Annotated in this window: 63 protein-coding genes (1 of these 63 cut by a window edge); 40 read left to right on the forward strand and 23 right to left on the reverse strand. The window is 68.7% G+C overall.

Annotated features, from left to right (window positions below; genetic code table 11):
- Positions 1-92: 92 nt before the first annotated feature.
- The 3 genes from ACWDTS_RS12650 to ACWDTS_RS12660 are packed head-to-tail and all read right to left on the reverse strand — an operon-like array spanning position 93 to position 2800.
- Positions 93-884, reverse strand: a complete 792-nt coding sequence (locus ACWDTS_RS12650) for an SDR family NAD(P)-dependent oxidoreductase (RefSeq protein ID WP_450110899.1) — start codon at positions 882-884, stop codon at positions 93-95.
- 55 nt (positions 885-939) lie between these two features.
- Entirely contained in the window at positions 940-1950 is a 1011-nt protein-coding gene (locus ACWDTS_RS12655; protein WP_450110900.1) for a MaoC family dehydratase, read from the reverse strand.
- Position 1951: 1 nt separating this feature from the next.
- Positions 1952-2800, reverse strand: a complete 849-nt coding sequence (locus ACWDTS_RS12660; RefSeq protein ID WP_450110901.1) for an HpcH/HpaI aldolase/citrate lyase family protein — start codon at positions 2798-2800, stop codon at positions 1952-1954.
- Between the two features lie 230 nt (positions 2801-3030).
- Here ACWDTS_RS12660 and ACWDTS_RS12665 point away from each other — a divergent pair, with 230 nt between their 5' ends.
- From ACWDTS_RS12665 to ACWDTS_RS12675, 3 genes are read left to right on the forward strand one after another with little or no spacing between them, the layout of a single operon-like run.
- Positions 3031-4185, forward strand: coding sequence for an acyl-CoA dehydrogenase family protein (locus ACWDTS_RS12665; RefSeq protein WP_197251178.1), 1155 nt, complete (start codon positions 3031-3033; stop codon positions 4183-4185).
- Between the two features lie 31 nt (positions 4186-4216).
- Complete coding sequence (locus ACWDTS_RS12670; RefSeq protein ID WP_197251179.1) at positions 4217-4963, forward strand: GntR family transcriptional regulator; 747 nt, start codon at positions 4217-4219, stop codon at positions 4961-4963.
- Between the two features lie 35 nt (positions 4964-4998).
- Complete coding sequence (locus ACWDTS_RS12675; RefSeq protein WP_197251180.1) at positions 4999-5451, forward strand: MaoC family dehydratase; 453 nt, start codon at positions 4999-5001, stop codon at positions 5449-5451.
- Positions 5452-5457: 6 nt separating this feature from the next.
- Here ACWDTS_RS12675 and ACWDTS_RS12680 read toward each other — a convergent pair whose 3' ends face one another.
- Positions 5458-6531 carry an alanine racemase gene (locus ACWDTS_RS12680; protein ID WP_450118279.1) on the reverse strand — a complete coding sequence of 358 codons (1074 nt, stop codon included), beginning with the start codon at positions 6529-6531 and terminating at the stop codon, positions 5458-5460.
- A 22-nt stretch (positions 6532-6553) separates the two neighbouring features.
- Here ACWDTS_RS12680 and ACWDTS_RS12685 point away from each other — a divergent pair, with 22 nt between their 5' ends.
- The 19 genes from ACWDTS_RS12685 to ACWDTS_RS12775 all read left to right on the forward strand — a co-directional run bounded on the left by ACWDTS_RS12685 (position 6554) and on the right by ACWDTS_RS12775 (position 22880).
- On the forward strand, positions 6554-6916 hold the full coding sequence (locus tag ACWDTS_RS12685) for an ArsR/SmtB family transcription factor (RefSeq protein WP_248675172.1): 363 nt from the start codon (positions 6554-6556) through the stop codon (positions 6914-6916).
- 71 nt (positions 6917-6987) lie between these two features.
- Positions 6988-7317, forward strand: coding sequence for a hydrogenase maturation nickel metallochaperone HypA/HybF (locus tag ACWDTS_RS12690; RefSeq protein ID WP_450118280.1), 330 nt, complete (start codon positions 6988-6990; stop codon positions 7315-7317).
- 4 nt (positions 7318-7321) lie between these two features.
- Positions 7322-8152 (forward strand): hydrogenase nickel incorporation protein HypB, encoded by an 831-nt coding sequence (gene hypB / locus ACWDTS_RS12695; protein WP_450118281.1) that lies wholly within the window; start codon positions 7322-7324, stop codon positions 8150-8152.
- Positions 8153-8274: 122 nt separating this feature from the next.
- Positions 8275-9330: an NADH-quinone oxidoreductase subunit B family protein gene (locus ACWDTS_RS12700; protein ID WP_197251184.1), complete on the forward strand. Its 1056-nt coding sequence runs from the start codon at positions 8275-8277 to the stop codon at positions 9328-9330.
- Between the two features lie 34 nt (positions 9331-9364).
- A complete protein-coding gene (locus tag ACWDTS_RS12705; RefSeq protein ID WP_197251185.1) occupies positions 9365-11149 on the forward strand; it encodes a nickel-dependent hydrogenase large subunit in 1785 nt (594 codons plus the stop codon).
- Between the two features lie 3 nt (positions 11150-11152).
- Complete coding sequence (locus ACWDTS_RS12710; protein WP_450118282.1) at positions 11153-12124, forward strand: NifU family protein; 972 nt, start codon at positions 11153-11155, stop codon at positions 12122-12124.
- Positions 12124-12756, forward strand: coding sequence for a DUF5947 family protein (locus tag ACWDTS_RS12715; protein ID WP_450118283.1), 633 nt, complete (start codon positions 12124-12126; stop codon positions 12754-12756). The genes ACWDTS_RS12710 and ACWDTS_RS12715 overlap by 1 nt, the downstream gene beginning before the upstream one ends.
- Positions 12753-13406, forward strand: coding sequence for a DUF6084 family protein (locus ACWDTS_RS12720; protein WP_450118284.1), 654 nt, complete (start codon positions 12753-12755; stop codon positions 13404-13406). Before ACWDTS_RS12715 ends, ACWDTS_RS12720 begins: the two co-directional genes overlap by 4 nt.
- Positions 13403-14821: a hypothetical protein gene (locus tag ACWDTS_RS12725; RefSeq protein WP_450118285.1), complete on the forward strand. Its 1419-nt coding sequence runs from the start codon at positions 13403-13405 to the stop codon at positions 14819-14821. Before ACWDTS_RS12720 ends, ACWDTS_RS12725 begins: the two co-directional genes overlap by 4 nt.
- Positions 14818-14937: a DUF6893 family small protein gene (locus ACWDTS_RS12730; protein WP_374068598.1), complete on the forward strand. Its 120-nt coding sequence runs from the start codon at positions 14818-14820 to the stop codon at positions 14935-14937. Before ACWDTS_RS12725 ends, ACWDTS_RS12730 begins: the two co-directional genes overlap by 4 nt.
- A complete protein-coding gene (locus tag ACWDTS_RS12735; RefSeq protein ID WP_450110908.1) occupies positions 14934-15437 on the forward strand; it encodes a hydrogenase maturation protease in 504 nt (167 codons plus the stop codon). Before ACWDTS_RS12730 ends, ACWDTS_RS12735 begins: the two co-directional genes overlap by 4 nt.
- Before the next feature lie 3 nt (positions 15438-15440).
- Positions 15441-15695 (forward strand): HypC/HybG/HupF family hydrogenase formation chaperone, encoded by a 255-nt coding sequence (locus ACWDTS_RS12740; RefSeq protein WP_450110909.1) that lies wholly within the window; start codon positions 15441-15443, stop codon positions 15693-15695.
- Positions 15692-18145 (forward strand): carbamoyltransferase HypF, encoded by a 2454-nt coding sequence (gene hypF, locus ACWDTS_RS12745; protein WP_450110910.1) that lies wholly within the window; start codon positions 15692-15694, stop codon positions 18143-18145. Before ACWDTS_RS12740 ends, hypF begins: the two co-directional genes overlap by 4 nt.
- Positions 18142-18897 (forward strand): hydrogenase assembly protein HupF, encoded by a 756-nt coding sequence (locus ACWDTS_RS12750; protein ID WP_450110911.1) that lies wholly within the window; start codon positions 18142-18144, stop codon positions 18895-18897. The genes hypF and ACWDTS_RS12750 overlap by 4 nt, the downstream gene beginning before the upstream one ends.
- 4 nt (positions 18898-18901) lie before the next feature.
- Positions 18902-19579 carry a D-sedoheptulose-7-phosphate isomerase gene (locus ACWDTS_RS12755; protein ID WP_450110912.1) on the forward strand — a complete coding sequence of 226 codons (678 nt, stop codon included), beginning with the start codon at positions 18902-18904 and terminating at the stop codon, positions 19577-19579.
- Positions 19576-20661, forward strand: coding sequence for a hydrogenase expression/formation protein HypE (hypE, locus tag ACWDTS_RS12760; protein ID WP_450118286.1), 1086 nt, complete (start codon positions 19576-19578; stop codon positions 20659-20661). Before ACWDTS_RS12755 ends, hypE begins: the two co-directional genes overlap by 4 nt.
- Positions 20662-20678: 17 nt before the next feature.
- On the forward strand, positions 20679-20963 hold the full coding sequence (locus ACWDTS_RS12765; protein WP_197250877.1) for a HypC/HybG/HupF family hydrogenase formation chaperone: 285 nt from the start codon (positions 20679-20681) through the stop codon (positions 20961-20963).
- A 28-nt stretch (positions 20964-20991) separates the two neighbouring features.
- Positions 20992-22125: a hydrogenase formation protein HypD gene (gene hypD / locus ACWDTS_RS12770; protein WP_197250878.1), complete on the forward strand. Its 1134-nt coding sequence runs from the start codon at positions 20992-20994 to the stop codon at positions 22123-22125.
- A gap of 2 nt (positions 22126-22127) precedes the next feature.
- Complete coding sequence (locus ACWDTS_RS12775) at positions 22128-22880, forward strand: DUF6390 family protein (RefSeq protein ID WP_248675165.1); 753 nt, start codon at positions 22128-22130, stop codon at positions 22878-22880.
- Between the two features lie 3 nt (positions 22881-22883).
- On the opposite strand, the gene ACWDTS_RS12780 is transcribed toward ACWDTS_RS12775, so the two are convergent.
- From ACWDTS_RS12780 to ACWDTS_RS12795, 4 genes are read right to left on the reverse strand one after another with little or no spacing between them, the layout of a single operon-like run.
- Complete coding sequence (locus ACWDTS_RS12780) at positions 22884-23633, reverse strand: energy-coupling factor ABC transporter ATP-binding protein (protein WP_450118287.1); 750 nt, start codon at positions 23631-23633, stop codon at positions 22884-22886.
- Positions 23630-24394, reverse strand: coding sequence for a cobalt ECF transporter T component CbiQ (cbiQ, locus tag ACWDTS_RS12785; protein WP_248675163.1), 765 nt, complete (start codon positions 24392-24394; stop codon positions 23630-23632). Before cbiQ ends, ACWDTS_RS12780 begins: the two co-directional genes overlap by 4 nt.
- A complete protein-coding gene (locus ACWDTS_RS12790; protein WP_450118288.1) occupies positions 24391-24741 on the reverse strand; it encodes a PDGLE domain-containing protein in 351 nt (116 codons plus the stop codon). Before ACWDTS_RS12790 ends, cbiQ begins: the two co-directional genes overlap by 4 nt.
- Entirely contained in the window at positions 24738-25445 is a 708-nt protein-coding gene (locus tag ACWDTS_RS12795; protein WP_450110917.1) for an energy-coupling factor ABC transporter permease, read from the reverse strand. Before ACWDTS_RS12795 ends, ACWDTS_RS12790 begins: the two co-directional genes overlap by 4 nt.
- 151 nt (positions 25446-25596) lie before the next feature.
- Between ACWDTS_RS12795 and ACWDTS_RS12800 the strand changes: the two genes are divergently transcribed.
- Both ACWDTS_RS12800 and ACWDTS_RS12805 read left to right on the forward strand, forming a co-directional pair.
- Positions 25597-27405, forward strand: a complete 1809-nt coding sequence (locus ACWDTS_RS12800) for an N-acyl-D-amino-acid deacylase family protein (RefSeq protein WP_450118289.1) — start codon at positions 25597-25599, stop codon at positions 27403-27405.
- Positions 27402-28046, forward strand: coding sequence for a TetR/AcrR family transcriptional regulator (locus ACWDTS_RS12805; RefSeq protein WP_450110919.1), 645 nt, complete (start codon positions 27402-27404; stop codon positions 28044-28046). The genes ACWDTS_RS12800 and ACWDTS_RS12805 overlap by 4 nt, the downstream gene beginning before the upstream one ends.
- Positions 28047-28087: 41 nt before the next feature.
- On the opposite strand, the gene ACWDTS_RS12810 is transcribed toward ACWDTS_RS12805, so the two are convergent.
- Positions 28088-28663 carry a dihydrofolate reductase family protein gene (locus tag ACWDTS_RS12810; RefSeq protein WP_450110932.1) on the reverse strand — a complete coding sequence of 192 codons (576 nt, stop codon included), beginning with the start codon at positions 28661-28663 and terminating at the stop codon, positions 28088-28090.
- A gap of 71 nt (positions 28664-28734) precedes the next feature.
- Here ACWDTS_RS12810 and ACWDTS_RS12815 point away from each other — a divergent pair, with 71 nt between their 5' ends.
- Together ACWDTS_RS12815 and ACWDTS_RS12820 are read left to right on the forward strand one after the other, a co-directional pair.
- A complete protein-coding gene (locus tag ACWDTS_RS12815; RefSeq protein ID WP_450110920.1) occupies positions 28735-29313 on the forward strand; it encodes a TetR/AcrR family transcriptional regulator in 579 nt (192 codons plus the stop codon).
- A gap of 55 nt (positions 29314-29368) precedes the next feature.
- Positions 29369-30244 carry an alpha/beta fold hydrolase gene (locus ACWDTS_RS12820; protein ID WP_197250888.1) on the forward strand — a complete coding sequence of 292 codons (876 nt, stop codon included), beginning with the start codon at positions 29369-29371 and terminating at the stop codon, positions 30242-30244.
- Between the two features lie 42 nt (positions 30245-30286).
- Here ACWDTS_RS12820 and ACWDTS_RS12825 read toward each other — a convergent pair whose 3' ends face one another.
- The 6 genes from ACWDTS_RS12825 to ACWDTS_RS12850 all read right to left on the reverse strand — a co-directional run bounded on the left by ACWDTS_RS12825 (position 30287) and on the right by ACWDTS_RS12850 (position 34931).
- Positions 30287-31111, reverse strand: a complete 825-nt coding sequence (locus tag ACWDTS_RS12825) for an ABC transporter permease (protein ID WP_197250889.1) — start codon at positions 31109-31111, stop codon at positions 30287-30289.
- A complete protein-coding gene (locus tag ACWDTS_RS12830) occupies positions 31108-32274 on the reverse strand; it encodes an ABC transporter substrate-binding protein (protein WP_450110921.1) in 1167 nt (388 codons plus the stop codon). The genes ACWDTS_RS12825 and ACWDTS_RS12830 overlap by 4 nt, the downstream gene beginning before the upstream one ends.
- Complete coding sequence (locus ACWDTS_RS12835; protein ID WP_197250891.1) at positions 32271-33017, reverse strand: ABC transporter ATP-binding protein; 747 nt, start codon at positions 33015-33017, stop codon at positions 32271-32273. Before ACWDTS_RS12835 ends, ACWDTS_RS12830 begins: the two co-directional genes overlap by 4 nt.
- Complete coding sequence (locus ACWDTS_RS12840) at positions 32993-34042, reverse strand: acyl-CoA dehydrogenase family protein (protein WP_197250892.1); 1050 nt, start codon at positions 34040-34042, stop codon at positions 32993-32995. The genes ACWDTS_RS12835 and ACWDTS_RS12840 overlap by 25 nt, the downstream gene beginning before the upstream one ends.
- A 7-nt stretch (positions 34043-34049) precedes the next feature.
- Entirely contained in the window at positions 34050-34565 is a 516-nt protein-coding gene (locus ACWDTS_RS12845; RefSeq protein ID WP_197250893.1) for a DUF4242 domain-containing protein, read from the reverse strand.
- A 102-nt stretch (positions 34566-34667) separates the two neighbouring features.
- Positions 34668-34931, reverse strand: a complete 264-nt coding sequence (locus tag ACWDTS_RS12850) for a putative leader peptide (protein WP_368862567.1) — start codon at positions 34929-34931, stop codon at positions 34668-34670.
- Here ACWDTS_RS12850 and ACWDTS_RS12855 point away from each other — a divergent pair.
- Positions 34816-35445 (forward strand): TetR/AcrR family transcriptional regulator, encoded by a 630-nt coding sequence (locus tag ACWDTS_RS12855; RefSeq protein ID WP_248675148.1) that lies wholly within the window; start codon positions 34816-34818, stop codon positions 35443-35445. The two genes, ACWDTS_RS12850 and ACWDTS_RS12855, sit on opposite strands and share 116 nt — an antisense overlap.
- Here ACWDTS_RS12855 and ACWDTS_RS12860 read toward each other — a convergent pair.
- Complete coding sequence (locus ACWDTS_RS12860) at positions 35432-35815, reverse strand: DUF5313 family protein (RefSeq protein ID WP_197250895.1); 384 nt, start codon at positions 35813-35815, stop codon at positions 35432-35434. The genes ACWDTS_RS12855 and ACWDTS_RS12860 overlap by 14 nt on opposite strands.
- 164 nt (positions 35816-35979) lie before the next feature.
- Here ACWDTS_RS12860 and ACWDTS_RS12865 point away from each other — a divergent pair, with 164 nt between their 5' ends.
- The 10 genes from ACWDTS_RS12865 (at position 35980) to ACWDTS_RS12910 (ending at position 46554) form a co-directional block, all read left to right on the forward strand.
- Entirely contained in the window at positions 35980-37206 is a 1227-nt protein-coding gene (locus tag ACWDTS_RS12865; protein WP_197250896.1) for an acyl-CoA dehydrogenase family protein, read from the forward strand.
- A gap of 56 nt (positions 37207-37262) precedes the next feature.
- Entirely contained in the window at positions 37263-38240 is a 978-nt protein-coding gene (locus tag ACWDTS_RS12870) for an alpha/beta hydrolase (RefSeq protein WP_197250897.1), read from the forward strand.
- A 54-nt stretch (positions 38241-38294) separates the two neighbouring features.
- A complete protein-coding gene (locus ACWDTS_RS12875; protein WP_231610022.1) occupies positions 38295-38948 on the forward strand; it encodes a TetR/AcrR family transcriptional regulator in 654 nt (217 codons plus the stop codon).
- 311 nt (positions 38949-39259) lie between these two features.
- On the forward strand, positions 39260-40180 hold the full coding sequence (locus tag ACWDTS_RS12880; protein ID WP_231610023.1) for a cyclase family protein: 921 nt from the start codon (positions 39260-39262) through the stop codon (positions 40178-40180).
- Positions 40181-40229: 49 nt separating this feature from the next.
- Positions 40230-41762: a long-chain-fatty-acid--CoA ligase gene (locus ACWDTS_RS12885; RefSeq protein ID WP_450118290.1), complete on the forward strand. Its 1533-nt coding sequence runs from the start codon at positions 40230-40232 to the stop codon at positions 41760-41762.
- Between the two features lie 88 nt (positions 41763-41850).
- Positions 41851-43086 carry an ABC transporter substrate-binding protein gene (locus ACWDTS_RS12890; protein WP_450110923.1) on the forward strand — a complete coding sequence of 412 codons (1236 nt, stop codon included), beginning with the start codon at positions 41851-41853 and terminating at the stop codon, positions 43084-43086.
- On the forward strand, positions 43083-43889 hold the full coding sequence (locus ACWDTS_RS12895; RefSeq protein ID WP_450110924.1) for an ABC transporter ATP-binding protein: 807 nt from the start codon (positions 43083-43085) through the stop codon (positions 43887-43889). The genes ACWDTS_RS12890 and ACWDTS_RS12895 overlap by 4 nt, the downstream gene beginning before the upstream one ends.
- Complete coding sequence (locus tag ACWDTS_RS12900) at positions 43886-44593, forward strand: ABC transporter ATP-binding protein (RefSeq protein ID WP_450110925.1); 708 nt, start codon at positions 43886-43888, stop codon at positions 44591-44593. The genes ACWDTS_RS12895 and ACWDTS_RS12900 overlap by 4 nt, the downstream gene beginning before the upstream one ends.
- A gap of 15 nt (positions 44594-44608) precedes the next feature.
- Positions 44609-45493: a branched-chain amino acid ABC transporter permease gene (locus ACWDTS_RS12905; RefSeq protein WP_197253530.1), complete on the forward strand. Its 885-nt coding sequence runs from the start codon at positions 44609-44611 to the stop codon at positions 45491-45493.
- Complete coding sequence (locus ACWDTS_RS12910) at positions 45490-46554, forward strand: branched-chain amino acid ABC transporter permease (protein WP_450110926.1); 1065 nt, start codon at positions 45490-45492, stop codon at positions 46552-46554. Before ACWDTS_RS12905 ends, ACWDTS_RS12910 begins: the two co-directional genes overlap by 4 nt.
- Before the next feature lie 95 nt (positions 46555-46649).
- Here ACWDTS_RS12910 and ACWDTS_RS12915 read toward each other — a convergent pair whose 3' ends face one another.
- The 5 genes from ACWDTS_RS12915 to ACWDTS_RS12935 are packed head-to-tail and all read right to left on the reverse strand — an operon-like array spanning position 46650 to position 51205.
- Positions 46650-47543 (reverse strand): isocitrate lyase/PEP mutase family protein, encoded by an 894-nt coding sequence (locus ACWDTS_RS12915; protein ID WP_450110927.1) that lies wholly within the window; start codon positions 47541-47543, stop codon positions 46650-46652.
- A gap of 18 nt (positions 47544-47561) precedes the next feature.
- A complete protein-coding gene (locus ACWDTS_RS12920; RefSeq protein ID WP_450110933.1) occupies positions 47562-48932 on the reverse strand; it encodes a phosphotransferase family protein in 1371 nt (456 codons plus the stop codon).
- Positions 48929-50113: an acyl-CoA dehydrogenase family protein gene (locus ACWDTS_RS12925; RefSeq protein WP_450110928.1), complete on the reverse strand. Its 1185-nt coding sequence runs from the start codon at positions 50111-50113 to the stop codon at positions 48929-48931. The genes ACWDTS_RS12920 and ACWDTS_RS12925 overlap by 4 nt, the downstream gene beginning before the upstream one ends.
- Positions 50114-50132: 19 nt before the next feature.
- Complete coding sequence (locus ACWDTS_RS12930; protein ID WP_450110929.1) at positions 50133-50525, reverse strand: nuclear transport factor 2 family protein; 393 nt, start codon at positions 50523-50525, stop codon at positions 50133-50135.
- Positions 50526-50563: 38 nt separating this feature from the next.
- The gene (locus tag ACWDTS_RS12935; RefSeq protein ID WP_420753814.1) at positions 50564-51205 is read right to left on the reverse strand and encodes a TetR/AcrR family transcriptional regulator; all 642 of its coding nucleotides are present in this window, start codon (positions 51203-51205) and stop codon (positions 50564-50566) included.
- 96 nt (positions 51206-51301) lie between these two features.
- On the opposite strand from ACWDTS_RS12935, the gene ACWDTS_RS12940 reads away from it, so the two are divergent.
- Both ACWDTS_RS12940 and ACWDTS_RS12945 read left to right on the forward strand, forming a co-directional pair.
- Positions 51302-51868: a VOC family protein gene (locus ACWDTS_RS12940; protein WP_450110934.1), complete on the forward strand. Its 567-nt coding sequence runs from the start codon at positions 51302-51304 to the stop codon at positions 51866-51868.
- A gap of 20 nt (positions 51869-51888) precedes the next feature.
- Complete coding sequence (locus tag ACWDTS_RS12945; RefSeq protein ID WP_450110931.1) at positions 51889-52527, forward strand: carboxymuconolactone decarboxylase family protein; 639 nt, start codon at positions 51889-51891, stop codon at positions 52525-52527.
- A 51-nt stretch (positions 52528-52578) separates the two neighbouring features.
- Here the strand turns inward: ACWDTS_RS12945 and ACWDTS_RS12950 are convergent, their stop codons facing one another.
- Positions 52579-53646, reverse strand: coding sequence for a class I SAM-dependent methyltransferase (locus ACWDTS_RS12950; protein WP_450118315.1), 1068 nt, complete (start codon positions 53644-53646; stop codon positions 52579-52581).
- 150 nt (positions 53647-53796) lie between these two features.
- Between ACWDTS_RS12950 and ACWDTS_RS12955 the strand changes: the two genes are divergently transcribed.
- The gene (locus tag ACWDTS_RS12955) at positions 53797-54189 is read left to right on the forward strand and encodes a VOC family protein (protein ID WP_450118291.1); all 393 of its coding nucleotides are present in this window, start codon (positions 53797-53799) and stop codon (positions 54187-54189) included.
- A gap of 43 nt (positions 54190-54232) precedes the next feature.
- Here the strand turns inward: ACWDTS_RS12955 and ACWDTS_RS12960 are convergent, their stop codons facing one another.
- Positions 54233-54664, reverse strand: partial view of an alpha/beta fold hydrolase gene (locus ACWDTS_RS12960; RefSeq protein ID WP_450118292.1) — the 3' portion only. 372 nt of this gene lie beyond the right edge of the window; the window shows 432 of its 804 coding nt (coding positions 373-804); its start codon lies off the right edge, out of view; its stop codon occupies positions 54233-54235.

The following is a 54664-nucleotide window of genomic DNA, read 5'->3' on the forward strand; positions in this document are numbered from 1 at the left end:
CAAACCCCCCCCGCCCCCCCCCCCTTTTCACCCCCCCGGGGGCTTTTTCGAGGACCCCGCGGCACACTACACGCCCCACGGCAGGAAGGGCGTCAGAATGCGCTGCGCCCGCCGTCGACCGTGTGGATACCGCCGGTCACCCAGTCCGCCTCGTCGCTCGCCAGGAACAACGCCAGCGACGCGACATCGTTCGGCGTACCCAGCCGCCGCAACGGGAAGCGGTTCGCGACCTCCGCGTCGATGGCCACCTGATCGGCGTCGTCGGTGGCCGCACCGCGGTCCACGCGTGAGCGGTACACCAGCGGCGTGGGGATGGTCCCGGGACAGATCGCGTTCACGCGGATGTTGTCCGGGCCGTACGTGACCGCCATCTGCTTGGTCATCGCGATGACGCCGCCCTTGGCCGCCGTGTACGGGAAGATACCCGGCAGGCCGATCAGGCCACCCATGCTGGCCTGATTGATGATCGATCCGGTCCGCCGCTCGATCATGTGCGGAAGCGCGTACTTCGACGTCAGCCACACGCCCTTGAGGTTGACGCCGACCACCTTGTCCCACTCGGCTTCCGTCGTGTCCGCCGCGTCCCCGGCGCCGTTCACGCCGGCGTTGGCGAACACGACGTCGAGCTGCCCGAATTCGGCGAGCGTCTCGTCGATCATGCGCCGGGAATCGGCATCGGAGGTGACGTTCGCTGTGACGGGCAGCGCCCGGCCACCCGCCGCCGCGATCTCGTCGCACACCGCGGTGGCCGCGGCGAGATCGAGGTCGACGACCGCGACCGCGGCGCCTTCCTCCGCGAAACGCAGGGCGGATGCGCGGCCGAGGCCGGAGCCGGAGCCGGTGACGAGTGCGGTCTTCCCCGCAAGGCGTCCATTCGAGGACAAGAGTGTTCCTTTCTTTCCGGCGTTGCCGCCGAACAGGATTCGAGAGGTGAGGCGTTCACGCCATGAGTGCGGTGAACTTCCAGTCCAGCACCGGTGCCGGCTCGGCACCCGCGCGGTGCGCGAAGACGAGCGAACGCAGCTTCAGGACGCCGCCACCGCCGGGGAGCGCGGTGGCGGACTCGATGTGCAGGTCGCTGGTGAGAGTGTCGCCCTCGTGCACCGGACCGGTGTGGTCGCAGGACTGCCAGCCGAGCACGGTCACGAGGTTGGGCAGCGCGCGCGTCGCCTGCGACAGTGCGAGACCGATCGTGTGGCCACCGTAGACGAGGCGGCCCGCGGCGCCCACCCGCTCGTCGTGGTGTGTCGCGGCGATGTTGAGCGTCAATCGTGCGAGTTCCGGTGCGCTGGAGACGACGTCGCCGCTCGATCGCAACACCGCACCCGCGACGGACGGGTCGAAATGTGTGCCGGGAACGCGTTCGCGGTACTCGGCGAGATTCCAGTCCACGGGAGCCGCCCAGTCCGGTTCGTCCTGCGGGCCGATGGACGACAGGTCGTCGGTGCGGATCACGGTCGCGGGGTCGGTCGCCGGGTTCAGCGGGAGCATCGCACAGCGGTAGAAGTCGAGCACGGTGCGGCCCTGCTGGTCGACCGTGTTCATCCGCAGCGCGGCCAGGCCGGTCGCGGCGCGGCCGGGTTTGACGGAGTTGCTCTTGAGGCCGACGACCTCGGTCGTGGTGTAGAGGGTGTCGCCGATGCGCGGGAACCGGTGGAAGCGCAGGCCCCGGTAGAACAGGTTGGCCTTGACATGGTGGGTCGCGAGCGTGGACTGACCGATCGCGAGATCGGTGACCAGGCCGGCGTGCGCGATCGGCCCGGCCGCGACCGCGGTGGACAGGTGCGTGTCGAGCGCCAGGCGCAAGCGATCACCGAGGATCGCCTGGTGGGCCGCGGCGAGACCGTCGGTGAGCGTGACGGCGGGTGCCGTGTCGAAGACCTGGCCGACCGTCAGGTCGTCGAGGTAGGGTCCGCCGACGGCGATGGCTTCGGTTGCGGGAGTGGTCATCTCAGGATCCGATCTTCGACAGGGTGCGGCGGGCGGCGACGGCGACGGCTTCGTCGAGCATCTGTCCGTCGAGCTGGGCGGCCCCGGCGCCGCGAGCCTCGGCCTCCTCGAGCGCGGCCAGGACCTGTCGCGCGGCCTCGGCCTGTTCATCCGTGGGGGTGAATGCTGCGGCAGCGGAGTCGATCTGGGCGGGGTGGATGACCCACTTGCCGTCGAAGCCGAGGTCGGAGATCCACCGGGCGCTGTGGCGGAACGCCTCGTCGTCGGCGATGCCGAGGAACGGTCCGTCGACGGCCTGCACACCCGCGGCGCGGGCGGCGTGCAGCACCCGATCCTGCACGTAGATCCAGTGCTCGGGGGCGGCGGTGCGGGAACGGCCCAGGGCGGCACCGAGATCGGCGTATCCGATGATGACACCCGCCACGCGCGCACCACAGACGATCTCGTCGATGCGCTGCACACCCGCGGGTGTCTCGATGAGCGCCTGTACGACGGCGTTCGACGAGCCGAGGATGCGATCGGCCTCGGCGAGGTCCGCCGCGCTCTCCACCTTGGGGATCACGATCGAGGCGAGGGCATCGCCGAGTTCGGCGCACGCCCGCAGGTCGTCCTCGAACCAGGGGGTGCCGCGTCCGTTGATGCGCACCGACACCGTGCGCCGGCTGCCGTGCTCGCGGACCAGGGGGGCGACGAGGTCGCGGGCGGCGTCCTTCTGCGCGGGGGTGACGGCGTCCTCGAGGTCGAGGACGACTTCGTCGGCGGCGGAGGCGAGAGCCTTGGACGCCTTGCGTTCGTCGGAACCGGGTGCGACGAGCACCGCTCGCCTGCGGACGTGTTGCTCGGGAGTCACGGAGAACCTCATGGAGAGTCGGAGCGGCAGGAACGGCGCTAAATGTACGGCCATTGTGTGGGGTTGCGCCACCCCATAGGTAGGCGCAGCGGGTCCTATCACCGAAAACTCTCGAAACAAAGTGGATGCTCGTCGAAACCTCCATTGACAATGGCATGCCGTACTACACAAAATGGCCGTACAAAGTTTCGGGTCCGCGTGGCCCGCTCCGAAACCGAAGGGTCACCTGCGTGAGCTACAACCTGAACGACGAAGAGGCCTTCCTGGTCAAGACCGTCCGCGACTTCATCGACCGCGAGGTCAAGCCGACGGTGCAGGAGGTCGAGCACGCCAACGAGTACCCCGAGAAGTGGATCGAGCAGATGAAGCAGATCGGGATCTACGGTCTGGCGGTCCCGGAGGAATACGGCGGCTCGCCGGTGTCGATGCCCTGCTACGTGCAGGTCACCGAGGAACTCGCCCGCGGCTGGATGTCCCTGTCGGGTGCCATGGGCGGCCACACGGTCGTCGCCAAGCTGCTGACCCTGTTCGGCACCGAGGAGCAGAAGCGCAAGTACCTGCCGAAGCTGGCCACCGGTGAGATCCGGGCGACGATGGCGCTGACCGAGCCCGGCGGCGGCTCCGACCTGCAGGCCATGACCACCACCGCCAAGCGCGACGGCGACGACCTGGTCATCAACGGCGCGAAGACGTGGATCACCAACGCCCGCCGCTCCGGCCTGATCGCGCTGCTGTGCAAGACCGACCCGGCGGCCACGCCGCGCCACAAGGGCATCTCCGTGGTGCTCGTCGAGCACGGACCGGGCCTGACCGTCTCGCGTGACCTGCCGAAGCTCGGTTACAAGGGTGTCGAGAGCTGCGAGCTGAGCTTCGACAACTACCGGATCTCCGCCGACGCCATCCTCGGTGGCGAGCCCGGCAAGGGCTTCGCCCACATGATGAAGGGCCTCGAGACCGGTCGCCTGCAGGTCGCGTCGCGCGCCCTCGGTGTCGCCACCGCGGCGCTCGAGGATTCGCTGGCGTACGCGCAGCAGCGCGAGAGCTTCGGCCAGCCCATCTGGAAGCACCAGTCCATCGGCAACTACCTCGCCGAGATGGCCACCAAGCTGACCGCCGCGCGGCAGCTGGCCCGCTACGCCGCCGAGCGGTACGACAGCGGCGAGCGGTGCGACATGGAAGCGGGCATGGCGAAGCTGTACTGCTCGGAGGTCGCCATGGAGATCGCCCTGAACGCGGTCCGCATCCACGGCGGCTACGGCTACTCCACCGAGTACGACGTCGAACGCTACTTCCGCGACGCGCCGCTGATGATCGTCGGTGAAGGCACCAACGAGATCCAGCGCAACGTCATCGCGAGCCAGCTCGTGGCCCGCGGCGGAATCTGACACGATCCCGGATCGGTAGGATCCCCGCGTCATGAGCGGTAGGGAACGAGAATCGGAGCCGGCGTACGCGCAGCTGTCACGGCAGTTGCGCGAGGCCGTCGAATCCGGTCGGTACCGGGACGGGGTCCGGCTGCCCACAGAAGCCGAACTCGCGCAGCAGCACGGCGTGAGCCGGCAGACGGTGCGCCGGGCCTTCCAGGACCTCGTGGCCGACGGCGTCGTGTACCGGGTTCCCGGACGCGGCACGTTCGCCAACGAACCCGGGCGCCGGTACGGGCGTCCGCACGGTTCGATCGAGGACCTGCTCGCGCTGTCCGCGGACACGACGATGGAGATCGTCACCCCGCTGCACCGCAAGGTCGACATCGAGGCGGCCAGCCGGTTGCGCCTCGACACGGACCTGCTCCATTCGGTGACGTTCCGCCGTCTGCACGACGGCGTGCCGTTCGTCCACACCACCATCTGGCTGCCGGGTCCGATCGCCGCGTACGTGCAGGACGCGCCGGAACTGGCGGCGGGTGCGTCGAGCAAGGTCACACTCATCGGTCTGCTCGAGCCGCACCTGCCGCATCCGATCGTCCGGGCCGCACAGTCGATCACCGTGGCCCCGGCGACCGCCGAGGTCGCTTCGGAGCTGGGCTGCGAGGTGGGCCATCCGATGTTGCGGGTGGATCGCCTCTACTCCGACACGGAGGGCACGCCGACCGAACTGTCGGTCAGCTACTTTCTGCCCGAGCACTACACCTATCGAGTCACCCTCACACGAGCCGAGCACTGACGACCGCCGGCCCCGACCACACAGGAGTCCAGAACATGCGCGTATTCCAGGGCATCGCCGAGATCGAAGCCGCTGTCGGCGAGCACCTCGGCTACAGTGATTGGCTCGAGATCACGCAGGAGCGCGTGAACACGTTCGCCGACGCCACCGGCGACCACCAGTGGATCCACGTCGATCCCGAGCGTGCCGCGTCCGGCCCGTACGGGACGACGATCGCCCACGGCTACCTCACGCTGTCGCTTCTGCCGGTCCTCGGCTCGCAGATCTTCACCGTCGAAGGCCTGAAGATGCGTGTCAACTACGGGTCCAACAAGGTGCGCTTCCCCGCGCCGGTGCCGGTGGGCTCGAAGGTCCGCGCCGGTGCCACGGTCAAGTCCGTCGACCGCACCCCCAAGGGCGCGAACCTGGTCCTGTCCTACACCGTCGAGGTCGAGGGTGGCGACAAGCCGGCGCTGATCGCCGAGACGGTCGCCGTTCTCGTCGAGTGAGCCCGATCAGACGGTGCAGCCGCGGGCGCTGACCGGCCAGCGGTCGACGACCTCGCGGCCGCGGGTGACGACGAGTTCGTCCGCCAGGTTCACGGCGTTGCACACGTGATTCGGGATCACCCGCAGCCGCGCCCCGAGATCGGGGCGCGGCACATCGGGGCCGGCCGGCCACTCGACCGTCGCATGGTGTTCCGACAGGGCGGTGATCCGTGCGTCCGGAACCCCGAGGATCCGGCCGTACCCGGTGGCCCACGGCGCCCGATCTGCGCCGAGCGACTTGCTCCCCGCGTCGAGCACGACGACACCGTCACGGGCGGAGACGACGGTCGCGAGGACGGTGAGCGCGACCTCTTCCTCGGTGACCGTGCCGAGCTCGAGCTGCTGGGCGTCGCCGAAGACGTACACGCCGGGCCGCAATTCGGTCGCGGCCGTGTCCAGGTAGGCGGTGGGAGTCGAGCCCCCGCTGACGATTCCCGGTTCGATCCCGGCGCCGCGCAGCGAGTCCGCGGCTGTTCGCAGGGCCGCGGACTCCTCGGCCGCTGCGGCGCCGGGCCGGCCCGGTCCGTACGAGTGACCGGGAAAGGTGAAGACCCCCGCGACGGTCAGTCCCGCCGCGGTCGCCGCAGCCGCCACCGCACCGGCGTGCCCGGGTGCCACGCCGGTGCGGTGGTGGCCGCTGTCGACCTCCACGAGAACCTCGATCGCGGTGCCCGCGTGCGTCGCGAGTGCCCGCGTCCCCTCCACCGAATCGACTCCGACCGCGACACGCGTACGGTCCGCGAGCGCCGCGAGCCGTGCGCCGCGGGCGGCATCGACCCACAGCGGATACGCGACGAACAGATCGTCGAAGCCGTGATCGGCGAACACTTCCGCCTCGGACACCGTCGCGACCGTCAATCCGGCCGCGCCGGCGGCGATCTGGAGTCGCGCGATGTCGGGGCTCTTGTGGGTCTTCGCGTGCGGGCGCAGCGTCACGCCCCGGGTCCGTGCGGATTCGGCCATCCGTTCGATGTTGCGGTCGAGTACGTCGCGGTCGACGAGGAGCGTCGGGGTGGCGGTGACGGCATCGAACAAGGTCATGCGCGCACCGTACACTCGGCCCGTGGAAAGCCGGCCCGTGTTCGACCCCGATGACGTCCGACGTGCAGAAGCGGCACTGCGGACCCCGGACATCGAGCGGTGGGCGCAACGGTTCGAACTGCTCTCCGACGTCAATCGTCTGCGGATGCTGCTGTGCCTGCACCACGCGCCCGGTATCCGCGTCACCGATCTCGCGACTGCGCTTGGTATGACCGGCACCGCCGTTTCGCACGCGCTGCGGTTGCTGCGCGACCGCGGATGGGTCTCGGCGACACGGGACGGCCGGGCCGTGCGGTATCGGCTCGTCGACGACACGGTGCACGAGATGCTGCATTCGATCGGTGCGACGCACCAGCACGCCGCGCACTCCCACGAGAACGACTGATTCCGCCATCGGGGCCGGCGAGCGCGGCTTATCGTGGATACGAGCCTGTGAAGCAGGCGGAACGAGGTCGTATGCACGAACTGTCGATCGCGCAGGATGTGGTCGAGACGGTGTGCGAACGCGCCGGCGGTCGGCGCGTCCGTAGCGTGCGCATGGTCGTCGGGGCTCTGTGTGCGGTGGTTCCGGACTCGATGTACTTCTGCTTCGAATTGGCGGCGACCGGCACCGCCGCGGAGGGCGCGCGGCTGGATCTGGAGACGCCGGACGGCGTCGGACACTGCCGGGAGTGCGATGCGGATTTTGTATTGACGGACCCGATCCTGTTGTGTCCGTGCGGAAGTGTGGACGTCGAGGTCCGTTCGGGTCGGGAGTTGACGATCGTGTCGATGGAAGTGAGCTGATCGCATGTGCGCCACGTGTGGATGCGGTGACGATGCCGGCCCGCGTATCACGGTGCCCCACGAGCACGAGCACGAGCACGAGCACGAGCACGAGCACGAGCACGGTCACGGTCACGGACACGGACACGGACACGGACACGGCGAGGACACCGCCGGGTCCGGCTCCACCGAAACCGTCACGCTCGAGCAACGGGTACTGGCGAAGAACGACGTTCTGGCCGAACGCAATCGGGGTTGGCTCGCCGGTCGTGGCGTCACCGCGTTCAACGTGATGAGTTCGCCCGGTGCCGGAAAGACCACGTTGCTCGAACGGACGATCAGGGACCTCTCCGGATCCGGTCCGATCGCGGTGATCGAAGGCGATCAGGAGACCCTGCTCGACGCGGAACGGATCCGCCGGACGGGTTGCTCTGCGGTGCAGGTCAATACCGGGGCGGGCTGCCACCTGGACGCGCAGATGATGCACGACGCGCTCACGGCACTCGACCCCAAGGCGGGGACCCTGCTGTTCGTCGAGAACGTCGGGAATCTGGTGTGCCCGGCCCTGTTCGACCTCGGAGAGCAGGGCCGGGTGGTCCTCATCTCCACCCCCGAAGGAACCGACAAACCGCTCAAATATCCGCACATCTTCGCCGTCGCAGACCTGGTTCTGGTCAACAAGATCGATCTGCTGCCCTACGTCGACTTCGACATCGAAACCTGTGTGCGGCATGCGAAATCGATCAACCCCGGAATCGAGGCGATCGCGGTGTCCGCGACGACGGGGGAGAACCTCGCCGCGTGGTACGACTGGATCGCCGATCATCGTCGGCCCGAACGTTATTCGAGATCGTAAACCGGACCTTCGTTGACAATCCGTCGCGATCGGGTCCCTAATAGGAGAAGCGCTGTGCAAGTGGGCCGACGGTCGACTCCGGCAGCGTAGGGGTGAACCGGCACTCCGGAAGGTGGCTCAGCATGCCTACACCACAAGCGCAGGCGGCCGAGGACACATTGATCCACGTCCTGTGGATCAATGCCGGTCTCAGCTGCGACGGCGATTCGGTTGCGCTCACCGCTGCGACGCAACCCACCATCGAGGAGATCGCGCTCGGAGCGCTGCCGGGTCTGCCGAAGGTCGCGGTGCACTGGCCGCTGATCGACTTCGAGTGCGGACCCGAGGGTGGCGCCGACGACTTCCTCGAATGGTTCCGCAAGGCCGACCGCGGCGAACTCGAACCGTTCGTGCTGGTCGTCGAGGGGTCGATTCCCAACGAGAAACTCCACGACGACGGCTACTGGTGCGGCTTCGGCAACAACGAGGAGACCGGGCAGCCGATCACCACCAGCGAGTGGCTCGACCGGCTGGCCCCCAAGGCCACGGCGATCGTCGCCGCCGGGACCTGCGCGACATACGGTGGCATCCACGCGATGGCGGGCAACCCCACCGGCGCGATGGGGGTCCCCGACTATCTGGGCTGGGATTGGAAGTCCAAGGCGGGCATCCCGATCGTCTGTGTGCCCGGATGCCCGATCCAGCCGGACAATCTGTCCGAGACGCTCACCTACCTGCTGTACATGGCGACGGATCAGGCGCCGATGATCCCGCTGGACGAGGCGCTGCGTCCCCAGTGGTTGTTCGGAAAGACCGTCCACGAGGGCTGCGACCGCGGCGGATACTACGAGCAGGGTGATTTCGCGACCGAATACGGCTCGCCGGAGTGCATCGTCAAGCTGGGCTGCTGGGGTCCGGTCGTCAGATGCAATGTCCCCAAACGCGGTTGGATCAACGGTATCGGCGGCTGCCCCAACGTCGGCGGTATCTGCATCGGATGCACGATGCCGGGATTCCCCGACAAGTTCATGCCGTTCATGGACGAACCTCCGGGTGGTCTGGTGTCGAGCACCGCAATCGGCATGTACGGCTCCGTCATCCGGAACCTGCGCAAGATCACGAGACGAACCCTGGACCACGAGCCGTCGTGGCGCACACCCGGCACGAAGTTGACGACCGGAGCCACCCGCACCTGGTAGGTGTGCAGCCGACGTTCCGAGAGAGGCCAGCTCGATGACAGCCACCACTCCCGATTCCAGCTCCACGAACTCGCTCGTCGAGATGGCCTGGGATCCCATCACCCGAATCGTCGGTAGCCTGGGCATCTACACGAAGATCGACTTCGCGAACAACACTGTCGCCGAATGCCACAGCACCTCGTCGATCTTCCGCGGGTACTCCCTGTTCATGAAGGGCAAGGACCCGCGCGACGCGCACTTCATCACCAGCCGCATCTGCGGGATCTGCGGCGACAACCACGCCACCTGCTCGTGCTACGCGCAGAACATGGCGTACGGCGTGCAGCCACCGCATCTCGGGGAGTGGATCGTCAATCTCGGCGAAGCGGCCGAATACATGTTCGACCACAACATCTTCCAGGAGAACCTCGTCGGCGTCGACTACTGCGAGAAGATGGTCTCCGAGACGAACCCGTCCGTCCTGGCACGGGCCGAGAAGACCCGCGCACCGCACGAGGACCAGCACGGCTACCGCACCATCGCCGACATCATGCGGTCCCTGAATCCGTTCAGCGGCGAGTTCTACCGAGAGGCACTGCACGTCAGCCGGTCCACCCGAGAGATGTTCTGTCTCATGGAAGGCCGTCACGTACATCCCTCGACGCTCTACCCCGGCGGCGTGGGCACCGTGGCCACGGTGCAGTTGATGACCGACTACATGAGCCGGCTCATGCGCTACGTCGAATTCATGAAGAAGGTCGTGCCGATGCACGACGACCTGTTCGACTTCTTCTACGAAGCGCTGCCGGGTTACGAGAAGGTCGGCCTGCGGCGCACCCTGCTGGGGTGCTGGGGCGCGTTCCAGGATCCGGAGGTCTGCAACTTCTCCTACCGGGACATGGAGAACTGGGGCCGGAAGATGTTCGTCACGCCGGGGGTGGTCGTCGACGGCAAACTCGTGACGACCTCGCTCGTCGACATCAACCTGGGTCTGCGGATCCTGCTCGGCTCGTCGTACTACGAGGACTGGACCGACCAGGAGATGTTCGTCAAGACGGACCCGCTGGGCAATCCGGTCGACCGCCGCCACCCGTGGAACCAGCACACCAATCCGCACCCGCAGAAGCGCGACCTCGAGGACAAGTACAGCTGGGTGATGTCGCCGCGCTGGTTCGACGGCACCGATCACCTGGCCCTCGACACCGGCGGCGGACCGCTGGCCCGGCTGTGGTCGACCGCGCTGGCCGGTCTCGTGAACATCGGCTACGTCGAGTCGACCGGGTCGAGTGTCAAGATCAACCTGCCGAAGACCGCGTTGAAGCCGCCGGTGACGCTCGAGTGGAAGATTCCGAAGCACGGCAGCAACACCCTCGAACGCAACCGCGCCCGCACCTATTTCCAGGCCTACGCGGCGGCGTGCGCGCTCCACTTCGCGGAGAAGGCGCTCGAGGAGATCCGTGCCGGCCGCACCAAGACGTGGGAGACGTTCGAGGTGCCGGACGAGGGCATCGGCTGCGGATTCACCGAGGCGGTGCGCGGCGTGCTCTCCCATCACCTGGTGATCCGGGACGGCAAGATCGCCAACTACCACCCGTATCCGCCGACGCCGTGGAATGCCAGCCCCCGCGACAGCTACGGGACACCCGGGCCCTACGAGGACGCGGTGCAGGGTCAGCCGATCTTCGAGGAGAACGACCGCGAGCATTTCAAGGGCATCGACATCATGCGCACCGTGCGCAGTTTCGATCCGTGCCTACCGTGCGGCGTGCACATGTACCTGGGCGATGGGAAGACGCTCGAGAAGGTGCATTCGCCGACCCAGTCGGTCACCGGAGAGTGACGGATGGAGCGGTGGCGAGAATCCGGTGACCGTATCGAAGCGCTGCTCGATGCCTGTTCCGTAGCCGGGCCGGCAGCCCGCGACCGCGCGGAGGACCTCGTGCGCGAGGTACTGGATCTGTACGGGGCCGGCCTGACCCGGATCCTCGACGCGATCGCCGTGTATCCCGGAGCCGTGGACGCGGTCGCACGCGACGACCTGGTCGCGAGCCTGCTGCTCGTCCACGGCCTCCACCCGCACGACGTGACGACGCGGGTGCGCACCGCGCTCGACTCGGTCCGCCCGTACCTGGAGTCGCACGGCGGCGACGTCGACCTGCTCGACATCCACGGATCGGTGGTGCGCCTGCGGCTGCTCGGCAACTGCCGGGGATGCCCGTCGTCGGCGGCCACGCTCGAACTGACAGTGCGCGACGCCGTGCGGGCGGCGGCGCCGGAGATCACCGAGCTCGACGTGGAAACCGAACCCGACGATCACGGCCTCATCCGTCCGGAAACCCTGTTCGCGCACGTCCATTCCGATGTGAGCGGGAAATGGTGTGCAGTAACGGAGTTCGAGGAGCTCGCGGAAGGGGAGGTCGGCGGATTCACGATTGCCGGTCTGCCGGTGCTGGCATGCCGCCTCGACGGTCGGTATCTCGCCTACCGCGACCGTTGCCCCGTGTGCGGCGGATCGTTTGCCGGTGCGGTGCTGCACCGACGAGCGGGAGGCGACGCGGGGGCGGTACTGCGCTGCCCGGGGTGCCGAGCACACTTCGACGTCCGCAGGGCCGGAGCCCGGGTGGACGACGGTGCCGCCGAACATCTCGAGCCCCTGCCGGTGCTGGTTCGCGACGGAACCCTGTCGCTCGCCGTACCCGACACCCGCCCCAGTGACATATCCCGTCGCTCCGCTCGCCCCAGTGACACACCCCGTCGCTCCGCTCGCCCCAGTGACACACCCCGTCGCTCCGCTCGCCCCACGGGAGTGGCGTGATGGCCACCGTCTCCGAAGTTCTCGGCCGCATCGCCGCGGCGACACCGGTTCCCGCGACGGAGCGGTGCCAGATGTGTGCGATCGGACTCGACGAGGCGCACCGGCACGTCGTCGATCTCGAATCCCGGCGTCTGATGTGCGTATGCCGGCCCTGCTACCTCCTTTTCACCGATCAGGGCGCGGACCTTCGGTTCCGCTCCGTTCCCGACCGGTACCTGTCGTTCCCGTCCTTCACACTCGCGCCGGGCCGGTGGGAGGACCTCGAGATCCCGGTGGCGCTGGCGTTCTTCTTCCACAATTCGACGCTCGGCCGCACCGTCGCGTTCTATCCGGGACCTGCCGGTGCCACGGAATCGGAGCTGCCGCTGGGCATGTGGGACGCGGTCCTCGCCGATAACCCGGCGCTGACCGCACCGCTGCCCGACGTGGAGGCGCTGATCGTGCGGGTACCGGACCGCGGTGAACCCACGTGCCACCTCGTGCCGATCGACGCGTGCTACGAACTGGTGGGCAGGCTGCGGCGGGTGTGGCGCGGCTTCGACGGCGGACAGGACGCGCGTGCCGCACTCGACGGATTCTTCGACACACTCGCCCGGCGGAGCCGACCGGTCGACGCGGGGGCACCGTCGTGACCGCGCTCGAGTTCGGCATCGTCGACATCGCGCCCGAACCGTACGCGGCCGCGCCGACCCTGCTGGCGAAACTCGGGATACGGGAAGGCACGGGCGCGACCGTGCACGCACTGGCGCTGCGGTGTCAGCTCCGCATCGAACCGCGCCGCCGCAGTTACGGTCCCGAGGAGGAAGCCGCGCTGACCGACCTGTTCGGCACGCGTGACCGGTGGGGCACGACCCTTGCGCCCTTCCCGTGGCTGCACGCGTCGACGGTGGTGCCGGGATTCGAGGGCGCGTGCGAGACCACGCTGCCACTGGCCTGCACGTACGACTTCGAGGTCGCGGCCTCGCGCTACCTGCACGCGCTCTGTGACGGTGCGGTGCCGCTGCTGGCCCTGTTCAGCGGTACCGTCTTCACCCGCGGCACCACGGGATTCGCGGTCGAGCAGGTGCCGTGGGACCGCGAGGCCCGATACGACCTTCCGGTACAGGTATGGCGTGACCTGATGCGGGCGCACTTCCCCGACAGCGGATACGCGCGCCTGACCCACGCGACGCTGGCCGCACTGGCACGGTTCAAGGCCGAACGGGGACTGACCGATCTGGACGCCACGATCACCGCACTGCTCGACGCAGCCGGTGCCGGAACGGATGCGGAGGCGTCGTGACGGTGGACCGGCAGCAGCAACACGACGACACGGACCGGGTGCGTGCGGTCGCCGACGCGATCCTCTACGAGGGTTACCTGCTGTACCCGTACCGCGCGAACGCCCGGAAGAACCACTCGCGCTGGCAGTTCGGAGTTCTCGGGCCGCCCGGAGCCGCCGCGTCCGGGCTCGGCGAGCCGCCGGGACTGGCGGCACAGACCGTGCTGCGCATGCTGGGAGCCGAGCCGGTGATCGAGGTGACCCTGCGGTTTCTCCAGCTTCAGCGTCGTACGGTGCAGCGCCGCACCGGCAACGGGTTCGAGACCGTGCCCGAGCTGGTCGTCGCCGGACAGTCGTGGGTCGGGTGGGACGAGGCCGTCGAGCGCTCGTGCGCGTTTTCGGTAGCGGTGGCTACCGAAAACGCGCACGGGGCAGCGGAGGTCGCGGTGCCGGCGGGGGAGGACACCGAACTGCTGACCGAACCGGACGGCACGGTCGCCGGACGTCTGCTGCGCACCCGCCGCGCCGTGCACGCGACCGTGACCGTCGAGGCCGGACCGATCGACGGCGATCTCGTCCGCGTGTCCGCCACCGTCACGAACACCGGTGACGCGCCCGTCGACGCGGACGACGCGATCGGGCGGTCGCTGATCGGTGCGCACCTGATCCTCGCTGCCACCGAGGCGCGTTTCGTATCGCTCCTCGAACCGCCCGCCGACGCGGCCGCACTCGTCGGCACCTGCACCCACGAGCGTTGTTTCCCCGTGCTCGCCGGGGACCCGGACCCGGCCGTGCCGGGGGAAGCACCCGTCGTGCTGGTGTCGCCGATCATCCTCTACGACCACCCGCGCGTCGCCGAGCAGAGCGGCGGAGACCTGTTCGACGCCACGGAGATCGACGAGATCCTCACCCTGCGGGTACTGACCCTCACGGACGAGGAGAAGGCGCAGGCCCGCGCCACCGACGCGCGGGCCGCGGACATCGTGGACCGCTGCGAGGCGATGACCCCCGAGGAGCTCCAGGCACTGCACGGCGTCCTGCGCGACCCCGGCCGCGGCGCCGATCCGATGGGCGCCGGTCCGATACCCGAGGTGCCCGACGGTGTCGACTGGTGGACCGAGGAAGCGGACACCAGCGTGCGACCGGAACTCGACACCGTGCTCGTGCAGGGGGTGCCCGTGGGACAGGGAAGCCTGGTCCGGCTGCACCCGTCCCGGCGGGCCGACGCGCAGGACCTGTTCTTCCGCGACCGGCTCGCGCGCGTCGCGACGGTCCACGCCGATGTGGACGGCGGGACCCACGTCGGGGTCGTCCTCACCGACGACCCCGCTGCCGACCTCCACGAATGGTTCGGCCGCTACCTCTATTTCGCGCCGGACGAGATCGAACCGGTGCCGGACGTCCCGGTGCAACCGTCGAGGAACGAGGAGTCATGAGAATCGTCGGAATGCTGACCACGGCGGTCGCCGCCGCCGTCGCGGTCGGTGCAGCATTGGTCGCAGTGAAGTCGTTGCCGGATCTCAAGCGCTACTTCCGGATCCGGAACATGTGAGGAGTGGGGTGCGGATTCTGGTCGCGGGCGTGGGCAACATCTTCCTCGGGGACGACGGGTTCGGACCCGAGGTCGTGCGCTGCCTCGCCCGGAGCCCGCAACCGGAAGGAGTCCGGTTGGTGGACTACGGGATCCGCGGCATGCACCTGGCATACGACCTGCTCGACGGGTGGGACGGCCTGGTCCTGGTCGACGCGGTTCCCGACGCCGGGGAGCCCGGGGCGGTGCGGGTCTTCGAAGCCGGCGACACCGCACCCACCACGGTCGGGGTCGATGCACACGGCATGGACCCGGCCTCGGTGTTCGCGACCCTCGCGGCGCTGGGCGGGAGCCGGCCCCGCACGATCGTGGTGGGATGTCAGGCGCAGTGCGTCGACGAGGGCATCGGGCTCTCACCCGCCGTCGCGGCCGCGGTCGAACCGGCCGCCGCGGCGGTGCGCCGAGCCGTGCAGAATCTCCGGCGACCCGATCGGGCCGCCCGGCCGAGGCCCGGAGGTTGACGTATGTGCCTGGGAATTCCCGGCCGGGTGATCCGGCTGCTCGAGGGCTACGGCGGCCAGTTGGCGCTCGTCGACGTCGTGGGTGAGAGCCGGCAGATCAACATCGGGTTGCTCGACGACGCAGGCGTCGAACCCGGCGACTGGGTGATCATCCACATGGGTTTCGCGATGGAACGGGTCGACGAAGCCGGCGCCGAACGTGCCCTGGCCGGACTGGAACTGATGGGCCGGGGCCCGGACCGGGAGGATCCACCGTGACGAGCGCCGTCGAGCGCCGCCGCGTGACCGTCCGGGGGGTGGTGCAGGGAGTCGGGTTCCGGCCGTTCGTGGCGGGCCTGGCCGCCGAACTGCGCCTCGCCGGGCACTGCGGGAACGACGACACCGGCGTGTTCGTCGAGATCGAAGGGGCCACAAGCACACTCGACGAGTTCGAGCGACGGCTGCGGGCCGAAGCCCCGCCGCTCGCCGACGTTCTCGATCTGACGTCGGTCCCGCGCACGCCCCGCGGCGACCGCGACTTCCGCATCGTGGACAGCCGCCGCACCCCGGGACTGCGCACGCTGATCCCGCCCGACGTCGCCACGTGCGAGGACTGTCTGCGGGAACTGAACGATCCCGCCGACCGCCGGTACCGGCATCCGTTCGTCAACTGCACCCACTGCGGCCCCCGGTACACGGTGATCACCGACCTGCCCTACGACCGCCCCGCCACGACGATGGCGGCGTTCCCGATGTGCCCGCGCTGCGCCCGCGAATACGCAGATCCGGCCGACCGGCGGTACCACGCCCAGCCGATCTGCTGCCCGGACTGCGGACCGCGGATCCACACCGAACGCGGCGGCGACCGCATCGACGGGGACGACGCGGTGCTGGCAGCGGTGCAGCGTGCCCTCGCGGCCGGGCAGCTCGTGGCCGTCAAGGGGCTCGGCGGCTACCACCTGATGTGCGACGCCACCGACCCCGACGCGGTCCGGCGGTTGCGCGAACGCAAGCGGCGACCGGACAAGCCGTTCGCGGTGATGGCACCGGACGTCGCGACGGTCGCATCGCAGTGTGTCCTGTTCCGGCAGGAGATCGAGGCACTGACCCGGCCGGCGCGCCCGATCGTGCTGCTGGAGAAGCGGGCCGATACCGCGGTGGCGGACGAGGTCGCGCCGGGCCTCGGCGAGCTCGGGGTGATGCTCGCGTACACCCCGTTGCACCACCTGCTGTTCATGCCGGTGCCCGGGCACCCGAATCCGGTGCCGCGCCTGCTCGTGATGACCTCCGGGAACGTCTCGGGCGAACCGCTGTGCACCGACGACGACGACGCCCGCACCCGGCTCGGCGGCATCGCCGACCTGTTTCTCGTGCACGACCGGCCGATCGCGGTGCCTTGCGAGGATTCGGTGGTCGCGGTCGTCCACGGCGACCGGGAGTCGCCGATCCGGCGCTCGCGCGGCTACGCGCCGATGCCGGTCCTGCTCGACCGGCCGTCGCCGCCGGTCCTGGCGGTCGGCGCGGAACTGAAGAACACCTTCTGCCTGACCCGGCAGGAGTACGCATTCTGTTCGGCACACCTCGGGGACATGGGGTCGCTGGAAAGCAGGCGGGCGTTCGAAACGTCCGTGGAGCGGCTGACCGCGCTGCACCGGGTCACCCCGGAACTCGTGGTGGCCGACGCCCACCCCGGATACGCGACGCGGCAATGGGCCGAGCGCTACGCCGAGGAGCACGACATCGCGCTGCACACCGTCCAGCACCATCACGCTCACGTCGCGTCGCTGCTCACCGAACACGGCAGGATCGGTTCGCCGGCACTCGGCATCGCGTTCGACGGCACCGGCTACGGCTGCGACCGCACGGTGTGGGGTGGGGAACTGCTGCTCGTCGGACCGGACCTGCTGGACATGCGCCGGGCCGGGCACCTGCGGTCCTTCCTGCTGCCCGGCGGCGACGTCGCCGTGCGGACCCCGGCGCGGGTCGCGCTGGTGTTGCTGCGCGACGCCGGTCTCGGCGATCCCACGTCACCGCACCTGGACGACCTGCCGTGCGCCGGGGCCCTGACCGACGTGGAACGGGACCTGGTGTCCGGCCAGCTGACGTCCGGCATCGGCTGCGTATGCACCACGAGCGTCGGGCGGCTGTACGACGGAGTGGCGTCCCTGCTCGGGGTGCGTCATCGCATCACGTACGAGGGGCAGGCGGCCGTGGAACTCGAGGCGCTCGCGCGTACCGCCGCCGAGCCGGCGCCGGTGCGGATGACGGTGCACGGCACCGAACTGGACTGGACCGGGACGCTGCGCTGCCTGGTCGGGGGACTGCGGCTCGGGGTTCCGGCCGCGGATCTGGCGCTGGGATTCCACCAGGCGCTCGCGGTCGCGACCGCTCGGCTCGCCGCGCGGATCGCCACCGACGCCGGAATCACGACGATCGGGTTGACCGGAGGTGTCTTCCAGAATCGACTGCTCACCGAAGGTGTTCGAACTATCCTGCAAGACAGTGGGTTCGATGTCCTGACGCACAGTCGGGTGCCGTCGAACGACGGTGGGCTGTCGCTGGGACAGGCCGCGATCGGCGCCACCCTGGCACGGCGGCGAGCCGCGAGTTCTGCACGGCGGCGGGCCGCCACTTCGGAGCAGCGGCGAGCCGCCGGTTCGGAGCAGCGGCGAGCCGCCGATTCGATACGGCGGGAAGCGGATCCGGCGCAGACGGGACGTGGGCGATGACATCGACGACACAGCAATCGAACCCGCCGATCGGTGAGAACCCGATCGGGGAGGACCTCGCCGCGGACCTGGCGACCGCGGCGCTCGGGCTGGCGCGACGATTCCATGCGGGCGCGACGCTGTGGGTGGTCTCGCCGCAATGGGAACCGCACGCCCACCACGTGGCCGTGGAATTCGTGCATCCGGTGATCATGGGCAAGCGGGCGCTGCCGGCGGTGTCGCTGGTCGAGCCGGACCCGGTGGCCCAGTGCCGGGTCGCGGTGCGGCCGGGCGACGTGATCCTCGCCGTCGCGCCCGCGGACGAACCCGACGTCCTCGACATCGTGCGTCGCGCCGCGGCGTGGGGAGCCGACACCATCTGGATCGGTGCCGGACCGCGCCCGCCCGCCGGGGCCGCCACGCACGTGCTGTGGGTGGATTCGAACGATCCGATGGTGTGGGCCACCGGCCGATTCGTGCTGATGTACCACCTGCTGTGGGAATTGACCCACGTCGTCTTCGAGCATCCCGGACTGCTCGAAGAAGACCACACCGACGCGGTGTGCGTGACGTGCAGCGACGAGGGCAGGCTCGCGGAGGTCGTCGCCCCACCCGGCGCCGACACCGCCACCGCTCTCGTGCGGACCGCGGACGGGGAGGAGCACGTCGACGTGTCGATCCTGGAATCCGTTGCCGTGCACGATCTTCTCGTCGTACACGGGGGCGTGGCGCTAACCCGGCTCGACGCTACTGCCGATCCGGGGGAGAGGTGACACCGTGAGCGAACCGGAACAGACGAGTTTCCTGTATCCGTTCATCGAGGCGGACGAACGCGACGCCGCGCCGCTGTTACGCGACCTCGCCGCGTCCGCTCGCAGCAAGGCAGCGGAGAGCGCACGGTTGCAGCAGGCGTCGATCGACGAATGGGGACCGGCACTCGAATCCGCGGGGGAGCGGATGGCCCGGTCCTTCGCACGCGGTGGCCGGCTCTACACGTTCGGCAACGGCGGCAGCTCCACCGACGCCGCGACCCTCGCGTCCCTGTTCAGCCGGCCCGCCCGCGGACGGCCGGTGCCCGCCTGGTCCCTGGCCGCGGACCAGGCCGTGGTCACCGCCCTCGGCAACGACGTCGGCTTCGACCTGATCTTCTCGCGGCAGATCATCGCCCACTCCCGGCCGATCGACATCGCGATCGCCCTGTCCACGTCCGGCAACTCGGACGATCTCATGACGGCCCTCGCCGAGGCGCGATTCCGCGGCCTGCTCACGATCGGATTCGCCGGGCACGACGGCGGGCGGATGGCCGTCTCCGACGACCTCGACTACTGCTTCACGATCCGCTCGCAGAGCATCCACCGCATCCAGGAGAGCCACGCGCTGCTCGGATACCGCCTGTGGGAGATCGCGCAGGATCGTCTCGCGCGCGAGACGTCGACGGGCGGAGGCGGAACGTGAGCACCGACGCGGGTCGCGAGGACCGGGTACTGGAACGGATCGAGGCGTTCCGGCGCCGCCGCCCGCGTCTGCTCGACACGGTCGTCACCCTCTCCCACGGGGCCGGGGGCAAGGCGTCCGCGGCGCTGGTCGATGCGGTGTTCGTGGACGCGTTCCGCAACGCCGAACTCGAACAGCTCGGCGACGCTGCCGTCGGGTCGATCGGCGTGGGGGAGCGCCTGGCGTTCTCCACCGATTCGTACGTCGTCAAGCCACTGCAGTTCCCGGGCGGATCGATCGGGCACCTCGCGGTGCACGGCACCGTCAACGACCTCGCCGTGTCCGGCGCGCGGCCGCGCTGGTTGTCGGCGGCGTTCGTGATCGAGGAGGGCTTCGAGATCGCCCGGCTGCGGGAGATCGTCGCCGACATGGCGACCGCGGCGTCCGGCGCGGGAGTCGACATCGTCACCGGGGACACCAAGGTCGTCGGCAAGGGTTCCGCCGACGGGCTCTACATCAGCACCGCGGGCGTGGGCGTGGTGCCCGACGGCCGTCGTCTGGGCGCGGACCTGGTTCGGCCCGGCGACCGGGTCGTCGTCTCCGGCACGATCGGCGACCACGGCATGGCGGTGCTGCTCGCGCGCGGCGAACTCGCGCTCGAGGCGGACATCGCGTCCGACACCGCTCCCGTGCACCGGATGGTGGAGGCGCTGCTCGCGGCGGCCCCGTCGACCCGGTGGATGCGCGACGCGACCCGCGGCGGCGTCGGCACCGTGTGCAACGAACTCGCGCAGGCCACCGGATTCGCAGTGGTGCTCGACGAGGAGGCACTGCCGGTCCGGCCGCAGGTTCTCGGTGCGTGCGACCTGCTCGGCATCGACCCGCTGTACGTGGCGAACGAGGGCAAGTTCGTGGCGGTGGTCGCCGAGGACGAGACCGACGCGGCGCTCGCCACGCTGCGCGGGCAGGCCGGGGGCGAAGCCGCGGCGGTCGTCGGCGAGATCCTCGCGGAACCGGAGGGCATCGTCGCGCTGCGCACCGCATTCGGGGGCAGCCGGATCGTCGACATGCTCGTCGGTGATCCGCTGCCACGCATCTGTTGACCGTGAGGAGAACTGTTGTGTGTCTGGGAATTCCGGGACGGATCGTGGACATCCTCGACGCCGATCAGGATCTCGCGAAGGTCGACGTCAACGGGGTGCAGCGGGCCATCAGCATCCGGTTGCTCGCCGGCACCGGCCTGCAGGTCGGCGACTGGGTGCTGGTGCACGTCGGATTCGCGATGTCCCGCATCGACGAGGCGGAAGCACGGATGACGCTCGACCAGGTGCGCCGGATGGGGGCCGACTACGTCAACGAGATCGAGGCGTTCACCAATTCGGAGATCGACACGACGCCGAGATGACGGCGACGAGGGAAAGCGGGTTGGCACCATGAAATTCGTCGACGAGTTCCGGGACCCGGCTGCGGCCCGGGCCCTGGTCGCTGCGATCACCGATCTCGCCGCCGAGGACGAGTTCAAGTTCATGGAAGTGTGCGGTGGGCACACCCACACCATCTACCGGCACGGCATCGAACATCTGCTGCCGCCGTCGGTGGAGCTGGTGCACGGACCGGGCTGTCCCGTCTGTGTCATCCCGATGGGCCGCATCGACGACGCGATGTGGCTGGCCGAGCAGGACGGCGTGGTGTTCACGACGTTCGGGGACATGATGCGGGTGCCCGGATCGCGCGGCAACCTGCTCGAAGCGAAGGCGCGCGGCGCCGATGTGCGGTTCGTGTATTCGCCGCTCGACGCGCTCAAGATCGCGGTCGACGACCCGGACAAGCAGGTGGTGTTCTTCGCGGTCGGGTTCGAGACCACGGCACCGTCCACCGCGGTGACCCTCGTGCGTGCGAAACAGCTGGGGCTGACGAACTTTTCGGTGTTCTGCAATCACGTCACCATCGTTCCCCCGATCAAGGCGATCCTCGAATCGCCGGATCTGCGCCTGTCCGGGTTCCTCGGGCCGGGCCACGTGTCGACCGTGGTGGGCCTGCGCCCGTACCGGTTCGTGCCGGAGAAGTACGGAAAACCGATCGTGGTGGCGGGTTTCGAGCCCCTCGACATTCTCGCGTCGGTGCACATGCTGCTGCGGCAGATCCGGGACGGGCGGTGCGAGGTGGAGAACCAGTACAGCCGGGTCGTGCGCAGCGAGGGAAACGGGCAGGCCCTGGCGCTGCTCGCGCAGACGTTCGCGCTGCGACCCCACTTCGAGTGGCGCGGGCTCGGATTCATCTCGCAGAGCGCACTGGGAATTCACCCCGACTACGCCGAGTTCGACGCCGAGCAGCGCTTCTCGATGCCGGGTGTGCGGGTGGCAGATCCGAAGGCATGCCAGTGCGGTGAGGTGCTCAAAGGCGTGATCAAACCGTGGGAGTGCAAGGTGTTCGGGACCGCATGCACACCCGAGACGCCGATCGGCACCTGCATGGTCTCACCCGAAGGGGCATGCGCCGCTTACTACAACTTCGGTCGTCTCCATCGCGAGACGGCGGCACTGGTGGGGCAGCGCGGGAAGGGGTGACCGTGGCGGAAAGCGCGGTGGCCCAGGGATATCGGTTGTTCGCGCGGTATGCGCACGCGCCCAACGAACTCGGTTACTGCGGCCCGGCGAGTGCCGCCGCGCTCGAGACTGCTGCCTGCGGTGGCGGGGATCCGGCGGTGGTGGCCGCCGCGGCCCGGCAGTTCAGCGGGGCCTGGCCGTATCAGCAACTGATCGCCGAACAGTGCGGGATCGCCGATCCGCTCGACGAGCGGGTGGTGCGGTCCTATTGGACCGGAAACGTCCTCACCGATCGCATTGACACGGAGCGGTTCGGTGGTGAACTGCTGAGCCGGTTCGGCGCGCGAGCCGGTCACTACTGGTCGCACCTGACGGAGGACCTGCTGCCCGAGGTGACCGCGACCCACGCGTTCCACGTGTTCGGGGTGTATCCGTGGTCGCGGCTGCTGGGAACCGGGATGCCCGAGCCGCTCCGGATCCTCGATTCGTGCCGGATCGGGTGGGGGACCGTGCTGGAGGTGTCCGACGACGACGCCCTCGTGAACGTACGGCGACTCGAATTCGGCGGTGGCCGGCTGACTCTCGGAGCCGAGACGGCTCGGCGCGTCGGCCGGCGGACCGACTCCGGCGTGTTCGTGCCCGACCTGCGCGTGGGGGACCGGGTGGCGCTGCACTGGGATTTCGTGTGCGACAGGCTCACTGCGGAGGAGACCGACCGGCTGGAGTCGTGGACCGTCCGGCAGCTCGGGCACACCAACCGCCGGCTCGCCGCATGATGCTCAGCCGCGGCGCTGCGGCACGGAGAAGCCCCACGGCAGTTCGAGCCGGTGCGCCGCGAGCAGCGTGTCGTCGGTGAGGATCTCGTCGATCGGTCCGTCCGCGACGAGCCGGCCGCCGTCCAGAATCACCGCGCGGGTACACAATTGCGCGGCATACGGAAGGTCGTGCGTGACCAGCAGCAGCGTCGCGTCGAGCCGGGTGAGGACCTCCGCGAGTTCGCGACGGGCCACCGGATCGAGATTTGCGGACGGTTCGTCGAGCACCAGAACCTCGGGCCTGCAGGACAGCACGGTCGCCAGGGCGACACGCCGCCGCTGCCCGCCCGACAGGTGCGCGGTGTCGCGGTCCGCGTGCTCGGTCATGTCGACCGCGGCGAGAGCCTCCCGGACCCGCTCGTCGAGCTCCGGCGGGCGGACCCCGAAATTCGCCGGGCCGAACGCGACGTCCTGGGCGACGGTGGGCATGAACAGCTGGTCGTCGGGATCCTGGAACACCAGGCCGACGGCGCGCCGCACGTCGCGGAGGGTGTCGCGGCCGATCGTCCGCCCGCCGATCGTGACCGTTCCCTCGGTGGGGGTGAGCACGCCGTTGAGATGAAGCATGAGCGTCGTCTTGCCCGCCCCGTTGGGGCCGAGCACCGCGACGCGCTCGCCCGCCGCGACGGTCAGGTCGATGCCGTGCAGGGCACGCCGGCCGTCGGGATAGGAGTAGCCGACGCCGGCCAGGTGGACCGCGGGTGTGCCGGTCACGTCGTGACCCACGCCGTCGCGCACACGAGCACGGCACCTGCGGTCGGCGCCAGTGCCGAGATCCAGTCCGCGGGACGTGCGGGCTCACCGAAAGCCGGGACGGTACCCGTGAATCCACGCGAGAGCATGGCCAGGTGCACCCGTTCGCCGCGCTCGTAGGCACGCAGGAACAGGCCCCCGATCCCGCGCGCGGTCGCACCGATCCGACGCAGCGTGCGCGGGTCGTCGCCGCGGGACAGCCGTGCGATGTGCATCCGGTGCGCCTCGTCGGCGAGCAGGTCCGCGTACCGGATCATCAGCACGACGATGGTGGTGATCGATCCCGGTACGTGAAGGCGTGCAAGGGCTCCCGGTAGCTCCCGCACCGCCGTGGTGGCGGCGAGGGTCAGCGACACGAGCACGCCGAGGGTCCCCTTGGCGAGGATCCCCCACGCGGCATACAGGCCGGGAACCGACAGCGAAACCCCGGCCACCACGACACGTTCACCGGCCTCGGCGAACGGCAGCAGCACCGCCAGCACCACGAACGGAAGTTCGATGAGCATCCGCGGAGCCAGCCACGAGAGCCGGATCCCCGCGACCGTCCACACGGCGGCGAGCACCGCCAGGTACGCACCGAACGCCCACATCGCCTCGCGTGGGGTGGCGACGACGACGAACACGAACGTCACCGCCGCGACGATCTTCACCTCCGCGGGCAGCCGGTGCACCGGCGAGGTGCCCGGCAGGTGGAGCCGCGTCGCCGCGGTCTCGCCGCTCACGGTTTCGCCGATTCCCCGGGTGCGCGGCGGCGACCGAGGAATCGGAACAGGCCGCCGGCGGCGACCGCGACGACGACCACGCCGGCGATGCCCGCGAGCCCGGTCGAGAACTCCCGGCCGCCGACCGCGTAGTCGGCCAGCGGGCTGCCGGACAGCCTGTGATCGGTGGCGGTGGTTGCCATGCACTCGCCGGTCACGCGTTCGGTCCCGTCGACCTCGACGACCTCGCACCCGCGCAGGGTCGTCGAGTCGAGGCCGTCGGGGCTGGAACTGGCGAGGTAGGAGAGCGCCCCGGCGATCAGCAGGGCGACCGCGGCGAGGGTGAGCAGTACCCGGCGCCGGCTCATGCCGTCACGTCCGACGCGGGTGCGGGTGCGGGTCGGGGTGCGGTGCGCAGGAGATACACCAGATCGGGCCGGGCCCTGGCGACCGCGGCCACCGTCGCGGCGGTGACGATTCCCTCCCCGGCGCCGACCAATACGTGGGTGCCGAGCAGGTAGGCGGCCACGGTCCCGAGCGAGGTGGTGGAGGCGCCGCCGATCGCGTACTCGAGCAGGAATCCGGCGGACGCCGCGACCACGGCGGCCAGTGCCGCTGTGAACGACACGACCGCCAGGCCCCGACCACGGGTGCGTCCGCGGAGGAGGGACCGCAGCGCGACCGCGATGCCGTAGCCGGTCGCGACGCCGATCAGCGCCATGTTGGTGATGTTCGCGCCGAGGGCGCTCAGGCCACCGTCCGCGAACAACAGGGCCTGGACGATCAGCACGATCGCGAGGCACAGCGCGCCGGTGTACGGGCCGACGAGGATCGCGGCGAGCGCGCCACCGAGGACGTGTCCGCTCACGCCGGGAAGGATCGGGAAGTTCACCATCTGCAGGGCGAACGCGAACGCGGCCACCAAACCCGCCATGGGAGCGGTCCGCTCGTCGAGTTCGGTCCGTGCCCGCCACAGCGCGATCGCGAGTCCGGCGACCGCCACGGCACCGAACAGGAGGGACGTCGGGGCGTTGATGAGGCCGTCGCTCATGTGCATTGCTACGACATCCATCATCGAATCATAACTTCTCATATGAACAGGTGCTCAGGTATCGGCGTGGCCCGTCGGGGCGGTTCCGTCGGCCGAATCCCATTTTCGGGATTTAGAGAGTGGGCGACCTCTTTTCTGGCTATCGTGAGCGAACTCGAGGAGGAGGGGACTCATGAGTGAACCGTTCGACGTGATCGTGCGCGGCGGCCTGTGGTTCGACGGCACCGGCACGCCCGGCGTCGTCCGTGACCTCGGCATCCGCGGTGGAGTCGTGGTGACGGAGAGCGTCGAACCGCTGACCGCCGGCCCGGACACCGAGGTCGTCGATGCGCGCGGCCGGTGGGTGATGCCCGGATTCATCGATGCGCACACCCACTACGACGCCGAGGTGCTCGTCGCGCCGGGCCTGTCCGAATCGGTGCGGCACGGCGTCACGACCGTCCTCATGGGCAACTGCTCGCTGTCGACGGTGTTCGTGCCGCCGGTCGACGCCGCCGACCTGTTCAGCCGCGTCGAGGCGCTGCCCCGCGATCACGTGCTCAGCGCGCTCGAGACCGCGAAGAACTGGACGTCGCCCAAGGAGTACATCGCGGCGATCGACGCGCTGCCTCTCGGACCGAACGTCGCCGCGTTCATCGGCCATTCGGACGTGCGCGCCGCCGTGATGGGACTGGGGCGCTCCACCGACTCGGTCAACAAGCCCACCCGCGAAGAACTCGTCGCCATCGACACCGCCGTCGGCAAAGCGCTCGACGCGGGTTTCCTCGGGGTTTCCACCATGACGAACCCGTGGGACAAGATCGACGGGGACCGCTACCGCTCCCGGACGCTGCCGTCCACCCACGCGTCGTGGTCGGAATTCCGCAGGCTGCACCGGATCCTGCGCCGTCGTGGCCGGGTGCTGCAGGCCGTGCCCAACCTCAACACCAAGTACGACGTGGCGTTCTTCGCGCTCGCGAGCACCGGCATCGGCCGTCGCCCCATGAAGGCCTCGGTCCTCGCCGCCGCGGACACCAAGGCAGAACGGTGGGTGCACCGCATCTTCGGTCCGATCGCGAAGGCCGCCAACAAGTTCGGACGCGGCGCATTCCGCTGGCAGCACCTGCCCACCACCTTCGAGGTGCACTCGGACGGAATCGACCTCGTCGTCTTCGAGGAATTCGGATCCGGCCGCGCCGCACTGCATCTCAGGGAGGAGATGGGTCGCAACGACCTGCTGCGCGACGAGGCCTACCGCCGGTGGTTCCGGCAGGACTTCGAGAAGAAGTTCTCCCCGCGGGTGTGGCACCGCGACTTCGACGACACCGACATCGTGGCCTGCCCCGACGAGTCCCTCGTGGGCCGCTCGATCGGCGACGTCGCGCGCGAACGAAAGCTGCATCCGGTCGACGTGTTCCTCGATCTCGTCGTCGAACACGGCCGGGAATTCCGCTGGCACACCGTCATCGCCAACGACCGGCCCGAGGTGCTGAACCGCCTGATCACCACCCCGGGCGTCACGGTCGGGTTCTCCGATGCCGGTGCGCACCTGCGCAACATGGCGTTCTACAACTACGGGATCCGCATGCTGCGCCGCATCCACGACTTCGCCGAACGCGGCAAGCCGGTGATGCCCCTCGAGGCGGCCGTCCACAAACTCACCGGGGAACTCGGCGACTTCTACGGAATCGACGCCGGGCACCTGCGCGTCGGCGACCGCGCCGATCTCGTCGTCGTCGATCCCGCCGGTCTCGACGAGGCGACCGAGCGCTACCACGAGGAACCCATGCCCGAGTTCGGTGGCCTGCGCCGGATGGTGAACCGCAACGACGCCGCCGTCACCGCGACGGTCGTCGCCGGACGGGTCGTCTTCCGCGACGGCGAATTCGTCCCCGGCTACGGCACCACCGTCGGCACCGGCCGTTTCCTGCGCGCCGGCGTCACCGAACGCGGGCCCGCCCCGGCGCGCGGGGCCGTCCCCGAGCGCGTCGAGGTCGGATGACCTCGACTTCCCGTCCACGCACCCAGCAGGAACGCCGGGAAGCGACGATCGGGCGCATCCTGGACGCGACGGTCGCCGCGCTGGGCGAGGTCGGCTACACCGCGACCACCATCGCCGAGGTGTGCAGCCGGTCCGGGGTGTCCTCCGGTGGGGTCTTCCGGCACTTCCCGACCCGGCTGGACCTGATGGTCGCGGCCGCCGACGAGGTGCGCAAACGGCAGTTCGAGAAGTACCGGGAGGGCCTCGCGCGGCTCGGCGTGATCGACCGGAGCTACGAATCGGTCCTCGCGAGTCTGCAATTGGTGCGCGCCGCGTGCCGTGCCCCGATCAACGCGGCCTGGTACGAACTACTCGGCGCGGCCCGCACCGATGCGGCGCTGCGCGAACGGCTCGAACCGCTGGCCGCGCGCTACCACGCCGAGATCGCGGAATTCGCTGCCGCGCTGCCGGTTGCCGCCCGATTCGACCCGCAGGTGTTCACCACGATCGTGTTCTCGATCGTGCACATGCTCGACGGAGAGGCGATGTCCGCGGTCGTGCATCCGCAACCGGAACAGGAGGATCTGCGGCTCCAGCAGATCGCGCGCGCTCTGACCGGAGGCGCGTCGCGCCGGGACGTCGACCACGATCCAGGGAACTGACTGCGTGCCAACGGTTTCCGAGAGCCTGGGAATGCCCTGATTCAGGCTCGGTCGAACCACGTCACCTGCGCGCCGTTGCCGAACTCCCGGCGCCGGGTGGCCGTGAACTGCGTCGGCGCGAAGGACCCGGACAGTGCCGGGAGACCGGCTCCCGCGAGGACGGGAAAACTTTTGAATATCAGCCGATCGATCTCGCCGATGAGCTGCCCGGCGAGATTGCTGCCGCCGCAGAGCCAGATGTCGAGGCCCTCTTGCGCTTTCAGCTTCCGAATCAGTTCCACCGGATCGGTGTCGACGATATCGACTCGTGGATGGTCCACCGGTGCGAGAGTGCGCGAGAAGACGTACTGCTTCAGGTGGTCGTACGGGCTGACCACCCCCTCTGCGAGTGCCGGTTCGTAGGCGCCGCGACCCATCACCACGGTGTCCCATGTCCGGTTCGGCGTATCGGTCGGCATGCCCACGAGTTCGCGAACGTGGGTCGGGATCGATTCCGGATACGTCTCGCCGATCCAGGACGACATGTCGTCGCACATCGGATAGAAATCGAATTCGCCGTTGGGACCGGCGATGTAGCCGTCGAGGGAGACGGCCACGTAGTAGACGAGCTTTCGCACAGAAACCACCTCGTCCGTAGTACTATGATTGAAGTGGTTTGAACGTAGTACTACGGATGGAGTGGTGTCAAGTGGTTCGCGCGAATCCCGAGCGTCGCCAGGCCCTGCTGGACGCATCGATCGAGGTGCTCGCCCGAGACGGGGCACGCGGGCTGACGTTCCGCGCGGTGGACAAGGAAGCGGGAGTGCCGGCGGGAACCGCCTCGAACTACTTCTCCAATCGCGACGAGCTGCTCGTCCAGGTGGGACACCGCTACTACGAGCGGCTGATTCCCGGGGAGGACGTCGTAGCGCAGTCGCGGCAGAGACAGACCCGCGAGTCCATGATCGACTTGATGACCGAAGTGGTCGAACGGGTCAGCGGCTTCCGAAGCGGATATCTCGCCGTCCTCGAACTCCGGCTCGAGGCGACACGGCGACCCGAACTGCAGGCCCTGCTCACCGAGCGGGTGCGAGCCGATCTCGACTTCAACGTGGCCAACTACCGGGAGTCCGGATTGCCCGGAGGCGAGGACGCCGTCGTGCTGCTGTACCTCGCCTTGAACTGGCTGATCCTGGAGCGCCTCACGCTTCCGGGAATCTTCGACGAGAAGCGCGCCGCCGAGCTGGTGCGGACCGCCGTCGAGCGCGCAATTCCCGCTGACGCGTGAGGCGGAAAGACGGCCCGGATGTTGGTGGACGTCACACTTCGCTTAAGTTCGAGTGATGAGCAATGAGAACGGTGCTGCTCCCCAGTGGTTCGTCGACGCCCTCGCTGCTCCCGTGGAAACGGGCAAATGCACGGTGTCGGGCGCGACGATCTTCTACCGAGCGTGGGGTGATCCGGGGCAGGCCGGCATCGTCCTCGTCCACGGCGGTATGGCCCATTCGGGCTGGTGGGACCACATCGGGCCGCAGCTCGCCGAGTCCCGGCGCGTCGTCGCGCTGGACCTGAGCGGACACGGCGACAGCGACCACCGCGACCACTACGGTCTCGAAACCTGGACGGACGAGGTGCTCGCCGCCGCGGAAGCCGGCGGGATCGTCGGACCGCCCGTCCTGGTCGGGCACAGCATGGGCGGCATCGTGTCGTTCGCGGCGTCGCACCGGATGGGGGAGCGTCTCGCCGGTGTCGTCATCCTCGACTCGCCGATCCGCGATCTCACCCCCGAGGAACTCGAGATGCGCATGAAGGCGGCGCGGCCGGCGGGTCCACCGAAGGTGTACCCGACCGTCGAGGATGCGGTCGCGCGCTTCCGTCTCGTTCCGCCGCAGGAGCATGCCGAGCCGTACGTGTTCGATCACATCGCCCGCGGCTCGCTGAAGCCCGTCGACGGCGGGTACACCTGGAAGTTCGACGCCATGCGGATCGGTCGGGAGACGCGGAGCAGTCTCGAGGAGATGACCCCGCGTTGCCCGGTCGTGTACTTCCGCAGCGAGCACGGCATCGTCGACGACGCCCTGTACGCCCAGTTGCGGGAGCTGTTCGGTCCCGACGCGGTGATGACCGTACTGCCCGCGGCCGGTCACCATCCGATGTTCGACCAGCCGCTGTCCGTCGTCACGGCGGTGCGCACCGTGCTCGCCGCCTGGAAGCGATAGCCGGAACCCCGCCCCGCCGCGTGAGAACCCGGGGAAGGTCGATCAGAGCGACCTGGGGGAGTCGCCGTCCTCGACCGGGACCGGTCGCCGGCGCTCGCGCAGCACGTGACGGGCCGCCCAGTCCAGGCAGAAGCCGAGCGCACCGATCACGACGATCACGGCCATCACCTGGTCGTAGGCGAGCTGATCGCGGGCGTTGAGGATCTGGTAGCCGAGTCCGGATCGGACGCCGAGCATCTCGGCGGGAACGAGCACCACCCACGCGATGCCGAGGGCGACGCGCAGACCGGTCTGCACCTGTCCGCGGATCGCGGGCAGCACCACCGATCTCAGCTGTTCGAGGCGGGTGGCGCCGAACGACCGGGCGACGAGCAGATGTCCCGGATCGATGCCGTGGACGCCGGCGGCGGTATTGATGACGATCGGCCACACCGCCGCAGCGGCGATCAGGAAGAACACCGGTTGGTGTCCGATTCCGAACAGCGCCACCGCGATCGGAGCCCACGACAGCGGTGAGATCATCCGCAGGAACTGCACCACCGGCATCGACGCCCGCTCGACGACCGGGTTCAGTCCGATGAGCAGCCCGAGCGGGATCCCGACCACCGCGGCGATCAGCAGCCCCACCAGCAGCCGCCACATGCTCGCCGCGATATCCGGCAGCAGCACCCCGCGGGAGATCAGATCCCCGAGAGCGGGCACCACGTGCTGCGGTGCGAATTCCCGGACCAGCGAATCGGATCCGGCGACCACGGTGGTGAGCAGCCACCACACGAACACGGCGACGGCGATCGCGGCGAACGGGGGCCACCACGCGTCCCGACGCGGACTGACGGGGGCACGGGAAGCGAGCGCGGTGGTGCTCACGATGGATCGACCTCCTCGATACGGGTGAGATCTGCGGGCAGACCGAACGCGGCGGTGCCGTCCACCCGGACCAGGGAGGTCCGCACGAAGCGGTCGTCGACCAGGTCGGCGTGCACGGTCGCGGGATCGAGACGCGACAGGAAACGGGTGTCGCCGTCGACGACCGTGGCGTGCATGGCCAGCGCCAGCGCCTCGGTGAAGCTCGGGAACGGGAACGGCTGATAGCCGATCCGCTGAGGATGCCACTGCGGGTGCCGGATGGTTCCCGGCGGCTCGGGGTAGGTGAGCGCGCGGGTCACCGCGGGCAGTGGCTGCGGCAGATAGCCGGCGGTCAGGGCTTCCGCGGCGGCGCGGCGGTCGGTGCCGATCCGCAGCTGCGCGGTCACAAGGGAATCCGAGACCTGCTGCACCACCGTCGGATTGCGTTCGATGAGGTCCTCGTGCACGAGCAGCGCGCAGCACGCGTGCTCGCGCCACACGTCGCCGAGGAACCGATGAATGCGGCCGATGCCGCGCAGGTCGGCGGCGGCGTTGAACGGGTCCGCGACGGTGAACGCGGCGATCGAGCCGTTCGCGAGCGCCGGAATCATGTCGGACGGGCTCATCACCACCAGCTCCACGGTGCCGGCCGAGCGCGACGCGGACTGCCGGATCACCGGGCGCAGGCCGTGGGCGCGCAGCATCTGCTGGACCGTGATGTTGTGGATGGACCACCAGAACGGGATCGCCACCTGTCGGCCCGCGAGCTGCCCCAGTTCGGTGATGTGCGGGGCGACGGTGAGCGCGGACCCGTTGGTGTGGTTCCAGCCCAGGACCCGCACCGCGCTACCCAGCGAATACCGCAGCTGCAACGCCATGGGCATGAGCAGATGGACCACGTCGACCTGGCGGGTGACGAACGCTTCCGCGAGCGAGGCCCAGCTGCGGAACAGCACGGGGCGGACGTCGTCGACGACGCCCGGGGCGAACAGCCCGGCGTGATGTGCCACGAGCAGGGGAGCGGCGTCGGTGATCGGCAGGTAGCCGATGCGCAGTCGGCCGCTGGTGTTCGTACGGTCCGTGCTCGCGGCCCGGCCCAGGTCGAGAAGGCCTGCGACGCCACCCGCGGCGGCGAGACCGACGGCGCCGCGCAGCAGCGTCCGTCGACCGATCGTCGTGCTCATGCGATTTCGAGCGCGGTGTCGCGGTAGCGGGCGAGGATCTCGGTGCGCAGCCGCTGCCGTTCGGATTCGGTGATTCCGTCATGGTCCAGGTGCCACTGCTGTTGCACCCGGCCGCCGGACCCCAGCAGGGCGATGCGATCGGCGAGACTCAGCGCCTCGTCGATGTCGTGGGTGACCAGCACCGTGGTGAAGCCCAGGTCGCGGGCGAGCCCGCTCAGCCAGTCCTGCAGATCCGCGCGGATCGCCGGGTCGAGCGCGCTGAACGGCTCGTCGAGCAGCAGCAGCCGCGGCCGCACCGCGACGGCCCGGACCACCGCGACCCGTTGTGCCTGACCGCCGGAGAGCTGGTCCGGGTAGTAGCCGGCGAGACCCGCGAGACCGAACGTGTCGAGCAGTTCGTCGGCGTACGCGGGGTCGAAACGGTCGCGATGGGCGGCGAAACGTCCACCGAATGCGACGTTCTCGCGAACGGTGAGCCACGGCATCAGGAGCGGCTGCTGGAACACCACACCGGTGTGCGGGCGGGCCGCGTCGTCGGATTCGGGCCAGGTGACCGCGCCTCGGTCGAGACGGTCGAGACCGGCGACGATGCGCAGCAACGTGGACTTGCCGCTACCGCTGCTGCCGAGCACCACCAGGAACTCGCCGGTGTCGATGTCGAGGTCGACCCCGTCGAGAACGGGTTCGGTCCGGCCGGGAAAACTCTTGTAGCCCTGTACTACTCGTACTGCGAGAGTTCCCACCGAAGCTGTCCTTCCGACGGCGATTGAATGGGCAGGAAGGCCGCTTCGCGGAAGCGGCGATTGGTTGCGCTCGCGGACGCGTAGCCGGCGCCGCCGCGCAACGTCGACTCGAGCCGCGTCGCCTCGACCGCGACGAAGGAACCGTCGAGGCGCAGCCGCAGCAGATCGGCCGGGGCCACGGACGCCGGAGCGCCGGCGTACTCGTAGAGGCGGTCGCGGAGGTTGTCGAAGCGGTCCCGCAGCGCGTGGTACTCGTCGACGAACAGTGCGCCGAGTCCGGTGGTACGAGAACAGGATTCGTCGAGCGCGGTGCGAGAGATCCCGACGCAGAAGGAGGTCTGCAACAGTAGGAAGGTGGGGCGGACGGCGCCGCAGAACGAGCGGAGCTCGTCGGTGACGATCTGGTCGTGCGGAACGTGCACCCGGTCGAACGTCAGGGAGGTCGATGCGGTCGCGCCGAGGGCGAGCAGGTCCGGTCGCGGATCGATGCGGATGCCGGGGCTGTCCGCGCGGACCGCGGCGACGACTCCGCTGCCGTCGGCGGTGCGCGCCGGGAAGACGATGAGCGCATCGTCGAATACGTTGGATGCCCAGTGGATCGGACCGGACACCACCAGACCGTCGTCGGTACGTTCCGCAGCGAGCGTGAGATCACCCAGGCCGGCAAGATGTTTCATTGCCGCAGCCATGGCGGTGACGCCGACCCGCCGGCCTGCGCCCAGGTCGTCGCGGAACTTCCCGCGCAGCGTCGCCGGTGCGCGGTCGATGTACTCGAGGGCCATGCGCTGTGCCCACAGGGAGAAGCCGACCGCGAGAGATTCGGCTGCGACGTCCTCGATGACCGCGACCATGTCCCGTAGTTCGCCGCCGTCGAGTCCGCCGGTGAGAAGACCTGATTCGCCGATCCGGGCGAGATCGATCCGGGTGTCGGTTTCCCCGCGATCCAGCGCGGCAGCGCGATCGCGCACGAATTCTGCGATCGCCCGGCGCTGTTGCTCGTCGGTTCGTTCCATGGCCGCGGTCATCGGGTTCCTACCCTTCGAGCGAGTGGATGCGGTCGATCGGAGTGCTGACGGCCTCGCGGGCGCGAACGACCGCGGCTTCGTCCGGAGCGTTGTAGAAGCACAAGCACTTGTCCATGTCCTCGCGGACGTAGGTACGCAGGAAGCTCACCTCGGGAACGTTCGCGTACTTGGGGGAGTTGGCCTTCTTGCGGGCCAGGTAGGTGTCCATGTCGATCGTGTCCGGGATGTCCCACTCGACGAGATAGCCGGCCTCGGGACGCGCTGCCTTGATTTCGTCGAGATCCGCGCCGACCAGACGAACTTCGTTGGGGCCCACGATCTCCGCGACGTCGAGCTGGGCGGCTTCGAGCTGGGCTGCGCGGCAGGCGTCGAACTCGGCGATCGCGAAGACGCGGGCGCCACCGGTGGTGACCTGCGATTCGATGAGTTCGCCGCCGGCCGCGGCGACCTCGGCGTCGAACGCCTTGATCGCGGCGTCGGCCTGGCCGTCTGCGGGCACGAGTTCGTACAGGTACAGGGACATGAGGGCACCTTCCGGTGAAACGGGGATGGGGTGTGTCGCTGCGCCGGCACCCGGGCACGGTCGACGTGCGTCAGGGCCCGAGAACGGGCGGGGCTTCGCCGGTCAGCGGTGAATGTGACAACACGCGGCGCCGGCCACGCGCACGAGGTCCACGTGCAGGCGGCGGGTCAGCTGGCGGTGGGTCACGAAGCTCACCGTACATGTAGACAGACCGATCTGTCTATTGCGAGGGTCGGTTAGGCTCGACGGCGTGACAGTCTCCACCCACACCGAGTCGAACACCGGCCGGAACACCCGCACCGGCAAGCCCGGTCCTGCCGAAAGACTCCTGGAGACGGCGACGGCGCTCTTCTCGGAACACGGCATCCGGGCCGTCGGCATCGACCGCATCCTCGCCGAATCGGGGGTCGCACGCGCCAGCCTGTACTCGTCCTACGGATCGAAGGACGCGCTGGTGCTCGCCTATCTGGATCGGCTCGACGGCCGGGACCGTGCCCGGTGGGAAGGTGCGGTCGCCGGTGTGCAGGATCCGATCGTCAAGATCCTCACCTTCTTCGACCTGGCACTCGCGTCGGCGCCCTCGAAGGGTTTTCGAGGATGTCAATACTCCAATGCCGCAACGGAATTCCCGGAGGAATCGTTTCCGCCGGTGGTCGCGCACCGGGAGTGGCTGCGGCGCACGCTGGTCGAGCTCCTCACGGCGGCCGGCGTCACCGAACCGGATGCCCTCGCCCTGCGGATCCGATTGATCTACGACGGCGCGCTCGCCGGGTCGAAGCTCGAGCACAGCGACGCGCCGCTGCGACTGGGGCGCGAGATGGTCGCGGAGTTGGTCGGTGCTGCCCCCGCTACTGGTGCCGCCCCCGCTACTGCGGGGTGAGAGTGCTGCGCCACTTCTCGTAGGCGGCGTGCTCGGCCGCGCGCCGCTGCTTGACCCGGTCGTTCTCGAGGTCGCCCGGCAGTCCGTTCTTCTCGAGCCGGCGCGTGCGGTTGTGGGCCATGTAGGCGACGGAGAAGAACAGCGACAGCATCATGCCGAGTCCCGCCGTGCTCAGGCGGAGCCAGATCGGCCCGGGGAGCAGTAGGAAGGCCGCGTAGACCGGGAGGAACGGGACCTGGCTGCGGATCATGTGGCGCAGGACGGCGTGGTCGCCGACCAGGTCGTTGCGGACCCATTCGCGCATCGAGGCGGGTAGGGGGCGTCCGAAGGCGTAGGCGGTCCACTGGACGGGGCCGGGGCGAGTGCGCATGTGCCGTTTCGCTTCCTCGTGTGTCGTCACGATCGGTCGAGATCGAGCGTACACATATAAGTAGCGCACTAACTAATCGTGCGGTCCAAATCTCTCCGATCGCGGGGAAGGCGGGAGTGGGACGAGTCCTGTACGGCCCCAGGAACCTGTTCTATATTGCGACCATGTACGAGTGGTCCGACACCGACCTCATGTTCCGCGACGCTCTTCGCGGCTTCATCGAGAAGGAAATCCGCCCCCACGTCGATGAACTCGAGAGCGGTGCGCTGCCGCCGTACGACATCATCCGCAAGATGTTCGCGGCGTTCGGTATCGACGAGATGGCCCGGGAATCGCTGGCGAAAGCCCTGGCCCGCGAGGAAGCAGGGGAGAGCGCGCCCGCCAAGTCCGGCGGGATGGGCGGCTCGCCCGGAATGGCGGCGCTGCTCAACATCGAGATCGCCGGTGTCAGCCTCGGTCTCGTCGCGTCGATGGGCGTGAGCCTCGGCCTGACCGCCGGCACCATCCGCAGCCGCGGCACCCTCGCCCAGAAGAAGCGCTGGCTGCCGGAACTGGTCACCATGGAGAAGGTCGGCGCGTGGGCGATCACCGAACCGGACTCCGGCTCCGACGCATTCGGCGGGATGAAGTCGACCGTGCGCCGCGACGGCGAGGACTACATCCTCAACGGCCAGAAGACGTTCATCACCAACGGCCCCTACGCCGACGTCATCATCGTCTACGCGAAGCTCGACGAGGGGGACGCGACCGTCGATCGGCGGGATCGCAAGGTCCTCGCGTTCGTGCTCGACAAGGGCATGGAGGGGCTGACGCAGAGCGCCCCGTTCAAGAAGATGGGCATGAACTCCTCGCCCACCGGCGAACTGTTCTTCGACAACGTCCGCATCACCCGCGACCGGCTGCTCGGTGAAACCGAGGAGGGCGGCAAGAGCGACGGCAAGGACAGCGCGAAGGAATCGTTCGCGGCCGAACGGATCGGCATCGCCTATCTCTCGCTCGGCATCATCGAGCAGTGCCTGAAGCTGTGCACCGCGTACGCCAAGTCCCGGAAGCTGTGGGGCAGGGAGATCGCGCAGTTCCAGCTCATCCAGCTCAAGCTGGCCGAGATGGAGGTCGCGCGCATCAACGTGCAGAACATGGTGTTCAGCGCGATCGAACGCGCCGCGGCCGGCAAGCCGGTGAGCCTGTCGGAGGCGTCGGCGATGAAGCTGTACTCCTCGCGTGCCGCGACCGAGGTGGCGATGGAAGCGGTGCAGTTGTTCGGGGGCAACGGCTACATGGCCGAGTACCGCGTCGAGCAGCTCGCGCGCGATGCCAAGTCGTTGATGATCTACGCGGGAAGCAACGAGATCCAGGTGACCCACATCGCGAAGGGCCTGCTCGCCGAATAGTTCTGCCCCGGAGAAAATCTGCACTGCGACTGCCGAATCGGTTAGTGTCATCCGGCATGAGTGAGATTATGCCGTTCGCGGCGACGGTCGATCCCGATCTCGCCGCGGCCCTGGCGCAGCTACCCGACCTGCGCCTCGAGAATCTGGAGGAGGCTCGCCGCACCTTCGACGAGTTGATGTCCGGGCTCGGTCCCGCGGACACCTCGGGCGTCGCCGTCGAGGAGTGGCTGGTCCCCGGTGCGCCCGGTGGTCCGGAGATTCCGGTCCGGTTGTTCGTGCCGGACGCCTGTCCGGACGGGAACTTCGGATCCCGGGCGGTCGTGCTCGAAATCCACGGCGGCGGCTTCGTGCTCGGCTCGGCCGCGCAGAGCGACGCACTGAACTCGGTGATCGCGCGGCGCACCGGGGCAGTCGTCGTCTCCGTCGACTACCGGCTCGCCCCCGAGCATCCGTACCCGGCCGCGGTCGACGACTGCTACGCCGCCCTGACCTGGATCGCTTCGAGTGCAACGCATCTCGACATCGACCCGGACCGGATCGTCCTGGTCGGCGATTCCGCGGGCGCCGGCCTGGCCGCCAGCGTCGCTCTGCGCGCCCGGGACCTCGACGGCCCGCCGATCGCGCTGCAGGTTCTGCTCGAGCCCGAACTCGACGACCGGCTCCAGACCGCCTCGATGCGCAGCGGCACCGACACGCCCGTGTGGGACAACACCAAGGCAGCGCTGAGCTGGCGTCACTATCTGGGCGAGCAGCCGCCGACCGGGGAGGCGGTGCCGGCGCGGCAACAGGATCTGTCGGGACTGCCGGCCACCTACATCACCGTCAACGAACTCGATCCGCTGCGCGACGAAGGGCTCGAATACGCCCAGCGCCTTCTGCAGGCCGGCGTGCGCGTGGAACTGCACCTCTGGCCCGGCACTTTCCACGGATTTTCTCTGGTTCGCGGAGCAGCGGTAACCCGTCGCGCAACCGCGTCCTTGTGTGATTCGATCATTCGCGCCACTGCGCGTACTGCGGTGCTCGAGACCGACTAGAACGAAGACTTTTGGGGGGATTCGATGGGGGTTGTCAGTGGAAGTACGCCGCCCGTGCGCGTGATTCCGGCGCGCGAAATCGGAGCACCGGTCGACGGTGCCGCCAGGCAGGACGACGCGCCGCCCGCCGTGGACGGGCGCCAGGCACGGGCCGAGCGGACCCGCCGCGCGATCGTCGAGGCGCACATCTCCCTGATCGGCGCGGGTGAACTCTCGCCGACGGGGGCGCAGATCGCGGACCGGGCCGGGGTGTCGCTGCGATCGCTGTGGGGGAATTTCAACGACCTCGAGACCCTGTTCGCAGCGACGGGAGCCGAGGTGCTGCGTCGCCAGAACACGATGATCGAGCCGATCGACGCGGACCTGTCGCTGGAGGAACGGATCGAGACGTATTGTCGGCAGCGTGCCCGGGTTCTGGAATTCGTCGCCCCCTTCGCCCGGTCGTCGGAGCTCCGGGCGCCGTTCTCCCGCGAACTGCAGCGCAACCGGGTGCGGTACCTGCGTGGCGTGAGTTCGGAGATCGAGGCGTTGTTCGCCCGTGAACTCGCCGGAGGCGATGTCCCCCGCCGCGGAGAGGTGCTGCAGGCGCTGGGCATCGCCGTCACCTGGCCGACCTGGGTGTCGCTGCGTGACGTGTCGCGACTGTCGATTCACGAGGCGACGTCGGTGATGACGCGGATGGTTACCGCGCTGCTGACATCGGACTGATCACACCGCGTCCGCCCCCGCCGGGAACGCCGTCGCCGGCCCCGCCCCCGAGATGGATCGGGGCGGGGCCGGTTCGGTGTGGTGGGTCGAGCAGTCTTGCAGGGGATCCCGCCACCCCGAGCGGATGGTTTCCGAATCTGCTGCACAACAGTCGGATTCGTGCCACCTGGCCAGGGGACTACCGAGGATGCGGTCGCCGGGCGCACTCCCGGAACGGCGGCCTATTGACACTTCGAGTGTTGTCGCTCACAATCGGAATCAATGAAGTTGACATGACTGTCACGTCACGAACAGACCCCTGGAGGAAGACCATGCCCGTTCCTGCGATGCGTGAACTCGGCGAGAAGGTGCGCAACTGGGGGCGGTGGGGCTCCGACGACGAGCGCGGTACGACGAACCTCATCACCCCGGAACGCCTGGTCGCGGCGGCAAAGCTGATTCGCACGGGTGAGATCTTCGAGCTGGGGATCCCCCTCGACGGCGACGGGCCTCAGCCCGGCGGCGCCCGCATCAACCCGATCCGCCTCATGTCCGAGAACGGCCAGGAGCAGGTCCTGCCCGGCGGATTCAAGTGGGCCGACGACTACGTGTTCATGCCGCTGCAGGCCGGATCGCAGTACGACGCGCTCTCGCACGTCCAGTACGACGAGCAGATCTACAACGGTCATCCCGGCACCGGCATCACCGTCAAGGGCGCCGACAAGTGCGGCATCCATACGCAGTCCAAGGGTATCGCCGGCCGCGGCGTCCTCCTCGACATCGCCCGCCACCGCGGCGTCGACTGGCTGGAGGCGGGAACCGCGATCGGACCGGACGAACTCGACGCGGTCGCCCGATCCCAGCAGGTGGAGGTCGGGCCGGGCGACATCCTGCTCATCCGAACCGGTTGGCATGCAAAGTTTCTCGCCGAGCGCGACCCGGCGTCGTACATGGCGGGGGAACCCGGCCTGTCGCTCGCCTGCGCGCAGTGGCTCCGCGACCGCGACGTCGCCGTGGTCGGCGCGGACAACTGGGCCGTCGAGGTCATGCCGGGGGAGAACCCGGGTGCGTTGTTCGAACTGCACATGGTGCTCATCCGCGACATGGGCATGACGCTCGCCGAAATGCTCAACTTCGAGGAACTCGCCGCGGCATGCGCGGCCGACGGTGTCTACGACTTCTTCTACGCGGGACCGCCCCTGCAGTTCACCCGTGGCGTCGGGTCGCCGATCAATCCGCTCGCCATCCGCTGAGCGCCACGGTCGCTCGCACAATCCCCTCGACCTCAGGAGAACCCCCGACATGCTGCTCAGCGACATCGTCGAGTACGGCGCACGCAAACATCCCGACCGGATCGCCCTCCGATTCGAGAACGACGTGGTCGACTTCGGCGAACTGCGCGACCGAACCCGGAGACTCGCGAATGCACTTCTTGCCGTAGCGAATCCGGGTGACCGGGTCGCGATCCTCTCGACGAACTGCACCGAGTACTTCGACTGCTACTACGGCGTCCCGATGGCCGGAATGGCGCTGACCATCCTCAACTTCCGGCTCCATCCCGAACAGATCGTCGCGCTCGTCGAGCACTCCGGGGCGTCGGTGCTCGTCGTCTCCGAGGAATTCGCCGAGGTCGCCGCAACGGTCCGGGAGCGCGTCCCCTCCGTCCACACGATCGTCGTCATCGACGGTTCCGACGAGGACACCTCCTGGGAGTCGTTCGTCCGCAACGCATCGACGGAGCCGCCGGTGACCCGGCCGTCCCCGGACGACATCGCGTGGCTGGTCTACACCAGCGGCACCACGGGAATGCCCAAGGGCGTGGCGATCAGCCACCGGAACCTGCTCAGCGGCATCACGTCGTCGGCGCTCCACTGGAACCTGCCCGAGGGTACCGTGTTTCTGTTCTGCTTCCCGCTCTGTCACGTGGGCGGCTACGTGACGCTGCTCAACCACCTGAACGGCAACACGGTCGGGATTCTGCGTGCCTACGACAACGCGACCTTCCTCCGGACGGTCGAGGAGTGGAAGGTCACGCAGACCGGACTCGCTCCCACCATGATCAACTTCCTGCTGCAGGATCCCGCGCTCGACGAGCACGATCTCGGCACGCTCGAAGCGATCGGGTACGGCTCGTCCGCCATCCCCGCAGCGGTGCTCCGCGAAGGCCTGGACCGGCTCGGCTGCGATTTCTACCAGGGAATGGGCATGACCGAGCTGGCCGGCAACGTCCTCCATTTCGACGAGGCGTCGCATCGCCGGGCCGCGAACGGCGAGCCCGAACTGCTGGCGGCCGCAGGAAAACCGATGCGACTGGCGGACATCCGCATCGTCGACGACGCGATGAACGATGTTCCCCGCGGCGAGATCGGTGAGATGATCGTGCGCGCGGACCAGGTCATGTCGGGATACTGGAACGATCCCGAGGCAACCGAGGCCGCCTTCACCGACGGCTGGTTCCACACCGGTGATCTGGTGCGGCAGGACGCCGAAGGCTTCGTGTACATCGTCGACCGCAAGAAGGACCTCATCATCAGCGGCGGCGAGAACGTGGCGTCCCTCGCGGTCGAGCAGGCCCTCTACCGCCACCCCGCCGTCGCCGAAGCCGCCGCGATCGGCGTTCCGAACGAAACCTGGGGCGAAATCGTCTGTGCCGTCGTAGTTCTCCGCGAAGGAGCCGACGCGAGCGCCGACGACATCATCGCGACCTGCCGCGAGCATCTCGGCGGATTCCAGGTGCCGCGCCGCGTCGAGTTCGTCGACACACTCCCCAAGAACGTGACCGGCAAGATCCTCAAGCGCGACCTACGGGATCGCTTCGCACCTTCCCCGGCCTGATCGGCCCCCACCGGATCGGCGGCAGCTTCGCGCTGCCGCCGATCCCGTCATGCACAGAAACTCCCTCCCCACCCTCCCCGGAGCGATCATGAAACGTACTCTCGCCGTGGGCCTGACCGCCCTGTCCGCAGCCGCCGTGCTGACCGCCTGTTCCGGTCGCGGCACCACGATCGAAGCCGGCGAATGCGATCCCGGCATCACCGACACCGAGATCCGGTTCGGTTCGAGCCTGATGCAGTCCGTCGCCGGTCCGCAGGCGAAGGCCGCGACCGCCCTGTTCGAGGACATCAACCAGGACGGCGGCGTCACGATGGGTGACGGTAGGACCCGCCGGATCGTCTACACCGCCCTCGACGACGGCTACGACCCCGCGCGCACCGTCGGCAACGTGCGCTCCCTGGTCGAACAGGAACAGGTCTTCGCCATCCACAACCTCGTCGGGACGCCGTCGACCCTCGCGGTCGTCGACTACCTGTCGTCGAAGAACGTCCCGCTGGTCTTCCCCATGACCGGCAGCGACGAACTGCTCGCCTCCGTCGCCGATCGTCCCGTCGTCGCCGGCGCCGTGAATCCTCAGACCGGATGGGAAGTTTCGGCCCACGCCGAGCAGATGCTGGCTCGACATCCGAACGCGAAGATCGCGGTGCTCTACCCGAACGACAGCCTCGGCAGCGGCAGCCTCGCCGCACTCGAAGCCGCTCTCGAGGGCAGCGGCGCGCAGATCGTCGCACGGCAGTCGTACGAACCGACCACGCCGTCGGTGGATTCGCAGGTCGTCAACCTCGCCAACTCGGGCGCCGACGTCTTCATGAACTTCGCGACCGCGAGCTTCGTGACCCAGTCACTGAAGAAGGCCCACGAACTGCGTTGGGATCCGGACACATACATCTACTCGGGCGCGACCGACACGAACTTCGTGCTCGCACCCGCGGGTCTGGAAGCCGCGGAGGGAATCCACTCGTTCTACTGGATCTACGACGTGAGCAGCCCCGAACACGACGACAAGCCCGGTGTGGCGAAGTGGCGTGAATTCGCCGCCCGGCACGCGCGCGATTTCGCAAGCACCGACACGATCGCGGCAACCGGCTACAACACCGCACAGCTTCTCGTCACCGCTCTCGAGCAGATGGACGGCTGCAGCCGAACGGATCTGCTCGACGCGGTCCGGAACCTCGACGGGGTGACGACGGACCTGTCCATCGAGGGCATCACCTTCGACACCACCCCCGACTACCCGTACGCGATCACGTCGATGGCCCCGATGACCTTCCGGGACGGCAGCTGGCACTACGACGCCGTGGTCACCCGCGGCGAGGATCGGTGACGGTGCACACCGGCCCGGCGGCGGGCAACACCGCAGCCGTGCCGGAACTGCGGGTCGAGGACGTGCGGCTGCGCTTCGGCGGCGTCGTCGCCCTGGACGGTCCGTCGTTCTCGATCGCCCCCGGAACCATCATGGGACTGATCGGACCGAACGGCGCGGGTAAGACGACGCTCTTCAACTGCATTTCGCGGCTCTACCAGCCCGATTCGGGCCGGATCACGTTCGGCGACACGAATCTGCTGGAGTTGCCCGCCGACGGCATCGCCGCGGCAGGCATCGCGCGCACCTTCCAGAACATCGGGCTCTTTCCCACCATGACGGTCGTCGAGAACGTCCTCAGCGGCGCATACTCGCGCACCCGCGCCGGATTCGTGCGCACCGCACTGGGTTCGCCGGCCGCACGCCGCGAGGAGCGGCACGAACGCGACGAGGCGTGGGCGCTGCTCGAGGCGATGAACCTCGCCCACGTCGGGCTCGAACCGGCCGGCAACCTGCCGTACGGGACGCTCAAACGCGTCGAACTGGCCCGGGCCCTCATGCAGCGGCCGAAGCTGCTCATGCTCGACGAACCGGCGAACGGCCTCATCCACGAGGAGGTTCTCGAACTCGCCGAGACCGTCCGCGACCTCCGCGACGAACGCGGCTTCTCCGTGCTGCTCGTCGAGCATCACATGGCGATGGTCATGTCCATCTCCGACCGGATCGTCGTGCTCAACTTCGGACGCAAGATCACCGAGGGCGATCCCGCCGAGGTGGCGGCACACCCGGAGGTCGTCGAGGCCTATCTGGGAGGTGCGGCATGAGCCTGCTCGCCGTCCACGATCTCCACGCGCGATACGGGAACGCAGAAGTCCTGCACGGCATCGACTTCGACGTTCCGGCCGGTGAGGTCACGGTGGTTCTCGGCGCCAACGGTGCCGGCAAGACGACCATCCTCCGATCGATCTGCGCGATGGTGCACACCAGCGGGCGGATCGTGTTCGACGGCCGCGACATCAGCGGCGTGCGAACCGACCGCATCGCACGTCTCGGTATCGCCCACGTTCCGCAGGGGCGAGGCACCTTCGGTGATCTCACCGTCGAGGAGAACCTTCTCATCGGCGGGTACACCACGTCGCAGGCCGCCACGACGCGGTCCATCGAGCGGTGGTACGAGTTCTTCCCGCGCCTGCGCGAACGCCGGACGCAACTCGCCGCCGGTCTCAGCGGCGGCGAACAGCAGATGCTCGCGATCGCCCGCGCCCTCGTCCCCGAACCGCGGCTGCTTCTGCTCGACGAACCGTCGCTGGGACTCGCACCGCGTATCACCCAGGAGGTGTTCCGCGCGCTGGGGCAGATCAACGAGGACACGGGCACAACCATTCTCGTCGTCGAACAGAACGCCCACCTGGCACTCGAGATCGGATCCTCGGCGGTCCTGGTCGACGCCGGGCGCGTCGTCGCCCAGCGCCCCGCCGAGGCTCTCGCCCACGACGACGCGGTGCGCCGCGCCTACCTCGGCTACTGACCAGGAGTTTCAGACATGCAGGTGTTTCTTCAGCAAGTCGTGGACGGGCTGACCTGGGGTGCGCTGTACGCGGCGTTCGCCCTGAGCATCGTCCTCGTCTACCGGGCATCCGGAATCGTGAACTTCGCGCAGGGCGAGATGGCGATGATCTCGGCGTTCTGCGCCTGGCAGTTCCACCAGTGGGGCGCCCCGCTCTACCTCGCGATCGCCGGTGCGATGGTAGTGGCCTTCCTGTTCGGTGCCCTCACCGAGCGGGTACTCATCCGGCCGCTCGCCTCGTCCCCGAACCACATGCCGCTCGTGATCATCACGCTCGGTCTCATGCTCGTGCTCAACAGCGCGGCGGGCTGGATCTGGGGTGTGCAGAGCAAGGAGTTCCCCTCGATCGTCTCCGGCCCGGCGATCACCCTGGGGCCGGTCGCGATGTCCCGTCAGTCGGTGGTGATCGTCGGCGCGGTCGTCGTGGTCGCGGCACTGTTGTTCGTTCTCTTCCAGCGCACCCGGATCGGGTTGGCGATGCGCGCTGCCGCCGGGAATCCGGAGTCCGCGAAGCTGATAGGTGTCCCGGTCGGGTCGATGCTCACCATCGGCTGGGGGCTCGCCGCCGCCATCGGTGCGCTCGCCGCCTCGCTCGCGGCTCCGCAGTTGTTCCTCCAGCCGAACATGCTGGTCGCCTCCCTGATCTACGCGTTCGCCGCGGCCGTGCTCGGAGGACTCGACAGTCCGGTCGGCGCGATCGTCGGCGGACTGTGCGTCGGGGTCGCCGAAAACCTTGCCGGTACCTATATCTCGTGGATCGGGCACGACTTCAAACAGGCGGTGGCGCTCGCCCTGATCCTCGGAGTCCTGCTGCTGCGGCCCGAGGGCCTGTTCGGCACCAGAAAGGTTGCACGGGTATGACATTCCTCGATTCACTTCGCCGACCGCGAGCCGAACTCGATGCTCCGCTGTGGCTCTCACGGGCCATGGTCGCCGTCGTCGTCCTCGTCGCGGTCGTGGCCCCGCTTGTGTCCGCACCGTACGTGAACTTCGACCGGTCGATGGTTCTGGTGTACATCGTCGTGGGGCTCGGACTGAACCTGTTGACCGGCAACACCGGTCAGATCTCGCTGGGCCACGGCTTCTTCTTCGCCGTGGGGGCCTATCTCAGCGGGGTCCTCGTCGAGAACCACGGTGTGCCGTACCTGCTGCTGCTGCCGCTCGCCTTCGTCGTGTGCTACCTCGTGGGGTACGCCTTCGGGTTGCCGGCGCTGCGGCTACGCGGGCTCCAACTCGCCTTGGCCACATTGGGTCTGGCGCTGGTGACGCCCGCGGTCATCAAGCGGTTCGAACACGTGACTGACGGTCACGCCGGCATCAACATCTCCGCCGCCGACGCGCCCGGGTTCACCGGCCTCGAGCGGGACCAGTGGGTGTACTACCTGTGCCTCGTGGTCGCGCTGGTCGCGTACCTGGTGGTCCGCAGGCTGTCGACCGGCCGGATCGGCCGCTCGCTCATCGCGATTCGCGACTACGAAGCGGTCGCCACCACACTCGGTGTTCCGGCCACCCGGACGAAGACGACGGTGTTCGCCCTCAGTGCCGCCCTCGCCGGCACCGGCGGCGTGCTCTACAGCTTCGTCGTCCAGTACGTCGGCCCGGAAGCGTTCGGGCTGCCGCTCGCGATCGCGTTCATCACCATGATCGTCGTCGGCGGACTGGGCACGGTCCCCGGTGTCGTGTTCGGTGCCCTGTTCGTGGTGTACGTGCCGCAATGGACCGCGGACATCAACCAGTCCGCCGCGGGCATCACGTACGGTGCGGCCCTGATCCTGTTCATCTTCGTGCTGCCGTACGGTGTCATCAGCGTGTTCCGCGGTCTTCTCGGTCCCGTCGTCGCCCGGATTCCGGGCCGCCGCCGGGACACCCGGCCGTTGGCGGACGGCCGCGACACCGAACCCGATCTCGTCACCGTCGCCTGATCCACGGCGATCTGATCCCACGGCCGTCCGATCCCACGACGAAGGCCCTCGGCTCGTAGCCGAGGGCCTTCGTCGTGGAACCGGAAGGAGTCCGGTCACCGTTCGGCGAAACGCTGCCCGAGGTCGTCGATCTCGGGAAGACCCATGAACGAGGTGAACTCGTCGAACGGCGGCAGCTCGCCGAGCACCGCGCGCGGCGTTCCGTCCCGGAGGATCGCCCCGTAGAACTCGCGCACCGACCGGGTCGCCGTGAGGAGCGCACCGATCGGGAACAGCACCAAGGCGAACCCGAGGTCGGTGAGCTCGTCCAGGGGGAGACCCGGGGTCCGGCCGCCCTCCACCCAGTTGAACACCAGGCGGTGGCCCTTCAGCCGGGACGCGACCTTGCGCACGTCGTCGGCGCTCGCGGGAGCCTCGACGAACAGCAGGTCCGCGCCCGCATCGGCGTAACGCTTCGCGCGCTCGATCGCCGCATCGATACCCTCGACCGCCGCCGCGTCGGTGCGGGCGATGACGAGCAGATCCGGGTCGGTGCGCGCTGCGGTCGCCGCCTCCAGTTTGGCGACCATCTCCCCGGCGGGAATCACCGCCTTTCCGGCCATGTGGCCGCACCGCTTCGGCGAGACCTGATCCTCGAGCTGAAGCGCTGCGACGCCGGCGTTCTCGTAGTCGCGAACGGTGCGGATCACGTTGATCGGATTCCCGTAGCCGGTATCGGCGTCGGCCACGACCGGCACGTCGACGGCCGCGACCATCCGGCGGGCATGGTCCGCCATCTCCGTCGCGGTCAGCAGGCCGACGTCCGGCCGTCCCAACAGTGATGCGGCGGTGCCGAATCCGGTCATGTACACGGTGGAGAAGCCTGCGGCTTCGGCCAGCCGTGCAGTGAGTGCGTCGTAGGCGCCGGGAGCGAGAACCGGGGATCCGGAATCGAGCAGGCGACGCAGCTGTGGCCGCGTCGCGGTCCGGGCGCCGAGCAGGTCGGACATGGAATGCCTTTCGAAATTTCAGGGAACCAGATGCCGCGGGTTCGCGACCCGCAGCCTGGTGAGGACAGCGCTCGAGACGGCCCGACGGACGGCGACGTCGTCGTAATCCAGGGCACCCGAGCGGATTCCGGTGGCGAGATCGGCCTCGGTGTCGCAGCCGAGTTCGCCGAGCCGACCGCGCACGATGTTCGCGGCGTCGTCCCCGGCGGACAGCTCCCGGCCGGCGATGCGCAGGAGGTTCGCGCAGATCCGCAGCAGGTACCGCTGCCGGTCGGCATCGTCGGCCAGTGCCGGCGCGATCTCGTCGGTGAGTGTCGTGGCGACGAGATCGACGATCTCGGTCGTCGTCGGCCGGTCGTGAACCGTGGCGGCCCGGGAACGCGGTTCGGGCGCGTCACCCGGGTCGTCGAGGAGCCCGAGTACGAGCAGGAGGTCGTACTCGGATTCGCACACCCGGCGTCCGATGGACGCCAGTTCGAGGGAGAACTCCTCGCCGCTGAGGTGCCGCTGCGCCTGGAATCGGCTCAGGACGAGCCAGCGCAGCGTGCCGTAGGCCTCCCACCAGTGCAGTTCGGCGTCCGACGGGCGGATCCCGGTGGCGCGTTCGTAACCGTCGACGAGTTGCTCGCGGGTGCCGATGCCACCGACCGGCAACTCGGCACCGAACCGCCAGGCGCGGACGCACAACCAGCCCAGGTCCTCGATGGGGTCGCCGAGGTGGGCGAGTTCCCAGTCCAGGACGCCGCGGATCCCGGTTCGGTCGACGAGCAGATTGCCCATCCGGAAATCACCGTGTACCAGCGCTTTCGGCCGCACCGGTGGTCGATGGTCACGAAGCCAGCGCAATCCCATCTCGACGGCAGGGCGCGGCTCGTCGAATTCCCGGTACACCGCTTCGATCGCGTCGAGCGGATCCCCGGAATCGAGCATCGCCACCTCGGCGACGTCGCTGCGGTGGATCAGGCCCAGGGCGTATCCCATCTGCTCGGCGAGCTCGGCCCGGACGGCGACGAGTTCCGGGTCCCGCTGCAGTTTGCGCGGGAGCGATTCGCCGTCGACCCTGTTCATCAGCAGATAGGGCGCGTCGATCCCCGGTGCGGTGTCGCCGGCCGCGAGGACCTGGGGGACCGGGACGCCGGCCGCGGCCGCGGCGCGCAGGCACGCGGCCTCCGCGCGCATGCGGTCGGCGTCGCCGTGGCCGGGCGGGTCGCGGCGCAGCACGACCGGCAGGGGACTGCCGTCCGAGGTGTGGGCCTCGACAGACCACACCTGCCTGCTCGCCCCGCCGGTGAGTCGGTGCACGTCCGCGACCGTGACGGTTTCGTCCCGGGCATCGGACAGGACGTCGGCGATGCCGTCGGCGAGTGTGGTGGTGGGGGATTCGGTCATCGCCACGGTGCCGCCTCGGGGTCGCGCAGGAGACGACGCGCCGTCGACATGCGGTGCACTTCGTCGGGGCCGTCGTAGATCCGCGCGTACCGGGCGCGGCGGTACATCTCCTCGAGCGGGGTGTCGCCGGTCAGGCCCAGCGCCCCGTGGACCTGGATCGCACGATCGACGACGTTGTGGAGCATCCGGGCTCCCCAGAACTTGATCAGGCCGATCTGGACCCGCGCGTCCTCGCCGGCGTCCATGGCACGGGCCGCATCGAGGGTCATCAGCCGCGCCGCGTGGATCTCGGCTGCCGATTCCGCCACGTAGCGGTGGATCTCGCCCTTCTCCGCGAGGAGCGTGCCGTGCACGTAGCGGCTGTTTGCGCGCTCGCACATCAGCTCGAATGCCCGCTGCGCCTGCCCGAGCCAGCGCATGCAGTGGAAGATCCGGCCGGGTCCGAGACGATCCTGGGCGACGACGAACCCCTTGCCTCGCTCCCCGAGGAGGTTGGCGGCTGGGACGCGGACGTCGGTGAGCCGGACCTCGTAGTGGTCGCTCGGGTCGTGGCCCATGGTCGGGATCGAGCGGACGATCTCGAATCCGGGGGTGTCGGTGGGCACGATGATCGCGCTGATCCGCGAGTGGCGCGGCGTGGACTCGGGCTCGGTGCGGGCGAAGACGGAGCAGTATCCGGCGTCGGCGACTCCGGTGGTGAACCACTTGTGCCCGTTGATGACCCAGGTGTCGCCGTCGAGTTCCGCCCGGGTCTCGATCAGGGTGGGGTCCGAGCCGGCGACGTCGGGTTCGGTCAGGCCGACGGACGGCAGGAAGTCCCCGGCGACCAGCGGCGGGATCCACCGCTTCTTCTGCTCCTCGGTGCCGTGCTTGCGCAGCATCAGCGTGTCCTGCATGGACACCGAACCCACGGCGAGCTGGCCGAATTCGGAGCGTCCGATGATCTCGTTGAGGTAGACGAAGTCGAGGAACGGCACGCCCCCGCCGCCGACGTCGGCCGGGTGTCCGAGAGCCCAGAGTCCGAGTTCCTTGGCGCGGGAACGCAATCCGTCGAGCGTCTTCCGGGCGTCGTCACCCTCACGGGTGAGGACCGGTTCGGCGGGGATGACTTCGCCGTCGATGAAGGCGCGCATCCGGGCGCGCAGGTCGGCGATCTCGCCGTCGGGCTGGTTCACCATCATTCCAGTGCTGCCTCTCGTGTTATGTGCGCGATGCTCGGTTGCGGGAACCGATCTCGCGAAGGGGGCGGATCGCGGCGGAGTCGACGTACTCGTCGATGCGGGAGATGTGTCCGTCCTCGACGCGGACGAACAGGCCGGCGGGAATCTCCAGGGGGCCGTGCCCCGGGAGGACGCCGCGGACCACGTGTTGCTGAGCGAATCCGTCGGGCAGGATGTGCCGGCGGATGTCTTCGTAACGGAAGTCCTCGAGCGTGCGCGCGAGCCACCGCAGTACTCGGAGGTTCTCGGAAACGGTCTGCTCGAGGCCGTCGTCGTTGTGCCAGATACGCGCGTCGGGCGCGTACAGCTCGGTGAGTGTCGCCTCGTCGCCGCGTTCGACGGCGGCGAAGAAGCGATCGGCGAGGTCGTTCATTGGGAAATGCCGTTCATGGGGCAGGGTTCTCCTCGCAGCTATGCGGTGTCGGGGTCGAGTCCCAGTGCACCGAGGCACATCTGGTCCAGGGTGTCCAGCAGCCGTTCCTCGTCGGCCTCGTCGCCCTGGACGAGCCAGAGGTAGAGGGTGTGGTCGACCATCGCGGCCATGGCACGGGCCGCGAACACCGGGTCGAGCGAGGAGCGGACGAGCCCGTCGGCCTGCCAGCGGGCGATCGCCCGCGACGTCCGTTCGACCAGTTGCTGGCGGTGCTGCTGACGCAGCGCGCGGAACTCGTCGTTGAACGTCGCGACCTGCTCGACGATCGCCATCAGTCGCGCGTTGCGCCGGTACGCCTGGTAGTAGGAGCGGTTGGACGCGACGAGACGGGCGGCGGGGGACAGGTCGGGCTCTGCGGGTTCGCGACGGTGCACGTCCTCGAACAGGCGGGTGCTGAGCTCACGGAAGATGTCTTCCTTGGATTCGAAGTAGCGGTAGAACGTTCCGTAGGAGACCTTGGCCTCCTGTGAGATCTGTTCGACCCGCGTGTCGGGGAAACCGACGGTCTCGAACACGGTGCGGGCAGCGTCGAGCAGTGCATCGCGGGTCTTGCGGCCGCGTGCGGTCAGGGTGTCGACCGGTGCAGGGACGGACGGGGTGTTGACAGATGACTTGGCCACGGTCAAACTATCCAAGAAGATGACATGACTGTCAAGTCATTTTTCGGCCACAGCCACGACACATTCTTCCTCGTCATCGCGCCGAAAGGGATCGCAATGGACAACTCGGATCCGAAGTTCGAATTCCGCGGAATCAACCACCTCGCGCTCGTGTGCTCCGACATGCGACGCACCATCGACTTCTACTCGGGTGTGCTGGGCATGCCGCTCGTCAAGACACTCGACCTGCCCGACGGACTCGGCCAGCATTTCTTCTTCGACTGCGGAGGAGGGAACACCCTCGCGTTCTTCTGGCTCGCGGATGCCCCCGACGCGGCACCGGGTATCGCCGCGCCCAAGGGCCTGCCGGACCAGGGTGAACTCGCCAGCGCCGTCGGCTCCATGAACCACGTCGCCTTCGCGGTGCCGCCGGAGAAGTTCGACGAGTACCGCACCCGGCTGAAGGCCGAGGGCATCGCGGTCAGCCGTGTCCTCAACCACGACGACAGCCCCGCGGGGGTGTCCCGGGAGGTGCATGCCGGCACCTTCGTCCGATCGTTCTACTTCCAGGACCCGGACGGTGCTCTTCTGGAATTCGCTTGCTGGACACGAGAGTTCACGGAGGATGACGTCCGGCACGAGCCGAAGACCGCCGCCGACCGGCGCGCGACGAGCGTCCGCTGACAACCCCGAAAGGAACCGCCATGCCCCGACTTCGTGAGGTCCCGCGCGCCGAGGTGACCGACGAGAAGATCCTGTTCTTCTACGACAGGCTCTTCGGCCCGGACAAGGATCCCGCCGTCGATCACGGCACCATCCACGCCACCCCGGGTGACTGGTGGACGGTCTTCGCCCAGTCACCCGCAGTGTTCCGGCACGCGGTGCGCGGATTCTCGCTCTACCGGAACGCGAAACTGGATCCCCTCCTGCGGGAACTGGGCCAGGGACGCGCCGGGTACGCCCGCGGAAGCCAGTTCGTCTTCTCGCAGCACTGCAAGCAGATGCGGTCGCTCGGCATGCCGGAGGAGAAGATCGCCGCGATCCCGTCCTGGCAGATCAGCGACCTGTTCTCCCCGCTCGAACGTGCCGTGCTCGCCTACACCGACGGCCTCGTCCACGACGGGGGCCGCGTACCGGACGAGGTGTTCGCCGCCCTGCAGGCCGAGCTCTCCGACTCCGAGATCCTCGAACTGACGTACATCACCTGCATGTACGACATGCACGCCACCATGTGCCGGGCGCTGAAGCTCGAGTTCGACGACCGGCCCGAGCCGATCGAAGAGGTCCAGGTGCCCGAGGGCGTCGTGGTCGCGGACCTGTCGGCCGACCTCGCGGGAGAATAGCGAGGAGTCGGAACGGATCGTGCGGCCGCGGTCGGGGCGGCCGCACGATCGCTACGTGGTGAGCAGGTAGAAGCGCCACAGATCGAAGTTCTCGATCGGCAGGACCGAGACGTCGGCGAACCCGGCGTCGAGCGCGTAGCGGCGCAACGTCGGCATGCGCATCACCGTTCCGGTCCCCACCGAGCCGGGGTGGCTCATGCTGTCGGGCAGGCAGCAGGTCAGGCTGAACCCGTACATGAGGCGGTCGATTTCGTTTGCGGGTGCGGTGAACTCGTCCGCGACCGCTTCGTCCATCACGACGACCACGCCGTCGTCGGTCAGTGCCCGCCGCATCGCGCCGAGCACTTCCACGGGCCGGGGCATGTCGTGAATGCACTCGAACGCGAACGCGGCCGAGAATCGTCCTTCCGGAAGTTCCTGGGCATCCGCTTCGATGATCGTGACGCGATCCGAAACATCCGGGTGTTCGGCGACATTGGACGTGGCGAGGGCTACGGTCGCCGGATCGATGTCGTAGCCGGTCACCCGGGCCTGTGGGTACGCGCGCGCCAGCGCGATCGTCGACCATGCTCCACCGCAACCGATGTCGGCGATCTCGATCCCCGGTTTCTGCAGCAGGTCGTGGAGTTCGGGCACCGACGCCAGCGCCGGCGGCAGGGCCTTCTCGAACCACGGCCGGTTCATCGCGGCCTGCGATTCCCGCGCGTCCGCACCGAGGTCCGCCCAGCTCACGCCGCCGCCGGTGCGGTAGGCATCGAGCAGTTCGGGCAGGTGGACGGCAAAACCGCACAGCATGCGTGCGAGCGGGCCGAGGTAGTTCAGGCTGTGCTCGTCGGTGAGGACCTCGGCGGCAGCATCCGGGAGGGTGTATGTCCGCGGATCTCCGTCGCTCGCGACGAGCAGCCCGGTCGCGGCCTGCTGTTCGAGCCATTCACGCGCATAACGAGGATGGGTGCCGGTGCGCTCGGCCAGTTTCTCCGGAGTGGCCGGCCCGTCCGCGGCGAGACTGCGGTACCAGCCGAGCCGGTCGCCGATATAGATGGCGATCAGGTCGACCGTTCCGAGCGATGCGTCGAGGACCCGTTGCGCGAGGGCCTCGACCGTGGGGGCGATATCCATGTCGGTCATGAGTGCCTCCGAGAGGAGGGGGTGTTCGGGGCATTTTCATGGTGCCTGCCGGGCGTGCACGCGACAACCTGCCGGACCTCCGGGAACAATTGCCGTACGGTGTACGTTAACCGAGGGCATCCCACAAGAAGGAGAGTTCTCGTGCAGATCACCGGCAGTGCCCTGTCCCTCAATGTCGCGGACGTCGAGGCGTCGGCGGAGTTCGCGATCCGGCACCTGGGTTTCGCCCCGGAGATGTCCGCCGACGGTTTCGTGTCCCTCGCCCGCGAGGACGCCGGATTCAACCTGATCTTCCTGCGTACCGGGCTCGGCACCTTCAAACCGGCCAGCCATGCCGGTGCCGCCGGGCAGGGAACGCTCGTGGCGTTCGTCGTCGACGACATCGACGCCGAATACGAGCGGCTCCGAGGCGAAGGCGCCCGCATCGTCACCCCGCTCGAGACCGAGCCGTGGGGCGAGCGCTACTTCCAGATGCTCGATCCCAACGGCATCGTGTTCCAGCTCGTGCAGTGGGTCGACGGCGCGGACCAGTAGCTCTGGGCCCCGTGCGTGATTTCGGTAGCGGCCGCTACCGAAATCACGCACGAGGGGCAGCGGCCAGGAAGGGCTCGACCACCGACAGCACCTCGTGGCTCGCGGCGATCGTGGTGGCGTGGTCGAATCCGCGCAGGACCGCGAGCCGCGCGCCGGGAATCGTCCGCGTCAGCGCCCGCGTGTCCGGCACCCGAAGGAGATCCTCCGATCCGACGAACGCCAGGGTCGGCACCCGCAGCGCCGCCAGTGCCTCGTCGGCGATGCCCGGTTCCTGCTCGGACCTGCGGAAATAGGCGGCCAAGGCCCGGTCGTCGTTCGCGCGGAACGCCGCGCGGGTCGCGGCGTCGACCGGCCACTGCCGGTGCGCGGACCAGGCGTCGAGGAACGCCTCCATGCCGTCGCGTTCGAGAACGTCGACACAGCCGGGGAAGAACAACCGGTCGAACGCCCCGGCCTGCGGGCGGGCACTGCCACC

This window comes from Rhodococcus sp. NPDC003383 (assembly GCF_053589115.1).

What these genes read in the sequence shown, in the direction of transcription:
- ACWDTS_RS12655 (WP_450110900.1), bottom strand. Translation starts at nt 1,950, where the DNA reads ATGACCACTCCCGCAACCGAAGCCATCGCCGTCGGCGGACCCTACCTC.
- ACWDTS_RS12670 (WP_197251179.1), top strand. Translation starts at nt 4,217, where the DNA reads ATGAGCGGTAGGGAACGAGAATCGGAGCCGGCGTACGCGCAGCTGTCA.
- ACWDTS_RS12675 (WP_197251180.1), top strand. Translation starts at nt 4,999, where the DNA reads ATGCGCGTATTCCAGGGCATCGCCGAGATCGAAGCCGCTGTCGGCGAG.
- ACWDTS_RS12680 (WP_450118279.1), bottom strand. Translation starts at nt 6,531, where the DNA reads ATGACCTTGTTCGATGCCGTCACCGCCACCCCGACGCTCCTCGTCGAC.
- ACWDTS_RS12690 (WP_450118280.1), top strand. Translation starts at nt 6,988, where the DNA reads ATGCACGAACTGTCGATCGCGCAGGATGTGGTCGAGACGGTGTGCGAA.
- hypB (WP_450118281.1), top strand. Translation starts at nt 7,322, where the DNA reads ATGTGCGCCACGTGTGGATGCGGTGACGATGCCGGCCCGCGTATCACG.
- ACWDTS_RS12700 (WP_197251184.1), top strand. Translation starts at nt 8,275, where the DNA reads ATGCCTACACCACAAGCGCAGGCGGCCGAGGACACATTGATCCACGTC.
- ACWDTS_RS12705 (WP_197251185.1), top strand. Translation starts at nt 9,365, where the DNA reads ATGACAGCCACCACTCCCGATTCCAGCTCCACGAACTCGCTCGTCGAG.
- ACWDTS_RS12710 (WP_450118282.1), top strand. Translation starts at nt 11,153, where the DNA reads ATGGAGCGGTGGCGAGAATCCGGTGACCGTATCGAAGCGCTGCTCGAT.
- ACWDTS_RS12715 (WP_450118283.1), top strand. Translation starts at nt 12,124, where the DNA reads ATGGCCACCGTCTCCGAAGTTCTCGGCCGCATCGCCGCGGCGACACCG.
- ACWDTS_RS12730 (WP_374068598.1), top strand. Translation starts at nt 14,818, where the DNA reads ATGAGAATCGTCGGAATGCTGACCACGGCGGTCGCCGCCGCCGTCGCG.
- ACWDTS_RS12740 (WP_450110909.1), top strand. Translation starts at nt 15,441, where the DNA reads ATGTGCCTGGGAATTCCCGGCCGGGTGATCCGGCTGCTCGAGGGCTAC.
- ACWDTS_RS12750 (WP_450110911.1), top strand. Translation starts at nt 18,142, where the DNA reads ATGACATCGACGACACAGCAATCGAACCCGCCGATCGGTGAGAACCCG.
- hypD (WP_197250878.1), top strand. Translation starts at nt 20,992, where the DNA reads ATGAAATTCGTCGACGAGTTCCGGGACCCGGCTGCGGCCCGGGCCCTG.
- ACWDTS_RS12790 (WP_450118288.1), bottom strand. Translation starts at nt 24,741, where the DNA reads ATGAGCCGGCGCCGGGTACTGCTCACCCTCGCCGCGGTCGCCCTGCTG.
- ACWDTS_RS12795 (WP_450110917.1), bottom strand. Translation starts at nt 25,445, where the DNA reads ATGGATGTCGTAGCAATGCACATGAGCGACGGCCTCATCAACGCCCCG.
- ACWDTS_RS12800 (WP_450118289.1), top strand. Translation starts at nt 25,597, where the DNA reads ATGAGTGAACCGTTCGACGTGATCGTGCGCGGCGGCCTGTGGTTCGAC.
- ACWDTS_RS12805 (WP_450110919.1), top strand. Translation starts at nt 27,402, where the DNA reads ATGACCTCGACTTCCCGTCCACGCACCCAGCAGGAACGCCGGGAAGCG.
- ACWDTS_RS12820 (WP_197250888.1), top strand. Translation starts at nt 29,369, where the DNA reads ATGAGCAATGAGAACGGTGCTGCTCCCCAGTGGTTCGTCGACGCCCTC.
- ACWDTS_RS12830 (WP_450110921.1), bottom strand. Translation starts at nt 32,274, where the DNA reads ATGAGCACGACGATCGGTCGACGGACGCTGCTGCGCGGCGCCGTCGGT.
- ACWDTS_RS12840 (WP_197250892.1), bottom strand. Translation starts at nt 34,042, where the DNA reads ATGACCGCGGCCATGGAACGAACCGACGAGCAACAGCGCCGGGCGATC.
- ACWDTS_RS12845 (WP_197250893.1), bottom strand. Translation starts at nt 34,565, where the DNA reads ATGTCCCTGTACCTGTACGAACTCGTGCCCGCAGACGGCCAGGCCGAC.
- ACWDTS_RS12850 (WP_368862567.1), bottom strand. Translation starts at nt 34,931, where the DNA reads ATGCCGTGTTCCGAGAAGAGCGCCGTCGCCGTCTCCAGGAGTCTTTCG.
- ACWDTS_RS12860 (WP_197250895.1), bottom strand. Translation starts at nt 35,815, where the DNA reads ATGCGCACTCGCCCCGGCCCCGTCCAGTGGACCGCCTACGCCTTCGGA.
- ACWDTS_RS12865 (WP_197250896.1), top strand. Translation starts at nt 35,980, where the DNA reads ATGTACGAGTGGTCCGACACCGACCTCATGTTCCGCGACGCTCTTCGC.
- ACWDTS_RS12870 (WP_197250897.1), top strand. Translation starts at nt 37,263, where the DNA reads ATGAGTGAGATTATGCCGTTCGCGGCGACGGTCGATCCCGATCTCGCC.
- ACWDTS_RS12880 (WP_231610023.1), top strand. Translation starts at nt 39,260, where the DNA reads ATGCCCGTTCCTGCGATGCGTGAACTCGGCGAGAAGGTGCGCAACTGG.
- ACWDTS_RS12885 (WP_450118290.1), top strand. Translation starts at nt 40,230, where the DNA reads ATGCTGCTCAGCGACATCGTCGAGTACGGCGCACGCAAACATCCCGAC.
- ACWDTS_RS12890 (WP_450110923.1), top strand. Translation starts at nt 41,851, where the DNA reads ATGAAACGTACTCTCGCCGTGGGCCTGACCGCCCTGTCCGCAGCCGCC.
- ACWDTS_RS12900 (WP_450110925.1), top strand. Translation starts at nt 43,886, where the DNA reads ATGAGCCTGCTCGCCGTCCACGATCTCCACGCGCGATACGGGAACGCA.
- ACWDTS_RS12905 (WP_197253530.1), top strand. Translation starts at nt 44,609, where the DNA reads ATGCAGGTGTTTCTTCAGCAAGTCGTGGACGGGCTGACCTGGGGTGCG.
- ACWDTS_RS12910 (WP_450110926.1), top strand. Translation starts at nt 45,490, where the DNA reads ATGACATTCCTCGATTCACTTCGCCGACCGCGAGCCGAACTCGATGCT.
- ACWDTS_RS12915 (WP_450110927.1), bottom strand. Translation starts at nt 47,543, where the DNA reads ATGTCCGACCTGCTCGGCGCCCGGACCGCGACGCGGCCACAGCTGCGT.
- ACWDTS_RS12920 (WP_450110933.1), bottom strand. Translation starts at nt 48,932, where the DNA reads ATGACCGAATCCCCCACCACCACACTCGCCGACGGCATCGCCGACGTC.
- ACWDTS_RS12925 (WP_450110928.1), bottom strand. Translation starts at nt 50,113, where the DNA reads ATGATGGTGAACCAGCCCGACGGCGAGATCGCCGACCTGCGCGCCCGG.
- ACWDTS_RS12930 (WP_450110929.1), bottom strand. Translation starts at nt 50,525, where the DNA reads ATGAACGACCTCGCCGATCGCTTCTTCGCCGCCGTCGAACGCGGCGAC.
- ACWDTS_RS12940 (WP_450110934.1), top strand. Translation starts at nt 51,302, where the DNA reads ATGGACAACTCGGATCCGAAGTTCGAATTCCGCGGAATCAACCACCTC.
- ACWDTS_RS12945 (WP_450110931.1), top strand. Translation starts at nt 51,889, where the DNA reads ATGCCCCGACTTCGTGAGGTCCCGCGCGCCGAGGTGACCGACGAGAAG.
- ACWDTS_RS12950 (WP_450118315.1), bottom strand. Translation starts at nt 53,646, where the DNA reads ATGGATATCGCCCCCACGGTCGAGGCCCTCGCGCAACGGGTCCTCGAC.